This is a genomic window from Halalkalibacter oceani (genome assembly GCF_040544555.1).
In the GTDB taxonomy this organism is placed as follows: domain Bacteria; phylum Bacillota; class Bacilli; order Bacillales; family Bacillaceae_D; genus Halalkalibacter; species Halalkalibacter oceani.
The window spans coordinates 54,736-100,023 of the sequence record NZ_JBEPKD010000015.1 but is presented as its reverse complement, the minus strand read 5'-3'; the positions used below and the strand labels follow the sequence as shown (position 1 = coordinate 100,023).

The window sequence follows — 45,288 nt, the reverse complement described above, 5'->3', positions numbered from 1 at the left end:
GGAGGAATACCCAAGTCCGGCTGAAGGGATCGGTCTTGAAAACCGACAGGCGGGTTAAACCGCGCGGGGGTTCGAATCCCTCTTCCTCCGCCATAATTTCTTTATTCTTAAGCCAGCCAATGGTAAAATGAGAATAATGGTTATCATTTAAAAAATGGACAAGTTGAAGAGAAAGCATCATTCAAGTACTTTTTAACGACGCGGGGTGGAGCAACAAGCAAAGCATCCGCCGAAACAGCGGCGAGTAAACTCGACGCATGAAAGCTTCCTTGAATAGTCAGGAAGAGGAGAGTTCTAATCTCCTTTGAGAAGCATCATCCGAATACTTAATAACGACGCGGGGTGGAGCAACAAGCAAAGCATCCGCTGAAATAGCGGCGAGTAAACTCGACGCATGAAAGCTTCCTTGAATAGTCAGGAAGAGGAGAGTTCTAATCTCCTTTGAGAAACATCATCCGAATACTTAATAACGACGCGGGGTGGAGCAGTCTGGTAGCTCGTCGGGCTCATAACCCGAAGGTCGGCGGTTCAAATCCGTCCCCCGCAATACCATTGGTCCGGTAGTTCAGTTGGTTAGAATGCCTGCCTGTCACGCAGGAGGTCGCGGGTTCGAGTCCCGTCCGGACCGCCATTGTACGATCTTATAGTGGAGGGGTAGCGAAGTGGCTAAACGCGGCGGACTGTAAATCCGCTCCCTCCGGGTTCGGCGGTTCGAATCCGTCCCCCTCCATTTTATTAGTGTGTGGCGATTGTGGCGAAGTGGTTAACGCACCGGATTGTGGTTCCGGCATTCGTGGGTTCGATTCCCATCAGTCGCCCCATTTATACATATGTATTGGGCTATAGCCAAGCGGTAAGGCAACGGACTTTGACTCCGTCATGCGCTGGTTCGAATCCAGCTAGCCCAGCCATTTCGCGGAAGTAGTTCAGTGGTAGAACACCACCTTGCCAAGGTGGGGGTCGCGGGTTCGAATCCCGTCTTCCGCTTTAATAATAAGCGCCCTTAGCTCAGCTGGATAGAGTGTTTGACTACGAATCAAAAGGTCGGGAGTTCGAATCTCTCAGGGCGCGCCATTTATTTTCATCATTCCTATGCGGGTTAGTTTAGTGGTTGAAACCTCAGCCACGAGCAACACGATCGTGAAAGTCTTCGAGTTGCCTCGACGCATCAACTTCGAAGGGTAGCTGGCAGAGGAAGAGGCATGTAGGTCGCGTGCTGAAATAATTGAGAATATTAATTGAAAAATGTGCGGGTGTAGTTTAGTGGTAAAACCTCAGCCTTCCAAGCTGATGTCGTGAGTTCGATTCTCATCACCCGCTTTTTGATTTTTAGCTATTGGGGGCCTGTAGCTCAGCTGGTTAGAGCGCACGCCTGATAAGCGTGAGGTCGGTGGTTCGAGTCCACTCAGGCCCACCATTCCCACAGTAGCTCAGTGACGAGCCTAAGCATCGTCGAAAAGCCTCGAGTTGCCTCGATACAGCAGGCAGCGGAGCTGTTAAAAGGAAGAGACTGGTATCGCAAGCGTGCGATGAAAAAATGACAATGATATTCCACAGTAGCTCAGTGGTAGAGCAATCGGCTGTTAACCGATCGGTCGTAGGTTCGAGTCCTACCTGTGGAGCCATGGAGAAGTACCCAAGTGGCTGAAGGGGCGCCCCTGCTAAGGGTGTAGGTCGCGCGAGCGGCGCGAGGGTTCAAATCCCTCCTTCTCCGCCAGTGGCCCGTTGGTCAAGCGGTTAAGACACCGCCCTTTCACGGCGGTAACACGGGTTCGAATCCCGTACGGGTCACCATTGATTCCATGACATCACTGAAAAACAGCAAGAGCCATTAGCTCAGTGACGAGCAAAGCTTCTGTGATAATCTTCGAGTTGTTCCGACGCATCTACATCAGAGCGCTGCGGGAAGAGGAAGGAACAGGCAAAACATCGAAGTGAAGCATCGTCCGTAATCATCATGAAAATCATCACTGAAAAACAGCAAGAGCCATTAGCTCAGTTGGTAGAGCATCTGACTTTTAATCAGAGGGTCGAAGGTTCGAGTCCTTCATGGCTCACCATTTTGTAATATGCGGGTGTGGCGGAATTGGCAGACGCGCTAGACTTAGGATCTAGTGTCTTATGACGTGGAGGTTCAAGTCCTCTCACCCGTATTATGAAAAAGCCGTAAGACAGATCAATATGATCTGTCTTACGGCTTTTTTGTTAGTGGTTTTAGATTTTACGAATAAAAAGCCATAAAAAGCCATAAAAAGCGCGTCAGGTAATCTGACGGATAAGTAGATATCCTCTTTATGTCCGTTATAATGAAGTTAACTGATATATGTAACGGGTTACAGTTTTTCAGAAAATCAGTTGACATTATGACAAAGCATAATTATACTGAAAATTAAAAATAATATTTATATTATAATATTTTTTATTGAGAGATGTGTAACGGGTTACAGAATTTATATAGCTGATGTGTAACCCGTTACACAAAAGGGAGGTGTTTCCAACAACTATTCGTGAAGTTGCCAAACGTGCTAATGTGTCCGAAGCGACGGTCTCGAGAGTCATTAATAAGAAAGGTTATGTCGGAAAAGAAACATTGAAGAAAGTCGAAGCGGCAATTGCTGAACTGAACTATACACCTAATGAGGTCGCTCGAATGTTGTTCAAGAAAAAATCGAATACGATCGGTCTCCTGATTCCAGATATTACGAACCCCTTTTTCCCGGAATTAGCAAAGGCGGTTGAGGCAGTGGCGCAGAGGCTAGGATATTTGTTGATTCTTTGTAATACGGAGTCCAATCCGGAAACAGAAAAAAAATATGTAAGAGAGCTGACGCATAAATACGTCGACGGACTAATCATTATGAACCAGAACAATGAGGACATTACTTATGATGAACTTCCATTTCCAACATTGTTTCTGGATCGGGTTCATGATAAACGGGTGCTTTCCGTTTCCTCCCAAAATAAAGAGGGAGGACGGATTGCGACCGAATATTTGCTGCAGACTGGCAGCAAGCGAATCTTGCATATTCGCGGCCCACATAATGTGACAACGGCGACGGAGAGAGCAGAAGGCTATCAGGAAGTTATGAAAAAAAACAATCTTGCAGCTCATGTGATGGACTGTGATTATGCCACAGAGGCTGCTTATCAATTAGGTAAATCGTTATTTAAAAAAGCGGTCGAGTATGATGCGATTTTTGCTGGTAATGATTTAATTGCTGCCGGTGTATTGATGGCTGCCAAAGAGTATCAGATTTCAGTTCCAGATGAGTTGCAAATTATTGGCTATGATGGGATTGATCTTTGTAAACATACGAGTCCCCAGCTGACGACAATTCAGCAGCCGATTTATAAGATGGGTGAGCAGGCAGCGATCTTACTTATCGCCCAAATTGAAAATCAGCTGCAGGAGAAAGAAAGCAGTAGCCATTCCTTCCCGGTGGAATTGATCCAACGGGGCACAACAAAGCCACTGAGGTAGTAGCAAGGGAGAGAGAGATACATTGAAAAATATATGTTTAAAACCGCATGTCGTAGTAGTGGGAAGCATCAATATGGATTTTGTCGTAACTGCGGCAAAGTGGCCGACCCCGGGCGAAACGATAGTAGCTACGAGCTTCAATGTTTTTCCGGGGGGGAAGGGCGCCAATCAGGCTGTTGCCTCTGCTCGCGCTGGAGCAAAAGTATCCTTCGTCGGCGCGGTCGGTGACGATGATCTAGGGCAAAATGCATTGCACAATTTAGAAGCTCATTCCATTAATACAAAGCATGTGCATGTGAACGAAGAATGTAATACCGGCAAAGCGTTAGTGACGGTAGTCAATGGCGAGAACTCAATCATTATTGATGAGGGGGCAAACGGCAGCTTAAATGAAGTCCACATTGAACAGCTTACAGCACTTTTTACAGAAGCGGATATTGTTTTAATGCAAAATGAAATTCCATTTCGAACACAGGAAAAGGTTGTTGAGGTGTGCAGAGAAATCGGTGTTCCAGTTGTGTATAATCCTGCTCCCGCACGTAAACTGTCACGACCGTTTCTCGAAAAAGTACAGTACTTGACGCCAAATGAGCATGAGCACCGGGCGATTTTTTCAGCGGATAAGCACATGCAAACGGCTTTTCAACAGAAAGTGATTCAGACGAAGGGCAAGGATGGAATTGACTTCTGGGTTAATCATGATTTGCGGCATATTGACAGCATGAAGGTTACTGTTGTCGATACAACCGGCGCGGGTGATACGTTTAATGGAGTATTAGCAACTGAGCTAGCACGTGGTTATGAGCTGGAGCAGGCCGTGGTGACTGCAAACATCGCAGCTGCGCTTTCGGTACAAAAAAAAGGAGCTCAGACGGGAATGCCAACGGAGACTGAAATCGCCAAAGCTGTAAAAAAGCTTAAATGAGAGAGCTTTTTTAGTGAACGCATCAAGAAGGGGAGGGTAACATGACAAGTTTGATCTTAAAAATGTCTGGGATTGATAAATCCTTCCCAGGTGTAAAAGCATTATCGAATGTCGACCTGGATCTTTATAAAGGGGAAGTACACGCCTTAATGGGAGAGAATGGAGCAGGGAAGTCGACCTTGATGAAGATTCTCTCCGGTCTTTATCAACCGACAGACGGGACGTTTTATGTAAAAGGAAAGGAAGTCCGGTTTCAATCACCTGCAGATGCTGAAGACGCTGGTATTTCAATGATTCATCAGGAGTTTAATCTGTTTCCAAACTTAACGGTGGCCGAGAATATTTTTATTGAGCGTTCTTCGATTTTAGGAAAAGCAGGCCTGATCAACTGGAAATCCATGTACAACAAAGCCCAGGAACTGATCGAATCATTGGGGGCAACGATCGATGTCCGCGATAAGGTGCAGGATTTAAGTGTGCAAAGCCAACAGGTTGTTGAAATCGCCAAGGCGATCTCCTTTGATGCTGACATTTTGATTATGGACGAGCCTTCAGCTGCCTTGCCGGAAAATGAAGTGAAAAATATGCTGGAGGTTGTCAGGCGATTAAAGGAAAAAGGGGTGGCGATTGTGTATGTCTCCCACCGAATGCCCGAAGTATTTGAAATTGCAGATAAAGTGACAGTGTTACGTGATGGAAATAAAATTGCGACAAAGCCTGTGCAGGAGACGACCCAGAGTGAACTGATCAGCATGATGGTCGGGAAGGCGGTGGACGAGCTTTATCCGAGCAAAACGAAAGCGATCAGTGAGGACGTTGTGCTAGCAGTGCAGGATCTGGAAATCACCCCTCGCCATCAGGTGAGCTTTGAGTTAAGGAAAGGTGAGATCGTTGGTCTGTTCGGTCTGGTGGGGGCAGGTACCCACAATGTCGCCCAGCGTTTGTTCGGCTTAAAAAGAGGCGGAGGAACAATCAGCATTAATGGGAAAAAGGTAAAAATCAGCAGGCCAAAACAGGCAAAGAAGAATGATATTGGCTATGTGCCGCCTGACCGTCATCGTCATGGTCTCGTAAAGGAAATGACTGTCCAAGAAAATTTGACGCTAACCATCCTCGAAAAATTATCTTACTATTCGAAACTGAACAAAAAGAAAGAAAAAGAAATCATTCAAACATATATTCAGGATTTGCAAATTAAAACACCACACGAGAAACAGGTCGTCAATTTACTCAGTGGAGGAAATCAGCAGAAAATTGTTCTTTCAAAATGGCTCGTCACCCATCCAAAGATTTTAATTTTGGAGGAGCCGACGCGTGGGGTTGATGTCGGAGCAAAAGCGGAAATCTATGCACTGATTCAAAAGCTGGCAAATGAAGGGATGAGTATCCTCTTTATCTCGACTGAAATGCCAGAGGTCATAGGGATGAGTGACCGGATTCTCGTGATGCACGAAGGAGCAATTGTGAAGCAATACAGCTATGGCGAAGTCGAGCAAAATGAGCTTTTGGCGATTGCTTCGAGCCCGGGCGGAATTGAGGTGAAAACAACATGAAAAGAATTATGAGCATTCATGAGGCACCGATTATCTTGTTTACATTGATTGTCTTTTTCATCTTTACGACCCTCTCTCCCAACTTTCTACAAATGTCGAACTTGCAGACGATTCTCCTGCAAATTACGATAACGGGAATTATTGCGATTGGGATGACAATGGTCATTTTATTAGGAGGGATGGATCTATCCGTAGGAGCGGTGCTTGCCCTTGTCGCGACTATTGTTGGTCTGCTGGTGAATGCGGGAGTGAATATGTGGCTCGCTGTCTTACTCGGTATTGTGGTAGGGGCATTATGTGGGGCTATTAACGGCTTCATTATTACGATGTTCAATATTCCGGATATTATCACGACACTGGCGACAATGTATATTTTTCGTGGCATTGCTGTATTCGTTAGCGGTGGCGTGTGGGTGACCAACTTTCCAAAGGAATTCGAATTTCTGGGACAGGGAAAATTACTCGGCATTTCTTTTCCGGTGCTTGTCCTGTTTGTCTTGGCGTGTGGCTTTATCCTGATCCTCGGATTTACGAGATTCGGCCGACGAATCTATGCGATTGGCGGGAATAAGAATGCAGCCCGTCTTTCCGGGATGGCGATGAAGCGGACAAAGTTTTTTGTCTATTTGTACAGTGGGATGCTCAGTGCGGTTGCCGCGGCGATCTATGCTTCAAACGTCGGAAGCATACAGGCGTCCACTGCCGCGTTAAATATCTCCTTTGATGTGATTGCTGCCGTTTTAATTGGCGGTGCGAGCATTTTCGGCGGAACTGGTACAATCGTCGGCTCGATGTTTGGTATTTTATTGCTCGGCATTATTCAGAACGGTGTGATCATCAGCCAGTTTTCTCCCTATTGGGTTGATGCGATTACCGGTTTGCTAATCATTGTCGCGATTATTATTAATTCATTAAAGAGGTGGAAGGATAGCTTGAAACTGGAGGGTAAGCTCAAATGATCACGATAATGAAAAAAACGATCCACCCTTTCGTCAATAATCAAATTGTGATATTGTTACTGCTTTTAGTTGGACTGAGTCTTTTCTTCCGCCTTCAGTCTCCGTACTTCCTGACACAGGGAAATATTTTCAACATTTTAAGCCAAATTGTTGAAATTGGACTGATTGCAATTCCGATGACCTATGTGATTATTTCAGGAAACATGGATTTGTCGGTGGGCTCGATTATGGGATTAGCCGCTGTTGCTTTAGGGATGTTTCATACGATGGCCGGTCTTGATATTTGGCTTAGTGTGATCCTCGCTCTTATCGTCGGGATTTTATGCGGGGCTTTAAATGGATTGCTCATTGCCAAGTTCAAAATGCAGGCAATCGTTGTCACCATCGGAACAATGGTTATGCTGCGCGGCTTCATTTATGTTCTGACTGAAGGAAGGCCGATCAGCGGCTATCCGCCGGAATTTTACTTTTTAGGACAAGGTCAGCTGGGCGGTCTCCCGTTTAATACGATTGTACTCGTTATTGCCTTTGTATTAGCGTATTACCTCATACGTCAGACGCGCTTCGGCCGCTATACGTATGCGCTAGGGAACAACGAAGAGGCTGTTCATTTTTCCGGAATTAACGAAGTTCGAACTCGCTTTATCATTCTAGTCTGTAATGGCTTCTTTGCTGCTCTTGCCGGGGTCTTTCTCGTTTCACGCCTTGCTACGGCAGAAGCGACAACTGGAAGCGGGATTGAGCTTTCTGTCATTACAGCCGTTTTAATCGGTGGTACCCATATTTTCGGCGGAAGAGGAAGTCTGGTCGGAACAATGATCGGTGTTGTCATTATCGGTGTATTAAATAATGGTTTGAACTTAATGGGTGTCTCAAGTTTGTTCCAAATGGTTATTTTAGGGTTGTTTATTCTAATTGCTGTAAGCAGGCAAAAATCATAAACGAAATGAGGAAGAAAAAATGAAAAAATGGTTAGTTGCTAGTCTATCAATCTTTACTGCTTTTACATTAGTAGCGTGTGGGTCTGAGGATCAGCCAAGTCCGGCAGAAGAAGGCGCCGGTGAAGAGGTGGCAGAGGGAACAAACTCTTTCTTTATTAATCCGAAATCAATTGGTCCGGCTTATTTTACAGCAGCTGAACGAGGTGCTGAACAGGCTGGGGAAGATCTAGGTGTGGAAGTTATTTTTAACGCTCCAACGGAAACGAGCTCTTCTGATCAAATTAATATGATTCAGGACATGATGATCCGGGAAGTCAGTGGGATTGGGATTTCACCGAATGATGGAGAAGCGGTTGTCCCGGTCATTGGGAGAGCGATCGAACAGGGGATACCGGTTGTCACATGGGACAGTGACGCGCCTAATTCAGAGCGGGCGTATTATGTCACACCAGCGACTGATGCAGAATTAGGAGAAGCATTTGCAGAAGAAATTGCTAATCAGATTGGCGGAGCCGGAGATGTGGCATTTATGGTTGCAGGATTGGGCTCGACAAACCAAATCGATCGTGTCGATGCGGCGGAAGCTTATTTTGAGGCAAACTATCCGGACATCAATATCGTCACTGTAGTAGCAAGCGACGACGATCAGCAACGTTCTTATGATAATGCACAAAATCTGTTAAATACGTATCCAGAGCTTGATGGAATTGTCGGCTTCGCCGGTGGAGAGCCTCCGGCAGCTGCCCAGGCTGTTGCTCAGGCGATTCAAAATGGCAGTATCGAAGCTGGTTCGATTGCAATCACAGGTTTTGCCGTCCCTAGCTTAGTTGAAAATTACATTGAAGAAGGGATCATTGAAAAGATTATTACATGGGACCCGGCCATGCTTGGTTACGTTTCTGTATATGTTTTAAATGAATTAGCGAATGGAAACGAAATTCCGGAAGGTGAACTGGAAATTGCGAATATCGGCAGCGTCAGAGTGGAAGGACAGAACATCTTTACTGGAACGATTGATTTAACAGAAGAAAATATCGGCGAATTTGATTTTTAATCCGGAGGTGATGAATGATGGAAACGATTCAGGTCGAACCGCTTACAGATTCAAGCTTTGAACCATACGGGCGCTGCTTCGAAATCCCCGACGCCCCTCCTTCAAAAGAAGGAGAGGGGTGGGATTGCTGGAGTTATCTTGCGAATATGGAAGCCACAACCCGCGTCGGGGTCGGGATGGTCAGAACGCAGAAAAGAGAGCTGATTGTCGATTCAATGGAACGGCATGTCAGCCGTGAGGAAATTTTGCTTCCTTTGTATGATGAGATTATTCAGCCGGTCGGATTATATCGTGATCTTGCAGATCCTGAGGAAGCACCGGATATTCAAACAGTGAAATGCTTTCTCTTAAAGCCCGGTCAAGGCATTATAATCGGAAAAGGAATTTGGCATAGTCCGGCCTATCCGGTAAACAGGGATACTGATTATTTATTTATGATCGAGAACAAAAAGGATGCTTTCGGGGATGAAATGATCAACCCGTGGGAGAGGTTCATCGGTGAGCGGAAATTTAAAATGAGAGTATAGAAAAGAGGATGTCATATGAATGAAAAAGAGAGAGTGCTAAGTTGGATTGATGAGCATCACGATGACATTTTGACGACGTTAAAAGAACTCATCAACATTCCCAGTGTCAACCCCTGGTTTGGAGAAGCGACAGAGCTTTCGGACGAAAAAGGGGTGCAGGCGTATATTGCAGATAAGATGAAAAAGCTTGGGGCAGAAGTAGAGCAATGGGAGCCAAATGCGGATGCTTTGCGTGAATATGAAGGAAGAGCAGGCTACTATCCAGGAAGAGACTTTACGAACAGACCGAACCTTGCGGCGACCTTCAAAGGAGAAGGTGATGGAAACTCTCTGCTCCTGTTTGGACATATTGATGTCGTGAAGGAAGGATCAAATTGGACGAAGCCGGCATTTGCCGCCGAAATTAGTGATGGTAAACTATATGGCCGCGGTGCTGTCGATATGAAGGGTGGCGTCGCCTCCATGATCTCGGCGGTAGAGGCTTTAAAAAAGACGAATGTGCCATTAAAAGGCGATGTAGTAGTCGGTACCGTTGTTGACGAGGAAGCCGGCGGGATGGGCGCTCTCGATTTTATCGCCCAGGGCTATCGCACTGACGGATGCATTTTGACAGAGCCGACCTCGCTGCAAATTGCGCCATTATGCCGCGGCATCTTATGGGGGAAGCTGATTATCAAAGGACGGGCTGGTCATATTGAAATGCCGAAAGCCGACTGGAAAGATGGCGGAGCAGTTGATGCGATTGAGAAGGCTAAGCTGGTGATGAAAGGGATTGATGAGTTAAATGAAAAATGGAGTGTGGAAAAAACACACCCACTTTTGCCCATCCCTTGTCAAATTTATCTTGCTCAAATCCAGGGCGGTGAATATCCAACGGCTTATGCGAACCGTGTTGAAATTACGTTTAATGCGCAATACTTGCCATCTGAGAGGGATGCCAATCTTCTTGGTGGCAAGGTGAAGGAAGAAATCGAGACCTTGATGAAAAAAGTTGCGGAGCAGGATTCCTGGTTACAAGCCAATCCAGTTAAAATTGAATGGCTGATTGATGCCGATTGTGCTGAGACAGACAGTGAACATCCATTTGTTCAACAGTGTGCTCATTCCCTTGAGCAGTTGGACAGAAAACCCGTTATCGAAGGGCTTTGTTTTCATACCGATATGGGCTGGCCGGTGAACGTGGGCATTCCGACGATTAACTTCGGCCCAGGGGACCCGCGAATGGCTCACCATAGTGATGAATTTGTTCCGGTCGACGAAGTGATTGAGGCGACGAAAGTGATTGCGCTGACGATGATAGACTGGTGCAAGGTGAAAGAAGAAAGCGACTAACAATAAAGGAGTTAAACAAGATGAAACTATTATTTATTGGTGAATCATGGGTGATTCATATGATTCATACGAAAGGTTATGACAGCTTTACTTCAACAAAGTACGAAGAAGGAGCGACACAGTTGCTAACTTGTTTAAAGGACGAAGGGATTGATGTCACTTATGTCCCGGCTCATGAGGTGCAGGTTCGCTTCCCGTGTACACTCGAAGAACTGAAAGACTATGATGCAATCGTGATCAGTGATATAGGAGCCAACTCATTCCTTTTGCAAAACAGCACCTTCTATCAGATGGAAATCGTCCCAAATGCATTGGAACTGATCAAGCAGTTTGTCGCAGAGGGCGGCGGATTGGCGATGATTGGCGGTTATCTATCGTTTATGGGCATCGAAGGAAAAGCGAATTACAAAAACTCTCCATTGGCCGAAGTGCTGCCGGTACTGATGGAAGATGGTGATGATCGTGTTGAAATGCCACAAGGTTTCCGGCCCGAGTTGGCTAAGAAGCATCCGCTCGTGGACGGATTTGGACAATGGCCAACCTTGCTTGGCTATAATCGCTTGAGCGCCAAAGAAAATACAGACATTCTATTACAACATGAAGCAGACCCTATTTTAGTGCTCGGCTCATATGAAAAAGGGAAAACGGCGATATTCGCCAGTGACTGCGCACCTCATTGGGGTTCCCGTGAATTTGTAGAGTGGAAGCATTACTCCACGTTTTGGGGAGGGTTGATGAAGACGTTGGTTAAATAGATTTTTGAATGAAGGAACAGCAGGCGGGAACAAAGCCGAGTGTAGGCCCGGGTCAAAAGGTGGAATCCACTTTTTGACCCGGGCTCTTTTCGCGGAGCTTTAAGCCCTTTGTCGAAACGACGGTTCTGTGCCATAATGATTTTGGACAAAGAGGTGACAACATGCAAAAGATTATGATTATCGAGGACGATCCGAAAATTGCCGAGCATTTGCAGTCTTATCTGCTTAAGTACGGCTATGATGTGAAAGTGGTTGAAGATTTTTTACGAGTATTGAATGCGTTTACCGAATATCAGCCTGATTTGGTGCTGCTTGATATTAATTTGCCGAGCTATGACGGCTATTACTGGTGCCGGCAAATTCGCAAGGAATCGATTTGCCCTGTTATTTTTTTGTCTGCGCGAATTGGTGAAATGGATCAGGTGATGGCATTGGAAAATGGAGGCGATGATTATATTACGAAGCCGTTTCACGCCGAAGTGGTGGTCGCCAAAGTACGAAGCCAGCTGCGCCGCGCCTATGGGGAGTATGCGGTGCAAAGAGAAGAACGGGTATTAACGAAAGAGGGGTTAACCCTCTATCTTGAGAGGCTGGAATTGACGGTTGCCGATAAGACGGCATCGCTATCCAAAAAAGAAGCGGATATTATTGAAAGCTTGCTGGAACGTTATCCGCGAATTGCCGGCCGGGAGGATCTGCTGGAGAAGCTGTGGGACGATCAGGCCTATGTCGACGAAAATACATTAAACGTTAATATCGCCCGAGTCAGGAAGAAATTTCAGGAACTGGGCTTGCCTGATGCTGTGGAAACGGTAAGAGGCGCGGGATACCGGCTAAACGTTTCCTCGTTAAAAGGAGAAGAGCAATGATATTATTCCTCAGAGAGCATTTTCTTCTGGTTCTTGTTCAAGTCATTCAGTCCGCTATCATCTTCGGCCTTTATTGGCTTGCTGGAAATCGCAATTTAAGTGTCGCCCTTTATGCGGTTTTTCTCGGCTTCTTTTTTTTAACGTGCTATTTGATTTATCACTACTACAGTCGCCGGTTGTTTTACAAAAGACTGAGCGAGTCGCTTTTATCGCTGGACGATTCCATCCGCAGTACGGAACAAAGCCCGATCTCCGTCGCGCTAGATACGTTGTTGAAAAATCAGTACAAGCATTACGAGACACAGATTAAAAAAGTAGAGCATCAGCAGGAAGAACATCTCAAGTATATCAATCAATGGGTTCATCAAATGAAAACACCTCTCTCTGTGATTGAATTAACAGCGCAAGCACTGGACGAACCGGATTCCTCAAATATTCGTGAAGAAACGCAGCGTATGCAGACGGGATTAAATACTGTACTTTATATGGCGCGGCTCCGCTCGATTGAGCAGGATTTTCATATTAAGCCGGTGTTATTGACCAAGATTGTCAATGAGGTGAACGGGGAGAATAAGCGGTTTTATATTCGCAATAAAGTCTACCCGAAGCTGGACGTGGAAAGTGAAGGAATCGTTGTCGAAACGGATGAAAAATGGCTGCTTTTCATCGTATCCCAGCTTATTCATAATGCGGTGAAATATTCGAGTGGCAAAAGCAATAACATCATCATTTCGATTTATGAGAGAGGGAAAGAGGCTGTCCTCGAAGTGAAGGATTTTGGTGTCGGGATTCCGGAAGTAGATAAAAAGCGGGTTTTTCAGCCTTTCTTTACCGGAGAAAACGGCCGTCTTTTTCGGGAATCGACAGGAATGGGACTCTATGTCACGATGGAGGCTGCGAAACACCTTGATCACCGGATCGAGCTGAAGTCGGAACAGGGCGAAGGGGCGACTTTCCGAGTTGTTTTTACGCCGACGCAAAACCTTACAGGCATGTAAGGAAAGTGAAAGCTGAATCAATAGTACGGGAGAGGGCAGCGGCGCTATACTAAATCACAGATCAAATGAATGGAAGCGAAAGGAGATTCTGTGATGCTGGATGTGAAACAAGTAAGTAAAATCTATGATGGCAAAATGACATACCGCGCGTTAACAGATATTAACCTAACAATTGAGACAGGAGAATTTGTCGGGATCATGGGTCCGTCAGGCAGTGGAAAAACGACGTTGCTGAATTTAATTGCGACCATTGATGAACCGACAGCCGGCGAGGTGCTGATTGATGGGAAAAATCCTCATCAGTTAAAAAAAGATGAGTTGGCTAAGTTCCGCCGTCGTGAATTAGGCTTTGTCTTTCAAGAGTTTAATCTTCTTCATACATTAACGGTAGAGGAAAACATTGTCCTCCCGCTAACATTGGATGGACATAAGGTGAAGGACATGAAGCAGAAGGCGGCTGAAATTGCTGAAAAGCTCGGGATTACCGGTATTATGAGCAAAAGAACCTATGAAATTTCCGGTGGGCAGGCACAGCGGGCGGCTGTGGCGAGGGCAATGATTCACACGCCGAAATTGCTGCTTGCGGATGAACCGACGGGCAATCTTGATTCAAAATCATCGAAGGATGTCATGAGCATGCTGGAATCAATCAATCAGCAGGAGCGGACGACGATGATGCTCGTTACCCACGATCCTCAAGCGGCGAGCTATTGCAACCGCGTCGTCTTTATCCGTGATGGTAAGTTGTATTCGGAAATTCACCGCGGCGAGAACCGGCAATCGTTTTTCCAAAAAATAATCGATACACTTTCGCTCATGGGAGGGGATGCACATGACTTTTCGCAAATTCGCGTTTAACAATGTGCTCCGCAATAAACGGCTTTATGCGGCCTACTTCCTGAGTAGCATGTTTACGGTGATGGTCTTTTTTACGTTCGCTATTTTTGCTTATCACCCCGCCTTGAGCGGCAGTGAGATGAATTCGAATGTCCAGCAGGGAATGAATATTTCCGCAGGGATCATCTATGTTTTCTCGTTTTTCTTTATTCTCTATTCAATGAGCTCTTTTTTACAGTCGCGCAAAAAAGAATTCGGTTTACTAATGCTCCAGGGGATGGCGGTCAGGCAAATCCGCATGATGGTTTTTTTGGAGAACATGCTCATCGGCTTCTTTGCGACAATTGGCGGAGTTGGCCTTGGGCTCGTATTCGCCAAAGCGATCCTGCTCGTTGCGGAAAATATTCTCGTCATCGGGGACGAATTGCCGTTCTACCTCCCGACGCAGGCGGTTGGGTTAACATTCGTTTCTTTTATCGTGCTCTTCTTTGTCATTTCTTTATTTGTTTCTTATGTACTCCGGACTAAGAAGCTGATTGAATTAATAAAGGGTGCTAAAAAATCAAAGGGCGAGCCGGCAGCCAACCGTTTTTTGGTTATATGTGCCGTCGTTTTGCTCGGAGCGGGATATGGAGTTGCCTTGCTCGTAGAAGGCGTGGTCGTCCTGGCGGCGATGCTGCCAGTCATTATTGTCGTGACGATCGGAACGTACTTGCTATTTACGCAATTAAGCGTGTTTATCATTCGCCGCTTGAAAAAAAACGAAGCGATGTTTTGGCATAAAACGAATATGCTGTTATTTTCTGATCTTTCCTTTCGCATGAAAGACAATGCCAGGACGTTTTTTATGGTCGCGATGGTCTCGACCGTCGCATTCAGCGCGATGGGAACGTTGTACAGCTTCCAAAGTGTTTCTACGAGCTATACAGAAATGAGATATCCGAATACCTTTGCCTATTTGGAAAGTGATGAGGGAGATGTCGAGAAAGACATTGCCTTGGTAGAAACCGTGCTGGCTGAGGAAAAGGTTGAAACGGACAAGGCGCAGATGATGCTTAGCTATTATGAAGTTGCTGGAGACCAGATTTTACTAGCGAGACAGTCTGATTTTAACCGCTTTGCCGAACTGATTGGTGAAGAGGAGCTTGAATTGGAAAACGGACAAATGATGGTCGTCGAATTCGAAGGGATGGCCTATGACCAAACAGAGGAACTGCTCGGCCAGACAGTACCTTTAGCAACGGGTGTTCATGTGACGGCCACTGATTCGATTGAATCGAGAGCGCTTCCGGAAGTCGATTCTTATTTTGTTGTAACGGATCATGATTTTTCGGAGCTTCTTCCTGCTTCGGTAGAGGAAAGAAGCTATCATGTCTGGCAGGCCGCAGATGGAGACCAGAGGATACTGAATGTGGCTGAAAGAGTGTATGAGGAGCTTCCGCTTTCCTCTATTTCCTCTGGAGATTACGAAGTGTATCAAACGAAAAGAGGGTATGCGCCGATCATGTTTGTCGGGCTGTTCATCGGACTTGTCTTTTTTGTGGCTGCCGGGAGCTTTCTCTATTTCAGGCTTTATATGGATGTGGCTGAAGATAAAGAGAAGTTCAGGGCGATTGCCAAAATGGGATTAAGTGTAACAGAATTGAAAAAGGTGCTCAGCCGGCAAACCGCCCTGCTGTTTTTTGCGCCGATCGTGGTCGCTTTGATTCACGGTGCTGTCGCGCTCACAGCTTTATCGCATTTGTTTTACGAAAGCTTGGTCAGGGAATCGGCAATTGTCCTCGGTTCGTTCCTCGTGATCCAAATCATTTATTTCTTTATCGTCCGCTTCTTCTATACGAAGCAGATTCAGGCGGAAATTACGTAATTTCGATGGGGAAAATATGATCATACGCCGAAAGGTAATGCTATAATGAAGGAAAACGTTCAGAGAGTAGGGAAAGTGTTGAAGAAAGTTTGGGCATGTTTACTAGGATGTTTATTTATAGTTTGCAGTGGCGCGGCTGCAGCGTATGCAGCACCGAAAGAAATCGCCGTGTTTATCGAGGCAGACCGCCATCAATTTGACCAGGCTCCAGTCATTGAGCAGGGAAGGACTCTTGTTCCTTTAAGAGGAGTCTTTGAAGCATTAGGGGCAACGGTGAAATGGAATCAAAAGGCCCAAACCGTAACCGCTAAAAAAGGAGACCAAACGATTGAGCTGGTGATTGGAAAGAAGCAGGGCAAACGAAACGGACAAGCTTATTTCCTCGATGTACCGCCAAAAGTAATTCATGGCCGGACAATGGTGCCGCTTCGATTTATTAGCGAAGCGTTAGGCTATGAGGTGAAGTGGGATTCGTCGATCCAAACTGTTTTTATAGGAACGGATGACGCTGCGATAAAAGTAATTAAACAGAAGCTGCAAAAGGAAACAGATGATGTAACGGCATGGCTTGGGCAAAAGGATCCTGTTCTTGTGACTGACGAGGTAAATGGAAACGGCCAGGAGCCGGACGGCATTCTGTTTTGTGAAAAAAATGTCAAGCAAACGATGAAGCCTTTATGTTTATAGTATGAAGTCCAACTCCGGAGCGGACATCCCGCTTACCGTTGAGGCAAAGCCAACAGTGTACCTATCCTGGTCGCTGTTGGCTGTTTTTATTTTGACATCGTTTCTTTCAAAGAAGGATCGGCTTCATTGAGGAATTTTCATGAAATTTATCATTCAAAAATAGGTAGAGGCATAAGATAGAAAACCGTCATTTTCATATCTATATAAGGAAAAGAAAAAACGTAAGGTGAGGGATGAATGGATGGCGATGGGAGAAGGCACAAGGCCGGAATACGAATATACAGCGAAAACGTCCCATTCGAAAGCGTGGATTGAACAGGCGAAACAGGTAATGCCTGGCGGGGTAACGGCCAATATTAAGCATTTTTCGCCCTATCCACTTGTGATGAAAAAAGGCAAAGGAGCCTTTATTACGGATGTCGACGATCGACAATACGTCGACTATTTACTTGCTTACGGGGCATTAATGCTCGGGCACGGTCATCCTGAAATGAAACAGGCGATAGATGAGTTGCTCGCAGATGCCGGAACATTCTTGTTTGGTGCCCCGCATCCGTTGGAAGTGACGTTTGGTCAGGAAATTCAACGGCTTTATCCGAGTATCGAGCGGCTCCGTTACACGAACTCCGGAACCGAAGCAACGCTTTTAGCCGTGCGGCTTGCGAAGGCCTACACAAATAAAACGCGGCTTGCCAAGTTTGAAGGGCATTATCATGGGGGATACAATGACGTTCTTTACAGCGTCAATCCGCCGCTTTCAGAAGCCGGACCGGCAGATGTCCCCTGCGCTGTCCAGGAATCGATGGGCATTCAGGAAAGGGAGCGAGAAGCGCCGCTTATTTTACCGTTTAACAATCTAGCTGCCTGTGAGCGCTTATTGCGGGAACATCAGGCTTCGCTTGCGGCTGTAATCATTGAACCGTTACAGGGCGGATTTATCCCGGCGACACCCGGTTTTATCACAGGTTTACGAAACATAACGAAAAAGCTTGGGATTTTGCTCATTTTTGACGAAGTGAAAACGGGCTTTCGCATTACGCTTGGCGGTGCTGAGGAATGGTATCAGGTGAAGCCGGATTTGACAACGCTTGGGAAAGTGATCGGCGGCGGATTTCCATTCGGCATTACAGGAGGCCGGAAAGAGATTATGAAGCTGACGTCTCCGGCGGCAGGAGCGGATCTGTTTGAGCAATCCGGTAGTCGCTTTTCACGGGCAAAGGATGTTGTTTTTCACAGCGGCACGTACAATGGTCACCCGCTAATTTTAGCAGCAGGACTAAAAACGATTGAAGTGCTTCAAAGAGAGATCGACAATGTCTTTGCCGTTACCGATATGCTTAAACAGGAACTGGAAGCTTTGTTTAAGCGGAAAGGAGTACCGATGAAGGCGGTTGGCACCGGTTCGATCTTTAATGTCGTCCTAACAGAACATGACATCCTCAATTATCGCGATCTTCAAGCGTCCGATCTTGCCACCCGGAAAATGATCGACCTGCTTTTGTTAAATGAGGGCATCTATACGAAGCCTCTGAATCGCTACAGTTTATCCACGGCGCATACGGAGCGGGAGGTGGAACGGACAATCGCGGCGTATGACCGGGTGTTAACGCGGCTCGTGGGAGGGTGACGCAAAGGAGTGATGTCTGTGTTAAGCAATGATGTGTATAGACGGATTATGGAGCGGCAAGAAAACATGAGCAAATCACAAAAGAAAATTGCCGGTTATTTGATTCAGCACTCGGATACTGCCCCTTTTTTGACAGCATCCAAATTGGCAAAGCATGCAGCGGTGGGCGAAGCGACGGTGATCCGCTTTGCGGTTTTCTTAGGCTACGAGGGCTATCCGGATATGCAGCGCCATTTGCAGGAGGCGCTGCAAAAGAAAATGACATCGGCCGAAGTGTTTGCCCGGACGACGGACCGGGATGAGCGGCCGGCCCACGCCTTCGCAGAAATTGTAACGGATGACATCGCTAATTTGCGGGCGACATTGCGGCAAATTGAGCCGGAACAGTTTGAGCGGGCTGTTGAGCGTATGATAGGGGCGAAGCGGATTTATGTCATTGCTTACCGCAGTGCGGCAAGTCTCGGACATTTTTTAACCTTTTATTTAGATCTCGTTTTACAAAATACTGAATTGGTTGAGCAGGCTGACGGTGTCTCAGAACATCTGCTTGATATTACTGAGGATGATCTTGTCATCGGCTTTGGCTTTGCCCGTTACACGAAACGGACGGTTGAAGTATTAAAATATGTCAAGCAGCGGGGAGCTAACACGATTGTCATTACCGATCACGCCCTATCTCCGCTCGTTCCATACGGCGACCACGTTTTGCTGGCGGCGACAGAAATCAATTCGTTCATCGATTCCTTTGCGGCGCCCCACAGCATTGCAAGCGCGTTGATTACGGCCGTTACGCGCTCAGAACACGAAAAAGTCCAGCTGCGGCTGCAGCAGCTGGAAGAGCTGTGGGCCTCTTTCGACGTATTTTATGAATAATGGAGATATCCTGGCGGTTCCTAATGCCATAGAGCTTGAGACAAAACTAGCTTTGGACCTACTGGCAATGGCTTCACACGCCACAAGCCCGTTGCGAGAAACCCACTCACAACGAGGCCACTGAAAAACCTCTTTTTCCGTAACTCGAAGAAGAGTAATGGCTCCGCGCGTTGCGCGCCTTACTACGAAAAAACCACTCGTAGCAAGGCTTTCAAAATCAGGCAACGGCTACGCTCATTACGAAAAAGCTGCTGAAAAAGTACGATTTTCACTTTTTCAGCAGCTTCCTCACAACGGGCTTTAAAAGATCGTGGCGGTTCCGCTCATTGCTTAGAGAGGCTGGGAAAAAGGTCAAACAACAACCTTTTGTCCCAGCCTTGTCATCCACCGCTTCCCCCTTTCTGAGGCTTTAAGCAGTTGCCTGCTTTTCGTCTTTCCCGCGTTTCCGTAAAAGCTGGATACCGACGATGACAAGCACGACAATCAATCCAGCAATGGAAAGAAGCCCCGGGAAGATTAAGGCAACGCCGGCAATGAATAAGAAAATACGCTCCACTATGTTTGTCGTGGTCACGAAATAGTTCATCATCGCCGCGCTGACTGCGGCCATCCCGAGAAGCGCTGTTCCGAGTGCGATTGCGATATCCAGTACATTCGCGTCGACTAATAAAAGCACCGGGTTATACATAAAGGCATACGGAATGATAAAGGCTGCGATCGCCAGTTTAAAGGCGTTCGCTCCCGCTTTCATCGGGTTGGCTCTGGCAATCCCGGCGCCAGCATAGGCGGCGAGACAGACAGGTGGTGTAATATCAGCGACAATCCCAAAATAGAACACAAAGAAATGGGCGGCAATCAGCGGAACATTGTCAAACGCCATCAGCGCCGGAGCGGCCATTGAAGCCGTTACGACATAGTTTGCTGTCGTCGGTAACCCCATTCCGAGCAGGATGCAGGCGATCATCGTGAAAAACAAGACAAGCAGGAAAACGCCTCCGGCAAGGTCGATAATCCCTCCGGCAATTTTTCCTCCTAACCCCGTTGTCGTGACGATCCCGGCAATAATTCCGGCGGTGGCACAGGCGGCGATAACAGGTAAGGCGATTCGCGCCCCCTGCTCGAGCGTATCGATGATGTCACGAATACCCATTCGTGTATCTTTGCGGAATAAGCTGACGAAGAAGGCGGCGCCGATTCCAAAAAGAGCAGCCCGTGTCGGTGAGAAACCGAGGTAGAGCATAATGATGATCGCGGCGAGCGGCGCGAGCAAATCGAGCCGTTTGAGAATGCCGTTTAATGAAGGCAGCTGCTCTTTCGGTAACCCATGAATGCCTTGTTTCTTTGCTTCGAAATGGGTACCCATAAACACACCGGAAAAATAGAGAAGAGCAGGAATAATAGCAATTAAAATAATTTCCTGGTAGGGGATGGCCGTATTACTTGCCATAATAAAGGCCGCCGCCCCCATGATCGGCGGCATGATCTGTCCGCCGGTTGAGGCGGAAGCTTCTGCAGCGGCTGAAAATTCCGGCTTGAAGCCAGCGCGCTTCATCATCGGAATCGTAAATGAGCCGGAGCTGACGGTGTTGGCGACAGAGCTGCCCGTAACCATTCCTTGAAGTCCGCTGGCCGTGACGGCAGCCTTCGCCGTTCCACCTGTCATTCGTCCCGTCGCGCCAAAGGCCAGGTCATTGAAAAACTGGCCAATTCCCGTTTTTGTCAGCATCACCCCGAAAAAGAGAAAAAGGAAAATGAAGGTGGACGAAATGCGGATTGGCGTGCCAAAGATCGCTTCCGTATTAAAAAACATTAACGTCATGAGCCGCTCAAAATCAAAGCCGGCATGACGGAATTGGGCGACCGGAAAATGCTGTCCAAACAGCCCGTACAATAAGGCCGCCCCAGCGATAATAACAATCGGCAACCCGACCGCCCGTCGCGTCGCCTCGAGAACGAGCAGCACGCCGAGCGTGGCCACGATTATATCGACGTCACTGTAGCCGAGAATTTGCACCTGATTGCTTGTCAGCCGTTCGTATTCAAACACGATATAAAAGTTTACCGTTAGAGCAAGCAGGGCAAGGACGCCATCATACCACGGAACACCCGCTTTTTTCAGCATCGAACGCTTGAGTGGGTACAAAATATAAATCAACGATAATCCGCCGGCTAAATGGATCGCACCTTGAATGAGGCTGACATAGGCGCCGCGAAATGATGTATACAGCTGAAAAAGAGTGAAGGTGATCGCGAGGATCGAGACGACCCATGCCCATTTTTGCAGGTTCGTGCGGTAGTTTGATTCTTTATCATATTTCCGCAAAATTTCTTCAGCGTTTTCGACCGTTGCCGGTTCGAGCTGTTTTTCTTTCATTCAGCTTTCACCACCTTAATAGTCATGAAATGGATCGACTCTTGGAAAACGACAGGGAAGGAAGAAGAGGCAAAAAAAGACTGGACAGCGAGATGCCCAGTCTCTTTGCGCTCATCAGTCAATCAATCCCTGCTCTTGAAAATACGCTTCGGCACCTGGATGGAATGGCAGGCTTTCAGAGCCGAGCAGGACGTTGTCCATTGTCATATGTTCTCCTTGCGGGTGGGTGATGCTATCCGTATTTTCATATAATCCTTTCACGATCTCATAGCCGAGTTCTTCGCTTACCTGGTCAAGAGAACCGACAAGAATCGCATAAGCAGTAACTGTACTTACAGGTTCGTCAAGGAAATCATAAGCATCTGCCGCGATTTCATAGCCGCCGTAATCACTGTTCTCTTCAACATAGGCGAGCGCCTCTCCTTCAATTGGTAAAATGACAACCTCGCGTTGAAGGGAAAGCTCAGCTGTTGTGCTGTCCGGCAAGCCGAGAAGCCCGAAAGAAGCATCAAGCTGACCGTCCTGAATGCGGGCCGCGGCGTCGCCGAAGCCTTCTTCGAACGGCTCATAGTCGCCGTCTTCAATTCCATAAGCTTCGAGAATCAGACGAGCCGCTGACTGTGTCCCGCTGCCGGCTGGTCCGATCGCGACGCGCTTTCCTCTAAGGTCCTCTATGGAAGTGATTCCCGAGTCGGCCGTTGTGACGACCTGCATCACTTCCGGGTAAATATAGCCTAAGAAACCGAAGTTATCAACGACTGCTCCTTCAAAATCTCCTTCCCCAGCCATTGCTTCAATTGCCGGGATGTGAACCGTCATACCAAGCTGCATTTCACCGCGGAAAATTTGCCCGAGGTTGTCAACCGAGGCGCCGGAGGCCACGGCACTGACGTTAAATCCATCATAGTCGACGTTTGCATTTAAGACGTTGGCGATTTCCTGGCCGAGCGGATAATATGTACCGCCAGTACTCCCTGTTCCTAGCTGCAAGTCTGTTTCGTAGTCACCTGCCGGCTCCTGCTCTTCGCCTGTATCAGCTGTCTCATCACCTACTGGCTCTTCAGGCTCTGGCTCGGCCCCGCCGCCACATGCTCCTAAGATTAGTCCAAGTGAAAGAAAGCCCGCTGATAGAAAGCCCAGTTTTTTCTTCATCAAATTCCCCCTTTTTTCTATTTACTATTTCGTACGCGTTTTCCATCGCCTATATTCCCATTTTAATCTGAATTTTCTTATAATGTCAAAGAAATGGGAAAAGTTTTATGGGAGAAAATCCGACAATTTCCATATGCTGCAATTCCTTTCTTGTTTATAAGTATCAAATGAGCGAAGACGTTCATACTAACACTAACTTTTTTTAAAGGAGTGGGAAAATGGACAGACCCAAAAAAAATCGTTGGTTCATTGCGTTGTCCGCTATTTTCATTCATCTCTCAATCGGGTCTGTGTATGCGTACAGTGTTTTTCAAACACCGTTACATACTGAACTGGGTTGGGAAAGCACAACCGTGACGATCGCCTTTACGATTGCGATCTTCTTTTTAGGGATGTCAGCCGCTTTTTTTGGCAGATTTGTTGAGGAGAAAGGACCGCGTGTTTCCGCCTTTTTATCGGCTATTTTGTTCGGGTTGGGACTAATTGGGACAGGGATGGCGATAAATGTCGGAAATGTCTATCTCTTTTATTTGACGTATGGCGTTCTTGGCGGAATTGGGTTGGGGATTGGCTATATAGCCCCGGTATCGACATTGGTCAAATGGTTTCCTGACCGGCGCGGTCTGGCAACCGGGATGGCGGTGTTTGGGTTTGGAGCCGGGTCGCTGATCGCCAGTCCGGTAGCGGCCCAGTTAATTGAACGAATCGGGACGGCAAATACGTTCTTTCTTCTTGGCGCTGTCTATTTTGCTCTGATGGTTCTTGGAGCTGCCTACATTGTCCGACCGCCTGAAGGATGGATGATGTCATCGCAAAAGGAAGAAGAGGCTGGCAAGCTCGTCAAAAGGGCGGACTTGTCGCAGTTGACTGCAAACGAAGCGATCAAAACAAAGCGCTTTTGGATGCTGTGGTGGATGATGTTTATTAATATTTCATCCGGCATCATGCTCATTTCTGTCGCCTCGCCAATGGCGCAGGAGAAAGTAGGGATCTCGGCCATCGCCGCGGCGGGAATTGTCGGCGTGATGGGCTTGTTTAATGGAGGGGGAAGAATTGCCTGGGCATCTTTCTCTGATTATTTAGGACGAGAAAACGTCTATCTCATTTTTTTCATCGTCCAGCTTATTTCATTTTTCATCCTGCCAACGATTACGAGCGCGGTTATGTTTCAAATCCTGATGTATGTAATCGTCTCGATTTACGGCGGCGGCTTTGCGTCGTTACCGGCTTTTATCGGCGATTTATTTGGCACGAAGCAATTAGGCGCGATTCACGGCTATTTGCTGACAGCCTGGGCTTTAGCAGGTGTCCTTGGCCCGATGGTCGTTTCGTTTATCCGCACAACGACAAACAGCTATGATCAAACATTTTATATCTTTGCCGCTTTAATTGCCTCAGCTCTCGTCGTGACGATCTTTTTAAAGCGGGAGATTAAAGCGATTCGCGCAGGCAACAATGAACCACATGCTAGTGCGACGTGAATGGTCGGCTGGTCGGTAATTGCCAGCCTAGAAGAAATGAAGGGAAGGTGAGAAGATGTCTGCCAATACATTTCAAATCAAGATTAACGGGCAAGCGTACGAGGCGAAAGAAGGTCAATCCATTTTTGAAGTGGCGAAAGAGGGAAGTCTCTATATTCCGGGAATTTGCTCGTCTCAGCCCGATTTAGGAATCGGCGTTATTCAAACATGCGATACTTGTTTTGTCGAGGTCAATGGAGAGCTGAAGCGTTCCTGTTCAACGGAAGCCGCTCCGGATATGAAGGTTGAAACAACCTCGCCGCTCGCCAGAGAAGCCCAGCATGAAGCGATGTCAAGAATACTGGAGAATCATGAACTGTACTGCACAGTTTGTGACAATAACAATGGGAACTGTACCGTTCATAATACAGCTGAATATCTTGAAATTGAACATCAAAAATATGAGTTTACGCCAAAGCCTTACCCGCCGGATAACTCTCATCCCTTTTATCGGTATGAGCCTGATCAATGTATTTTATGTGGGTTGTGTGTCGAAGCCTGTCAAGATTTGCAGGTGAGTGAGGTGCTGTCGATTGATTGGAACAGAGAACGACCACGCGTCATTTGGGATGATGATGTGCCAATTGACGAGTCGTCCTGTGTTTCGTGCGGTCATTGCGTCACCGTATGCCCGTGTAACGCCCTAATGGAAAAATCGATGCTCGGAAAAGCGGGGTATATGACGGCGATTCCTAAAAACGTTCTTGAACCGATGATTGATTTGACAAAAGAAGTGGAGCCGAGCTACCGCGAGATTTTTACGATTTCAAATGTGGAAGCAACGATGAGAGAAGACAGGATTTCACGGACAAAAACAGTTTGCACCTATTGCGGCGTTGGCTGCAGCTTCGAGGTCTGGACAAAGGACCGTGAAATTTTAAAAATCCAGCCATCGCCTGAAGCGCCGGTAAACGGCATTTCGACCTGCATAAAGGGGAAATTCGGCTGGGATTTCGTCAACAGTAAGGAACGGTTAACGAAGCCGTTAATCCGCAAAGGAGAGAGGTTTGTCGAAGCGACATGGGAGGAAGCATTAACGCTGATCAGCTCAAAATTGACCGGGATAAAAGAGCAGTATGGTGCCGATGCGATGGGGTTTATTTCGTCCTCCAAGTGTACGAACGAGGAAAATTATCTTTTTCAAAAGCTGGCCCGTTCCGTCTATGGAACGAACAATGTCGATAATTGTTCGCGTTACTGTCAATCCCCGGCCACGGCAGGTTTAATGAGAACGGTCGGCTTGGGTGGCGATTCCGGAACGATGGAGGATATCGCTCAATCAGACTTGGTTTTTGTGATTGGCGCCAACCCGGCTGAATCACATCCTGTGCTAGCGACCCGGGTAAAACGGGCCCACAAACTGCACGATCAAACGTTAATTGTAGCTGATCTTAGAAAGCATGAGCTGGCTGAAATGGCAGATCTCTTTCTTCACCCGAAGCCATCCAGTGATATCGTCTGGTTAAATGCGGTGACGAAATATATCATTGAGCAAGGCTGGGCTGACGAAGATTTTATTCGGGCAAGAGTAAACGGCTTTGAGAAATTTGTGAAGTCGCTTGAAAAATTCACAATTGATTATGCTGTGGAACATACAGGGCTGACAAAAGAGCAGCTGATTGAACTGGCGACGACGATTTCCAAAGCAAAAAGCATGTGCATTTTATGGGCGATGGGGGTCACTCAGCATTTAGGCGGGACCGAGACAAGCACGGCGATTTCCAATCTGCTGCTTGTAACCGGAAATTATGGCAGACCGGGTACGGGCGCTTATCCGCTCAGGGGACATAACAATGTCCAGGGCGCCTGTGATTTCGGGACGATGCCGGCCTGGATGCCGGGCTATGAGCCGGTGGAGAGCGATGAAGTCCGTGCCCGTTATGAGAAAGCATGGGGAACCCCGCTACCTAAAAAGCCGGGTTTGAACAACCATCAGATTGTCGAAACGATTCATTCCGGAAAAATAAAAGGGATGTATCTATTTGGTGAGGAAATGGGTCTCGTCGATTCAAATATTAATTACGTCCATGAAGCATTCGAGAAATTGGATTTCTTTGTTGTACAGGATATCTTCTTCTCGAAAACAGCCCAATTTGCCGATGTTGTCCTTCCGGCAGCGCCAAGCCTGGAAAAGGACGGCACGTTTACAAATACGGAGAGACGGATTCAGCGGCTTTATAAAGTGTTTGAGCCTCTTGGCGAAAGCAAGCCTGACTGGGAAATTTTTCAGGAAGTGGCCAACAGCTTGGGCGCTGACTGGTCATACAGTCATCCAAGTGAAATTATGGCCGAAGCCGCAAGTCTGGCTCCGCTTTTTGCCGGAGTCAGCTATGAACGGCTGGAAAATTGGCAAAGCCAGCTCTGGCCTGTGAAAAAAGACGGGACGAGCACCCCGCTGCTCTATGAGGATCAATTTCCTTTTGAAGATGGGAAAGCAAAGCTCTTTCCAGTTGAATGGCGCGAGCCGTACCACCCGGGTGAAGAATATGATTTGCATCTAAACAATGGACGGATGCTCGAGCATTTCCATGAAGGGAATTTGACCTACCAATCTGAGGGCATCACGCATAAAGTGCCTGAACCGTGGCTTGAAGTATCACCTGAACTGGCCGAGGAGCGCGGAATCGAGACCGGGGCGCTCGTCCGGCTCATTTCTCCATATGGAAAGGTTAAATTACGTGTATGGGTAACCGATCAAGTGAAAGGAAAAGAGCTGTATTTGCCAATGAACACGAGGGAAGAATCAGAGGCCGTCAATCGCCTGACGAGCAGCTACCATGATTTCATTACCCATACGCCAAACTACAAAGAAATGAGCGTGCGGATGGAAGTCATTGAAAAGACCGGGGAGTCTCCTATTCCGAGACATAACCACCGCTTTGGCAACCGTCAGCCACAGCTTGGGGTAAATGTAGAGAAAAAGTGGAGCAGGGACGATTTCACCTCTATCCCTGACATGGTTGAAAGCGAGGGATTTGGCGATGGCCAGGAAAATCGAGCAAATTGATAAACGGGTGCCGGATCAAGTCGAAGTAAACGCCGAGGCGCTAAAGATGCTGACGGAACGAATCGCTGAAAACGAACGCTCTATCACCGTTTTGATAGAGATAGTCGAGGAACTACATGAGGCCGGCATTCTTGATGCACTGAAAGGATTATTAAAAACGAGAGACAAGGTCGGCGCCCTGGCGATTCAGCAATTGAATCAGCCAGGGGCCCATCATATGATAAAAAATGGCATGAGCCTGCTCCAAACTGCCAGTCAAATTGAACCTGAACATTTGACAAGAATAATGAACGGCATGACAAAAGGGCTTCAAGCCATGGCAGAAAACAATAGCAATGAACCGCTCAGCATGTGGCAGATGATGAAAATGATGCGTGATCCGCACGTAAACGCCTCGCTTCAAACGATGCTTGGTTTTATGCAGGGAATGGGCCAAGAGCTAAATAAGAGAACCGTTCATTAGAAAGGAGCTTCCTCAATGATCACCGCGAAAATGATCGTGCAAAATATGAAAACCGAGCAGGACAAGCAAAAAGTCGATGCCGTGTTACACGATGTATGGGGCGTGAGACAAGTCGAAGCCGATCTGACAACAAAGGAAGTGCTAATCTCCTACAACGAAAACGCAGCATCCCTCCACGATTTTGAACAGGCGATAATCGACTGCGGCTATCAGCTCGCCCCTCAAGCAGAATAGCCGGAAAGGAGAGTGACAATAACGATGGCAAGAATTTGTGAAGTTTGCGGCCGGGTCGACAACAACAACCACGAAGACGACATCGATCACGACCTATTAGATGTATGCGCCTCCTGCACGAATGACCGGCAGCATCATAGTATGAGCATGGATGGGGAGGGGGAGTGATCAACAGCTGCTTTTCATTTAAAAGAGACAGCTGGTCTTTCTGAACAAAATAAGCAGATGCCCATTGTCCACCCACCATTTTCAAGCTGAGTGAAAGGGAAAACCCCTTTTGCCCAGCTTCTTTTTGATTGGGACATAAAATGCCTCTACTCAACTGGAGTTCTGAACGAATAGACAAGATGGTCTAAGTTGAGTTTGTAAGCGTATACATTTAATTAGGAACTGAAATAGAATTTATTTAACAAGAGAGGTGTTTATTTTGAAAAAGAAGCTATTGTTTTTTAGTTTTTGGCTACTATTCGGTATTTTTTTAGCTGCATGCGGAGGTGAACAACAAGTAAGTAGCGGTGAAGAAACAACAGAAAATAACGATGGTCAGGAAGGACAATCATTAGATTATCCAACGAAGCCGGTAGAAATTATTGTTCCGTATGATGCAGGTGGAGGCCAAGATATTGCTGCCCGGACTTTTGCCAAATACCTTGAAGAGGAATTAGGTCAACGGGTTATCGTGTCCAACGTTTCAGGTGGTGGAGGGGTAATGGGACATACGCAAATTGCTAATGCTGAACCGGACGGTTATACATTGGGAATTATTCATACCTTTACGTCCGTTGACCAATTTACTTTGGCAGAAATTCCTTATACAGAAAAGGATTTTAAACCAGTGGCAATGATTGCGGCGGATCCTTTAGTTTTAGTGGCTAAAAAAGATATAGGTGTAGATAATTTTGAAGACTTTATTGAATATGTAAAAGGAAAGCCGGGAGAAGTAACGATAGGAATGGGTGGACCGTGGAATGGTCATGATTTTTTCAGACATAAATTAGAAACGGAAACAGGGGTTGAGTTCGAGCGGATGTTATTTCAGGGAGGAGCTCCAGCTCTTACGGCAGTGGCCGGAGGAAATGCTGATAGCGCAACTCCATTTGTAGCAGAGGCGTTAGCCCAAATTGAGGCGGATACGGTTGTTCCATTGGCGGTAAGCAGTGATGAAAGATCTCCATTGTTACCTGATATCCCAACAGTAAAAGAGTTTGGTTATGATGTAACTCAATATATGTGGCGAGGTTTTGCTGTTCCGACAGATACCCCACAGGAAATTGTTGATTATCTTGATGAAGTTTTTACGAGAACATTCAATAATCCACAATATCAGGAGGATGCTGAAAAAGCGGGAATCAGTCTTTCATTTAAGAACCATGAGGAATTTACAAAATATTCACAGGAGGAATTTGAGACATATAAAAGTGTTGTGGAAGAACTTGGTATTGAACCTCAATAATAAAGGTCAATGTAACGGGGGCTATGCTCTGAAAAACATTTGTCCCCGTTATTTTTTACGAATAATGAATAGTTAGGAGGTTTCCTGATGCTAAGTCGTTTCCGAAAAATAAATCCGGACATTTTCATAGCGATATTTTTAATCGTGTTCTTAAGTTTTCTATGGCAAGTGAATAATGACGCACCCCCCCGGGCCAGCCAATACCCCAGGTATTTATTACTTTTTTCTTATTTATTGACGATTGTGTTGCTCATTACTTCTTTGAAAAAAACATCCGCTCAAGGTGATAAAATCAACGCGGGAAGCTATAAACACATCATTGTGATTACGCTGGTAACTGTCATATATGTAGCCCTGATTAACTATATAGGTTTTGGAGTTTCTACTTTTCTATACATCTTTACGGTGCTTTGGATTCTCGAAGTGAGAAGGAAAATGGTATTAATCTTGGTTCCGCTTTTAACCACAACTACGCTATATTTTATTTTTAATAATCTCTTGATGGTGTTATTACCCCAAGGATATTTTTTTGGCGGCTAATGGAGGAATGATTGATGGTTGAATCAATTTTGCTGGGCATCTCAGGTTTATTAAATCCTTTGAATCTTGGAATAATCGTTTTTGGGCTGCTAATCGGAATGATTTTTGGCGCTCTACCTGGATTTAGCGCAACGATGGCGTTGGCTGTGCTGGTCCCCTTTTCATTTTGGCTGCCTCCTGATGCTGCATTATTAATGCTGAGTGCTGTATATTGCAGTTCCATATATGCCGGGTCCATTCCCGCTGTTTTGCTGGGGATTCCCGGTACTCCGGCTTCTGTCCCAACGACATATGATGGATTAGCAATGACGAAGCAGGGAAAAGCAGGGCAAGCGTTAACTTATGTTACATTCGGATCGAGCGCAGGCGGGGTGTTAAGTTCGATTGCCCTGCTGGTCGGTGCTCCTCTTCTCGCCTTAGTTGCTTTAAAAGTAGGACCACCGGAACAGATGATGCTTGCCATTTTCGGATTGAGTGTTGTTTGTACATTATCATCAGGAAATATGCTTAAAGGGGTATTAGTCGGTTTTTTAAGTTTGTTATTGGCGACAGTAGGGCAAGACCCTGTTGAAGGATATCCAAGATTTACGCTCGGATTTCATGAGTTGTTAGGCGGAATCCCGCTAATACCTGTTCTGATAGGGTTATTCACCATACCTGAGGTTTTTAATATGATCGAGCAAAGGACAAAAAATAGAAGGACGCCCCCTAAGATTGGCTCTTTAAAAGTCACTTTGCGAGAAAAGATGAGAATGTTTTTGCTGACTTTTCGCTCAGCCTGTATTGGAATTGGAATAGGGATCATACCTGCAGCAGGTCCCGAAATAGCATCATTTATTTCTTATAATGAAGCAATACGCTCTTCGAAGAATCCAGAAAAATTTGGTAAGGGAGCTCCGGAGGGGATTGTGGCGGCTGAAGCGGCAAATAACGGGGTTACAGGAGGGTCATTAATTCCTCTTCTAACGCTTAGCATTCCCGGAAGTGCGCCTGCGGCTGTTTTTCTGGGAGCATTGCTAATTCACGGTTTACGGCCGGGACCGACTTTATTTACACAAAATACAGACATTGTTTATACATTACTTGTCGGTTTCATTGTGATCAATATCCTAATGTATTTTATCGGATTATTATTTAATCGAGTTTCATCGCAAGTCATAAAAGTTCCGGTTAATATTTTAATCCCGATTATTCTGGTATTTGCTATACTCGGTTCCTTTGCCGTTCAAAGAGCATTATTTGACGTAGGCATTATGCTTATATCAGGCTTGATCGGCTATTTTATGATTAAACATCATTATCCGGTAGCGCCAATAGCACTTGCCTTAATTCTTGGCCCTTTGTTGGAACAGGCACTGCAGCAATCGCTGACGATGACGCAGGGGAACTTACTGTTAGTATTTTCAAGACCACTTACCATTGTCTTTCTCATCTTGACATTACTATCATTGGTTTGGCCGTTACTTTCTAAGGTGTTTGTAAAATTGAAACCGCGGCAAGATCATAACAATTATTTAAATAAATAAGATTTTTGTTTAGAATACGACGTTATTTCAAATTGGAGGGGAAAGAATGAGAAAGGTAATAAAAGGTTCCTTTTTATTCGACAGTATAGAGGGTAAGTTTGTAGCTGATCCGGTTGTTTTTATTGAAGATGATCAAATCATTGATCTGCAATATGGGGAAGTTGACATTGCTCGTACTGATCAGGTAATTGATTTAATGGGCTACACGTTGTTGCCTGGAATGATAGATGCACACGATCATTTATCATTATCTCCACAATTGGAGAATCACCCGGCGTTAATGAATGACCCGGATCCGTTATTAATGTTACGAGCTATTGAAAATATGAAAATTGATTTAAAAAAAGGCATTACCACGTCCAGATGCCTAGGAGATAAAAATTTTATTGATATTTATATAAAGGATGCCGTTGACCAGGGAGTAATAGCGGGCCCGAGAATTATTACCTGCACACGAGGTATTAAGGCTACTCATGCCCACGGCTCTGTAGGAACCGTATTTAATGGAAAAGAAGAGATCAGGAAAGCTGCCCGGGAGAATTTGTTACGGGGCGCTCAATTTTTAAAACTGTTTATGACAGATACAATTCGTACAAGTGAATTTATGCCTTATTACATGACGAGAGAAGAAGTTCGTGTTGTTGTGGAAGAAGCTGCTCAGGTAGGAAAGAAGGTTGCAGCGCATTCTATTGGCGGAGAAGGCTTAACGATTTGCATCGAAGAAGGTATGGAAGTAATTGAACACGCTTACTTTGCTTCCGATCAACAAATTGAAGCCATGAAGGAAAATAATCACTGGGTTGTATTAACTCCGAGCATTTTCTTTAATGATGAAAGATGGAGTACAGTGCCAGTTTCGGTCGCCGAAGGGTTCAGAAGAAACAGAGAAGAAGTTTTGGAGCGCCATCAAGCTATTTTACGATCGGGTGTTAAATTTGCAGTAGGCACCGATGCCACACATGGTCAATTAGACGAAGATATTATTTTTCTTGTGAATATTGGTGGTGACCCAGTTGCAGTTCTTCAGGGAGTTACGATTAATGCTGCAAAAGTTAGTGATTTTGAAGATCAAATCGGTTCTGTGGAAATAGGGAAGAAGGCAGATATTGTCGCTTTGAAGGGCAATCTTTCTGAGGACATCACGTTAATTAAAAACATTGAGTGGGTCATGAAAAATGGCGAAATCAAAGTGGAAAATAATATTGCTTATTTTTAAGAAGTCTTTGATTCCCTCTCCAAAAGAGAGTGAGGGATTTGGTGATCTATAAAATTAGAAATTTCTTAGATTGCTATTTGCCTAACGCTTTTACAATAGCACTATGTTTAACGCTCTTGGTACTCCTACTCGGTGCAGTCATTCAACAGCAAACTCCTGTGCAAATGATTTTATACTGGTATGAAGGTTTCTGGGGATTTCTTACTTTTACATTGCAAATGTCATTAATGTTAGTGCTGGGAAGTACGATAGCAACTGCTCCGGCAATGAAGCAGTTTTTAGAACGAATCTTTGTTAAGGTCGATACTCCTTTAAAAGCTCTTTATTTAATTATGATCATTTCGGCATGCGCAACTTTTTTTAACTGGGCTGTCGGAATCATTATTGGTCCTGTGCTTACATTAATCATGAAAAAAAGAATGCCGCATGTTAATTTAGCTCACTTAATCGGAGCATCATATGCGATGTACGTGATTATTTTTCCGATATCCATTAGTTCGACTACTGCGTTGCTTGTTACTACTTCTGGACATTTCCTGGAGAATCAAATTGGTATTGTTCCATTCCAACAAACGATTTTTGCTCCAAAAGCAATATTTACTAGTCTTATCTCATTTCTTGCCCTCCTGGTCTTCTTTCATATGATTGTGGTAAAAGAAAGATCTACAGGGCAAGCCGCGGAAGAGCTGATAAATGAAAGTGAGAGTAGTAAGAATGAATCTGCCAATCATTTTTTTGCCGATAAGGTTAACAATAGTCCTTTACTGACCTATTTGTTATGTTTTTGCGCTTCTTTGGCGATCTTTTATTACATGAAAGAAAATAAGATGATGATTGATTTTAATTTCATTAACTTTATTCTTTTGTTTTTAGGTATGGCAATTTATAAAAGTCCGGAAAAGTATGTAAGTGCGTTTACAAAAAATTTATCAATCATTTCCGGTATTATTCTGCAATTTCCCTTATATTCTGGAATAATGGCAATGATGTCAGATTCAGGCTTGGTTGAAACACTTATTCAATGGATCACGAATGTTTCGACAACAGAAACATTCCCGTTTTGGGTGATAGTAGCTTCTTCCTTGATCAATTTCTTCATCCCGGCCAATGGAGGTCAATGGCTAATCACAGGTTCGTTACTTACTACAGCAGGAAGCAATTTAGATGTCCCCATCGGAACGATCATAAATGCTTTTAATTTTGGCACATTTACTTCAAATTTTCTCCAACCATTTTGGGCTTTACCGGCACTGGCTCTATCAGGACTAAAAGTAAAAGACATTTGGAGTTATTGTCTGATCGCTTTTCTGATTTTCATGGCAACTACTCTTGTATGTTTTTATCTCTTCCCCGCTTCCTGGTAAATGATAAAGGCTCTCTTGATCCAGGATACAGCAAGGATGAACCGGCCTAGACGATATTTGTAGTAAATAAATCAGGAGTGTCGCCTCTCCCCCTCCTCACTCGGAGGCACTTCGTCAATTCCGCCGGGGTGGAAGGGGTGGCATTTGCAAATGCGTTTGATTGTGAGCCAGCCGCCTTTTAAGGCGCCGAAGCGTTGGATAGCTTCGATGCCGTAATGGGAGCAGGTCGGGTAAAAGCGGCATGTTGGCGGTTTGAGCGGCGAGATTACTTTTTGATACATTTTAATGATAAGAAGCAGAAGCTTTTTCATTTTTTTCACCGACTTAAAAAAAATTTAAAAAGATAGCAGGAATTTGCGCTTTCTTGTCTAATTATAGCAACAATTCTGTTAGGAGAGGAGGGAAAGGCCTTGACACGGTAAAATTAACTGACATGTGCCCCCTGCATAGAGCCCTCAATCAAGATTGAAATGAGGTGATACGTATGCAAAGGAAACGGAAAGCTGAAGGCGGCTTCACGCTAATTGAAATTAACAGGGGGTAGTTCCTACGAAAAAACGACTGCGAAAAAAACGTTTATTAATAAGGGTAAATAACGTTCCCTTCGCGCTTGTCTCTGCGTATCCATGCGTTGACTGTACGAGCATTGTCAACGACAGGAACCTTAATGTCAACAGGTATGCCGTTATATATCTCTGTAGTTAGGACTAATTCTTTTTCTGTAAGGATCGCCTTTGTGAACAATTTGCTGGCGATTATTGCTTGCTCATGCCTTGTTAAATCCGATTCAAACTCTTTGGCGATTTCGATGTAGTCATAGAGCGATTCATAATTCCAATCGTTTTTATTAATTGCGACGATCTTCCTTTCAGTCTTCTCAACAATATCACTTAATGCTTTAATTCTTCCTGACAGTTCTGCTTCTTTTTTTAAATAGCTATCCTTCTCAATTTTCGCATCTAAGTAAAGGTCTAGCAATCTGTCCTTTGACTGGTTTAATTTGTTTAAGGATGCTTTGGTATGGTCTACTTCCTTTTTTAGTTTTTCCAATTCTTCATCTTTTGTTTCAAAGTCAATGTATTTTCTTGAGAGTTCTTCGCTCAATAGTATCTCTTTTAACGCTTTAATTAAATTGTATTCATAGCGCTTTGCATTCACTAAAATGTCACAACGTTCTCCTGATGCAGTGTCCTTGCGGCCATGTTGGGCATAAAAGCGCGGCTTCTCTTTTTTTGAAGTTTGTTGCACTTGAATTGTACGTCCACAATAACCACATGTGATTGGCACGAATTTTAATAGATTTATATTGTCTGTTGATGTTCTTGTACTTACGCTAAAACCCTCAGCTCGTGCAGTCCTGATCTCTTGAATAATGTTGTATGTCTCCTCTGTACGCATTGGCTCAAATACTTTAGCAGTCACAGTTTCGCCATTAGAAAAGGCTCTTTCCTGATACCCATGAAAAGCTTTTGAAGTTAGCCGAGTGTGAACAAGGTGCTCGTTCCATTTCCCCCCAATGGGAGTAGAGGAAACTTCGTTAAGTTTATCTGATATTTTTTTCATCCCCATTTTTTTGTTGATATAAAGGTCATCAATAAAAGGTACCGTCCATTCCCATCCCTTTTTCACATAATAAAAACCATCTCTATATTCATATTCAAATGGCCCGGCTCCCCAACCTTTTCCTTCTCTTAATCGCTGACGCTTTCCGTACATCATACGTTTAACGACCTTTCTCTTTTCACGTTGTGCTAAAAGATTTTTTAAGTCTGACATAAATTCATCGTCTTCGTTGGATAGATTGGTAAGTGTTCCATTAGGCTCAGCTATCTTCACGTTCTTCTCGCGAAGTACGCTTTTTAAGTATTCCCAAGACATTGTATCAAGGCGTGATAGTCTGTCCTGGTCCATGCATAATACGGCACCGATCCTGCCGCTTTCAACCAAATCTAGCAGTGCATTCAATCCTTTCTTGTCTAACTTCCCACCGGTTTCAACATCTATAAACTCATCCACAATTTCCCACCCTTGTTTCACTGCATAGTTTGTTAATTCTGTTTGTTGAGCAGAGAGGCTAAAACGGTCTTGTTGTAGTTTAGTGGATACTCTATAGTAGTTTGCAACTCTCATATATTTACACCTCCATACTTCATCATTTAAACTTGCGCCAATCAACCGCTTGCGATTGTAAAAAAATAGATATCATTATATTTTCTTTATCAACTCCTTTATAGGAATGTATGTTTGGTTCATGCGTGAAAATTATCTATTCAGACTTTTTAAAAGGGCCAGTTGATAAGGAATCCCATACGATTTAGCATCTTGAAAAGTGACGATTTTTTTATTCGTAAAAATCAACTCAATTGCAAAAGTATGGGCTTCGATTTCAATTCTTTCTGTAGAAAAAAGAGTATGCTTGTCCAAAAAGGGAGTATTAGAATCCGGGTGTAAGATAGCGTGACCTAATTCATGCCCACACGCAAACTCCTGTTGATGTTCCGCCGCTGATTCATTGATGTGGATGACTTGAGTTCTATGGCTTTTACTGTAATAACCTAAGATGCTTCCCAGTGGCTCGAACAGTACAATTATTCCTTTAGCAGCTGCAATTTTAAAAGGGCAGCTTGTACCGTGCTTTTTTACAATGTAATCAACCTCTTTTTTAATATCCACATCGAAACACTCCTACTTTCTGTATTTTTTAGGGGTGAATTTTTGTTTAGCAATTCTTTTGGTGAGTCGCAGGGTATTTTCCCAAGAAGCTATCAACAACTCTCTATCCTCCTCATTTAGATCGTCTAATATGTTTCCATCAAAGGCAGCAAAAGCACTATCGACATCTTCACCATTAATGATTTTCTTGAGTTGCTTTTCGATGTCGCTCTCATCTTTTTCTGTTAGATCGTAGTACCTCTTTTTGTCAGTGCGACCGAGAAGGTAATCAACAGATACATCAAAATAATCAGCTACTTTATTCAAAGTTTCACTTTTGGGGGAAACTTTATCCCACCGCCTGATTTGTCCATTGGAAATACCTATTTTCCTTTCTACTTCGGCAAAGGTTACTTTTCTTTCGTCACAGAGTGTTTTTATTTTGCTCACTAAGCCCACTTGTATCAACCTTTCGAGAGCTTACAAAAAAATAAAATAACTTTTTAGTCATTATTAAGTTGACAAATGACTTTTTAGTCATTATACTCTAGGTAAGCTATTTGATTAGCGAAAAAAGACAATAAAAAATATGACCTATCCACTACATTTTTAACGCTGGGGAGCTAAAAAAATGTGATATTACAGGCTTTTCAAAGTCTTATTTTGCTATGCGTTTATGATAGCAAAAAAGTCATTTTAGGTCAACAACTTTCGCTAATTAAATAGCTTTTAAACTAATTACCGTGAAAGGGAGGGGTAGATTATGCCGGAAGATTTAAGTATTAAAGTCCGTTCCGAACTTTATAAAAGAAAGATGAAGCACAAAGAATTAGCTGAAATCTTAGGAGTTTCCGGGCCATATTTAAGTGACATTCTAAATGGAAAAAGAACCGGGCCGAAGGCTCAGGAGCATGTGAAGCATATCCGGAAAATTTTAGGGGTTTAAGGTTTCCAATTAACGAAAGGTTTGGTGATCTAATATGACGACAAAAGAACTTCCGATCCACGCTGACATCATAGTCAAACGCGGGGAAATCCCTAAATTAATTTGTCGCTTGTCCTACAAGGATCAAGAAAAAGCAATCGAATATTTACGCATTTGGGGAGAAAAAAGAATGCCTATCACCATAATCCACGAGAAGTTGTCGAGTGAGCTTAGGAAGGAGGCGTAATCATGAAACTCACCGACGAAGAAAAACTAGCCCTTGTCGTCACAACGCCCATCGCCGTTTTAACGATAGCTTGGGCTTTGATCTCAGAGCTAATCAAATATTAAAAGGAGGCTTCATCTTATGTATTTGCAAGTGCATCCTGTACACCGTCGCCTGGCTGAGCTGACACTCAAGGCTCATCGCATAGGAGGTTATAACAATCTAAGTCAAGAGGAACGCACTGAGATTGAACATTGCTTGCAGGTTAACTTATCAATGATTGAGCGGTTGGATCAACTTAAACAGCTATCATTTCAAGCTCATTTGACGAATGACTTGGAATGGGAAGAAGAGTTGAGCGGTCAGATAGATGAGTTAGCGAAATCATGGAAGTAAAAGGAGGTGAAACAAAGTGAAAGCGGGCGAAATGCTCGGCTACACCAAGCGGTTAAAAGAGATAACGTCCAGCAAGCTATCACATCAGCGAGACGTAAGGCTGGCCAATCTCATGACGGACCTTGAAGCAGCATATCAGATTCCGCTGGTTGGCAAGGAGCGCATTGAGCGTTTTAAGGCGGAGCAGCCATTTGCATGGCGGCTTTATCACGCCGTTTCAGATGCAAGAACACTTTAAGGAGGCGAAGCAATTTGAAAGGTTACGACAAATTAGGGGATTTTGGTCAGCAGGTGTTTGACCGGACACACAAGCGCCATCTAGCAGCAATGGGGACCGCAGAAAAACCGAAGTACCACCGCGACCGCATCAAGTCAGTCAGAGCTAACAACAAAGAGCGCTGCATTGAGGTCAAGTTTAATAACGGTGAACTGTTTAAATACTACGCCGATGGTACGTGGGGGTGAAATGAGAATGAAGGCAACAGAAGCAAGAAAACTCTCTATAGAAAACAGAAGAAAGTTAGCGAGTACTCAAGCAAAAGAAGTGATTGCTAAAATCCATCGCGACATAGGGGAATAAGCTCGGAAAGGATTGGAAAACGCTCAGCTGACAGTGCAATTAAATAATTCTCAATTAACCTACAACGATGTAAAGCGCATTTCCGCGGAGTTTGAGGATTTAGGTTATCGCATCGAGACTCATGAGTATGCCGGTACAGACATTCTGACCTTTTGGGTGTTTTGGTAAAGGAGGTGAAAATCATGTCAAGAGTGATCAAATCAGTCGAGGTTATCAATCAAAGCGAAGAGGGTCCAGACCACTATTGCATAGGTGGATCAGTAGAATTTAATGGTCCTGAAATTGCTGACATTGTGGAGGATAACGGTACATTCTTTATCTTTGATAAAGAGGACAAGCTCTTAGCGGAAATTCGGAATTGCCCTGTAGTGGTGACATACGAAGAGGAGGAAAATCATGCAAATCACATTCAAAGAACTAACCCTTAAAAACCACAAAAGTCACCGTGATCTCACTGTTAACTTTGGCGAGGTAACTAAGATCAGCGGTGACAATGCAAAAGGCAAAAGCTCGATCATCGAGTCAATTACATGGTTGCTTTACGGCAATGATACCACAGGTAGCAAGCTAGATCCAACCCCAACTAATTACGAGGCGGATGCAACAATGGTTTCACTCTTGCTATCCATTGATGACAAAGACGTTTTGCTTGGCCGAGAGCTTAAAGACGGCAAAACAAAATATTACGTCAATGAGGTTCCAAGCAAGGCAACTGACTTTAATGCAATTGTCGATTCGTTTGGGGACAAGCCCTTTTTTCTTAGCTTATTCAATCCCAAACACTTTTATACTATGCATTGGGAAAAACAGCGTGCAATGCTCTTACAGTACGTCTCAGCACCTACCAGCAAGCAGGTCTTTAACGAGATGTCCCGCGTCAGCAAAGACCAAAAGGTCAAGGACATTGAGCTAAACCCGCAGGCTGCCAAGCTGTCTGAGCTTGTTAAAAAGCAATCGCTTGATGATCTGCAAAAGATACATCGTGAGAGCAAAACAAAGCTGGAAAAGGCTCATATCGCAGCAGAGAGTCGTGCTAAAACGCTCAAGGAGCAGCTTGATAGCCAGGAGGTCCAGGGCACTGCCGAGGCAGAAGAAAAGCTGGAGGAGCTAAAACAACAGCTCTCTCAAGTAGACGACGAAAGTTATGCGCTTGCTGAAAAGAACAAGGCGCATGAAAACAAAAAGAATGAAATCAATAACCTGCTGAATGAAAAACAACGGCTGCATGACCGTTATATGAAGCTCTATGAGGAAAGAATCCAAGAGGATTGCCCGACATGCCGGCGTCCACTTGATGAAGTATCAGTTGCAACAGTCAAAGAAAACCGCAACAAAGAGCTTGCCGAAATGCGAGTTGAATATGAAGAGCTTAAAGCCAATATCGCACAGCTCCAAGAAGAACTGCTGACACTTCCTTATGTAGATCGGGAAGCACATCACGAAAAAGCGCGGCAGCTCTCCAATCAAATCAGCGAGCTTAATGCTCAGATTAGACAAAGCCAGCAGCGCAATAAATTGCAAGAGCAACTGGAGCAGGCGCAGCAGCAGGAACAGGCAACGCTCAAAAGCCTAAACGAGTCCATCTTTATTCTTGATGCCATTAAAGCTTATAAGGCTAAAGAGGCGGAGCTACAGGGCGAAAAAGTACAAAAGCTATTTACAACCTTATCAGTCCGACTCTTCGAGGAACAAAAAAATGGAGAGATCAAACCTACCTTCGTCATTCAGATGGACGGTAAAGATTACAGCATGCTCTCACTCTCGGAGTCTATCAAAGCTGGCTTGGAGTTAAGAGAGGTCTTAAGCCAGCAAAGCGGCGTCATAGCTCCTTGTTTTGTGGACAACTCCGAGTCGATCACTAACTTTAAAGGGCCATCAGGGCAACTAATTATAGCCCAGGTAGTAGCGGGTCAAGAGTTAAAGATCGGCGGTGATTCCGAGTAATGGTAACAGTCGTGCAAACATGCAGGATGTGCAAAAAAGAACATTCAGTGCAAATGAAAAAAGTCGATTATGACCGAGTTAATAATGGCGAACACATTCAAAATGCTGCTCCTTATCTAACTGCCGATGAACGCGAATTATTAATAAGCGGAATTTGCGGAAAGTGTTTTGATGAATTGTTTGCTGGTGATGAAGAATGATCGAAAAACTACAATCGCAACTCGCAGATCTGGACAAGCTCTTTGATCAGCTGGCGGAGAGCCGGCAGCGGGCGCAGCAGGAAGTCATTTTATTAGCAGCAGCCGAAAAGGAGGACAAAAAGTGAGTGATTTTATAACATTTACTCTTATTGGATCATTGAACAAGCAGGCAATTAGAAAAGATTCGATCATCGAATTTCACGAAGAAAAAGTCAAAATCGATGGCGTTTCCACCCCTTGTGTGAAAGTGATTTATCAAGCGAACCTAAGTGAAAAATCAGTGAATCGGGATTGGGTTAGAGTTACTGAAAAATATGAAGATATTCTTGCTCTATTTGAAAATGATCAACCATGCTCCATTCAAGGCTTTAAGGGTGATGGCTCATGAAAAACGGCAAACGACCAACAAAAGCACAAAAAATCATCATCCGCGAAGCCGGCTTAATGATCGACGACTGGCTTGTAAGCAAGTCGCTTCCTGATCGGCTGGTACTCGTACAAAGATATACCGACAAGGTCAAAGTCATTTACTTATAGGAGGAATGGATAATGTCCAACAATACATTAGCAAAGACAAACTCAGCTGCCGTAATTGGCAACTTCACTCAATCAGAGCTTGATACTCTCAAGCAAACAATCGCAAGAGGGACAACAAATGAGCAGTTTTCACTATTTGTTCAGACATGCGTAAACAGCGGTCTCAACCCATTTTTAAATCACGTCCATTGCATCGTATACAACGGCAAAAGCGGCCCAACGATGAGCATTCAGATTGCCGTCGAGGGTATCACTTACCTGGCTCGTAAAACCGAGGGATATAAGGGCATTGAAGCCCAACTTGTGCATGAAAATGATGAATTTAGAATGGGCCGCGATCCCGAAACAGGGAAGACCGTCATCAAAGAACATGATTGGGGTCCGAGTAGAGGGGCGGTGTTAGGCGGGTACGCCATCGCTAAGCGAGAGGGTTTCGATGACGTAATTGTCTATATGGAAGTCGATGAAATCGAACACATGAAGAAAGGCCGCAATGCCGACATGTGGAAAACGTGGTTTAACGACATGTTTAAAAAGCACATCATCAAACGGGCTGCCAAGCTACAGTATGGAGTTGAAATTGCAGAGGACGAGCCTGTTACAAGTCCAGGAATTGATAACGTTACGGGCTACGAACCCCGCGAACGCAAAGACATCACACCGCAACAAGAATCTATTAATCAATCAGAACAGCCGGAGCATCAAGAAGAACAGCAACCTGATCCAATCCAAGCCGCAAAGGATGAAATGCAAGTTAAATTCGCGCAGCTTGGCATCGAAGGCAAAGAAGCGAAGGGGGAGTACATCAAGAAACACTTGCCAAACGCTAGTAACCCGCCAACCCTACAAGAGCTAAAAGGACTGATTGAAATTATGGACATGCATATTGATTTAAACCAAGCTCAGTCTGACGATGAGCTGCCGGTGTGAGGGGGACGAACTCGATGAGAAATAATTATGAAGTACGTGGAGATGTTACTGCTATCTTCCTTAACCACAAAGGTCAAATATATGAAACATTAATTGACACAGCCGATTTAGAAAAGGTCAAGTCCATGACTAATACTTGGTTTCTTAATGACAATGGTTATGTAAGAGCTAATTTCCCTGCTGATCGAGTAAATAGAGGGAGTTTGAGACTTCACCGTTTTATATTAAATGCACCTAAGGATAAAGACGTTGACCATATAAACGGTGATAAATTAGATAATCGAAAATCGAACTTAAGGCTAGTAACCAGAGGGGAGAATAACCAGAATCAGAAACTTATTCGAAAAAACACCAAAAGTCGAATGCGCGGGGTTTCTTGGTTCGAAAGAGACAGGAAATGGAGAGCTTACGTCAGTTTCAAAGGAAAGCAAAAACACCTAGGTTATTTCGACACCATAGAAGAAGCGGCTCTTGCTGCTTCGAGAGCTAGACGTAAATACCTACCATTTTCGAATGAAAATTTGAAAGCTGGTGAGAGGTTTGGAAGTTAATATTCTAGCAACAGGCTCATATGGAAATTGCATAACGCTTAAAAGTGGTGATTCCTGCATCTTAATTGATGCGGGTATCGCCAAAACAAAAATAGAGAAGAGACTTTTTGATGTAGGTATACGTCCAGATGAAATCGAGACTATTCTGATTACTCATGCTCATGGAGATCATATAAAAGGAGTATCTTTAGCCAACAAGTACCGCATACCTGTTTATGCCGGGGCTGGCGAATGGAAGACGATTCCGGGCGTAGACGAGGGGCTGAGGCGGACCATTAAAGCAGGGGAAACAGCAGGTATCGGCTTTACTTTTGGAGTTACTGCCTTTGACACCCATCATGATGCCATGCAGCCGCTTGGCTATGTGATCGAGGACATTATTAATGACACCAAATGCGCCGTTTGTCTGGATACAGGGCGTGTTGATGACTACATGTTGCATGCCATGCAGGGGTGTGACATCTACATCATCGAGGCTAACCATGAACCAAAGATGGTTGAAACATCTGACTATCCTCTCAGCGTCCAGACGCGCATCCTCAGCGACATCGGACACCTAAGCAATCAACAGACAGCGGACGCCCTTAACAGACTCATACAGGGGCGTGGAGAGCAGATATATCTAACACATTTGAGCCATAAAAACAATTTACCTACGCTCGCGCAACTGACCGTAGAGAACGTTTTACGCAAGCAAGGATTCAAAGTAGAAAAACACTACCAATTGGAGGTTATCTCATGAAAATAAAGTTAACGGAACGAGGGCTTAGCATCTTCAAAAACGTTAATCGAGGAATGGAACTGGAAGCTCAGGAACTGTATGCAGAACGTGGATTCCTCGGTTGTATTGTTACGGACGAACCTATTGTTGGAGCCGTGCTAAATACGAGTCACTATGTTGTTGTCTCCGATGAAGTGACTTACACAGAAACAGAAGTTGCTGCAATCAAAGAAGGTTATGAAAGACAACTCGATAAAGCCAGAAGAGCGGTCGATGAAGGCAGGCAGCACCTTGAGAAGGTGATTGAGAAAGCCGAAGCGATAGAAGCTGAAAATAAGTCATTGATTAGAGCAGTAGCGAACGATCTCACCCATGATGTAATGCCATTACCGCCTAATGTAGTTGATGCAATCGACGATCTAAAGATGAACTACAACTACACCAATTACGGCATTATTGTAGGAATCCATAAAGAGCATCAAATGGATTCCTTCAAAACTCTAAGAGATTTCGTTTTTAATTTTAAGGAAAGCGAGTTTAGCGGGGATTTATTAATCAAAGCACTTGTGAACGGATATGTAAAAGAGCCAACCGCCATAAAAAGCGAAGAAAACAAACAACAAACATGAACGGATGATAGCTCATGGCAAATCCACAATTGGAGAGAGGGCATACACGGATTGCCAACGAGATACTGGATTGTATCATGCAGCTTCCCTTAAATGGCACTCAATTCCGACTGGTAATGGCCGTATGGCGCCATACATATGGCTTCCAACGGAAAGAGCATGTCTTGTCAACCTCCTATCTTGGCAAAAAGATAGGAGCGCATAAGAACCAAGTGAAAAGAGAGATAGCGGTACTAATCGCCATGCGAATATTGAGTGCTAAGACAGGGCCGCGCAATACAAGGATTATTGGATTTAATAAAAATTATGAGGAGTGGCTGCGTGATCCAGAAGAAGGGGAAAAGGCAGCTGCTCCCAAAAAGGAGGGAAAACCGGTGTCGAAAAAGCCTAAGAAATACGATGAGGACAACACTTATTACAAGATGGCCGCACACTTTTGGAAACTCGTTACGGCCGTTGCAAAGGATGCTGGCGTTGAACATTTGACACGCAAAGCGAATTTACAAAGCTGGGCTGACGACTTTCGCAAGCTCGTTGAGTTGGATGGTGTCGATGACAAAAAGCTGATCTCCGATGTCATGCGGTGGACAACCTCTCATACATTTTGGCGCACTAACGTACTGTCAGCCAAGAAGTTTCGAGAGAAGTTTGCGGAGCTGGCGATCAAAATGAAAGCCGAGGAACAGGGGCAACAACAGAAAAAACACCCGTCTCACTATCAAACTGATAACAGAGATTATGAGATAGCCTTAAATAAATGGATAGCGCAAGGCGGTGATCCAGATGAATTTGATTACGGCCAATGACATTTCAGCAGAGCAATCAGTGCTGGGAGCTATCCTCTTGGACTCTAACGTCCTGGA

At 44.9% G+C, this 45,288-nt stretch carries 48 protein-coding genes and 15 tRNA genes (1 of these 63 only partly in view); 57 read left to right on the top strand and 6 right to left on the bottom strand.

The features are described from left to right. The 31 genes from ABMB67_RS15825 (at position 1) to ABMB67_RS15675 (ending at position 19,285) form a co-directional block, all read left to right on the top strand. Positions 1-93: transfer RNA gene (locus ABMB67_RS15825), tRNA-Ser, on the top strand. Positions 94-473: 380 nt separating this feature from the next. Next, a tRNA-Met gene (locus tag ABMB67_RS15820) sits at positions 474-547 on the top strand. Positions 548-554: 7 nt separating this feature from the next. After that, positions 555-631 (top strand) — tRNA-Asp (locus ABMB67_RS15815). 17 nt (positions 632-648) lie between these two features. Beyond that, positions 649-730: transfer RNA gene (locus ABMB67_RS15810), tRNA-Tyr, on the top strand. 15 nt (positions 731-745) lie between these two features. Beyond that, a tRNA-His gene (locus ABMB67_RS15805) sits at positions 746-821 on the top strand. A gap of 15 nt (positions 822-836) precedes the next feature. Further along, positions 837-911 (top strand) — tRNA-Gln (locus ABMB67_RS15800). A 4-nt stretch (positions 912-915) separates the two neighbouring features. Next, positions 916-987 (top strand) — tRNA-Gly (locus tag ABMB67_RS15795). Positions 988-997: 10 nt separating this feature from the next. Further along, positions 998-1,074, top strand: a tRNA-Arg gene (locus ABMB67_RS15790). Positions 1,075-1,249: 175 nt separating this feature from the next. After that, positions 1,250-1,320, top strand: a tRNA-Gly gene (locus ABMB67_RS15785). Between the two features lie 20 nt (positions 1,321-1,340). Next, a tRNA-Ile gene (locus tag ABMB67_RS15780) sits at positions 1,341-1,417 on the top strand. A 133-nt stretch (positions 1,418-1,550) separates the two neighbouring features. Beyond that, positions 1,551-1,625 (top strand) — tRNA-Asn (locus tag ABMB67_RS15775). A 1-nt stretch (position 1,626) separates the two neighbouring features. Further along, a tRNA-Ser gene (locus tag ABMB67_RS15770) sits at positions 1,627-1,717 on the top strand. A gap of 2 nt (positions 1,718-1,719) precedes the next feature. Then, a tRNA-Glu gene (locus tag ABMB67_RS15765) sits at positions 1,720-1,794 on the top strand. 190 nt (positions 1,795-1,984) lie between these two features. Then, positions 1,985-2,060 (top strand) — tRNA-Lys (locus tag ABMB67_RS15760). 11 nt (positions 2,061-2,071) lie between these two features. After that, a tRNA-Leu gene (locus ABMB67_RS15755) sits at positions 2,072-2,153 on the top strand. A 335-nt stretch (positions 2,154-2,488) separates the two neighbouring features. After that, positions 2,489-3,481 carry a LacI family DNA-binding transcriptional regulator gene (locus ABMB67_RS15750; protein ID WP_251224055.1) on the top strand — a complete coding sequence of 331 codons (993 nt, stop codon included), beginning with the start codon at positions 2,489-2,491 and terminating at the stop codon, positions 3,479-3,481. Between the two features lie 22 nt (positions 3,482-3,503). After that, positions 3,504-4,406 carry a ribokinase gene (rbsK, locus tag ABMB67_RS15745; protein WP_285890509.1) on the top strand — a complete coding sequence of 301 codons (903 nt, stop codon included), beginning with the start codon at positions 3,504-3,506 and terminating at the stop codon, positions 4,404-4,406. Positions 4,407-4,447: 41 nt separating this feature from the next. Then, positions 4,448-5,959, top strand: coding sequence for a sugar ABC transporter ATP-binding protein (locus ABMB67_RS15740; RefSeq protein WP_251224053.1), 1,512 nt, complete (start codon positions 4,448-4,450; stop codon positions 5,957-5,959). Then, positions 5,956-6,918, top strand: a complete 963-nt coding sequence (locus tag ABMB67_RS15735; protein WP_251224052.1) for an ABC transporter permease — start codon at positions 5,956-5,958, stop codon at positions 6,916-6,918. The genes ABMB67_RS15740 and ABMB67_RS15735 overlap by 4 nt, the downstream gene beginning before the upstream one ends. Beyond that, complete coding sequence (locus tag ABMB67_RS15730; protein ID WP_251224051.1) at positions 6,915-7,859, top strand: ABC transporter permease; 945 nt, start codon at positions 6,915-6,917, stop codon at positions 7,857-7,859. The genes ABMB67_RS15735 and ABMB67_RS15730 overlap by 4 nt, the downstream gene beginning before the upstream one ends. 19 nt (positions 7,860-7,878) lie before the next feature. After that, positions 7,879-8,913, top strand: a complete 1,035-nt coding sequence (locus ABMB67_RS15725) for an autoinducer 2 ABC transporter substrate-binding protein (protein ID WP_251224050.1) — start codon at positions 7,879-7,881, stop codon at positions 8,911-8,913. Between the two features lie 14 nt (positions 8,914-8,927). Further along, positions 8,928-9,440 carry an ureidoglycolate lyase gene (locus ABMB67_RS15720; RefSeq protein ID WP_251224049.1) on the top strand — a complete coding sequence of 171 codons (513 nt, stop codon included), beginning with the start codon at positions 8,928-8,930 and terminating at the stop codon, positions 9,438-9,440. A gap of 15 nt (positions 9,441-9,455) precedes the next feature. After that, positions 9,456-10,772, top strand: coding sequence for an ArgE/DapE family deacylase (locus ABMB67_RS15715; RefSeq protein WP_251224048.1), 1,317 nt, complete (start codon positions 9,456-9,458; stop codon positions 10,770-10,772). Positions 10,773-10,792: 20 nt separating this feature from the next. Beyond that, the gene (locus ABMB67_RS15710; protein ID WP_251224047.1) at positions 10,793-11,527 is read left to right on the top strand and encodes a glutamine amidotransferase; all 735 of its coding nucleotides are present in this window, start codon (positions 10,793-10,795) and stop codon (positions 11,525-11,527) included. A 161-nt stretch (positions 11,528-11,688) separates the two neighbouring features. Next, the gene (locus ABMB67_RS15705) at positions 11,689-12,396 is read left to right on the top strand and encodes a response regulator transcription factor (protein WP_251224046.1); all 708 of its coding nucleotides are present in this window, start codon (positions 11,689-11,691) and stop codon (positions 12,394-12,396) included. After that, positions 12,393-13,394, top strand: coding sequence for a sensor histidine kinase (locus tag ABMB67_RS15700; protein WP_354572660.1), 1,002 nt, complete (start codon positions 12,393-12,395; stop codon positions 13,392-13,394). The genes ABMB67_RS15705 and ABMB67_RS15700 overlap by 4 nt, the downstream gene beginning before the upstream one ends. Positions 13,395-13,487: 93 nt before the next feature. After that, the gene (locus ABMB67_RS15695; protein WP_251224044.1) at positions 13,488-14,252 is read left to right on the top strand and encodes an ABC transporter ATP-binding protein; all 765 of its coding nucleotides are present in this window, start codon (positions 13,488-13,490) and stop codon (positions 14,250-14,252) included. Next, on the top strand, positions 14,227-16,098 hold the full coding sequence (locus ABMB67_RS15690) for an ABC transporter permease (protein ID WP_354572659.1): 1,872 nt from the start codon (positions 14,227-14,229) through the stop codon (positions 16,096-16,098). The genes ABMB67_RS15695 and ABMB67_RS15690 overlap by 26 nt, the downstream gene beginning before the upstream one ends. Positions 16,099-16,143: 45 nt before the next feature. Continuing rightward, complete coding sequence (locus ABMB67_RS15685; RefSeq protein ID WP_354572658.1) at positions 16,144-16,785, top strand: copper amine oxidase N-terminal domain-containing protein; 642 nt, start codon at positions 16,144-16,146, stop codon at positions 16,783-16,785. A 241-nt stretch (positions 16,786-17,026) separates the two neighbouring features. Next, positions 17,027-18,412 carry an aspartate aminotransferase family protein gene (locus tag ABMB67_RS15680; protein ID WP_354572657.1) on the top strand — a complete coding sequence of 462 codons (1,386 nt, stop codon included), beginning with the start codon at positions 17,027-17,029 and terminating at the stop codon, positions 18,410-18,412. Positions 18,413-18,430: 18 nt separating this feature from the next. Then, positions 18,431-19,285 carry a MurR/RpiR family transcriptional regulator gene (locus tag ABMB67_RS15675; protein WP_354572656.1) on the top strand — a complete coding sequence of 285 codons (855 nt, stop codon included), beginning with the start codon at positions 18,431-18,433 and terminating at the stop codon, positions 19,283-19,285. Positions 19,286-19,694: 409 nt separating this feature from the next. Here the strand turns inward: ABMB67_RS15675 and ABMB67_RS15670 are convergent, their stop codons facing one another. Together ABMB67_RS15670 and ABMB67_RS15665 are read right to left on the bottom strand one after the other, a co-directional pair. After that, on the bottom strand, positions 19,695-21,659 hold the full coding sequence (locus tag ABMB67_RS15670; RefSeq protein WP_354572655.1) for a TRAP transporter permease: 1,965 nt from the start codon (positions 21,657-21,659) through the stop codon (positions 19,695-19,697). A gap of 114 nt (positions 21,660-21,773) precedes the next feature. Further along, positions 21,774-22,811 carry a TAXI family TRAP transporter solute-binding subunit gene (locus ABMB67_RS15665; RefSeq protein ID WP_354572654.1) on the bottom strand — a complete coding sequence of 346 codons (1,038 nt, stop codon included), beginning with the start codon at positions 22,809-22,811 and terminating at the stop codon, positions 21,774-21,776. Positions 22,812-23,029: 218 nt separating this feature from the next. Between ABMB67_RS15665 and ABMB67_RS15660 the strand changes: the two genes are divergently transcribed. The 10 genes from ABMB67_RS15660 to ABMB67_RS15615 all read left to right on the top strand — a co-directional run bounded on the left by ABMB67_RS15660 (position 23,030) and on the right by ABMB67_RS15615 (position 34,134). After that, the gene (locus tag ABMB67_RS15660) at positions 23,030-24,292 is read left to right on the top strand and encodes an L-lactate MFS transporter (protein ID WP_354572653.1); all 1,263 of its coding nucleotides are present in this window, start codon (positions 23,030-23,032) and stop codon (positions 24,290-24,292) included. A gap of 55 nt (positions 24,293-24,347) precedes the next feature. Then, the gene (fdhF, locus tag ABMB67_RS15655) at positions 24,348-27,338 is read left to right on the top strand and encodes a formate dehydrogenase subunit alpha (RefSeq protein ID WP_354572652.1); all 2,991 of its coding nucleotides are present in this window, start codon (positions 24,348-24,350) and stop codon (positions 27,336-27,338) included. After that, complete coding sequence (locus tag ABMB67_RS15650; RefSeq protein WP_251224035.1) at positions 27,313-27,801, top strand: helical membrane plugin domain-containing protein; 489 nt, start codon at positions 27,313-27,315, stop codon at positions 27,799-27,801. The genes fdhF and ABMB67_RS15650 overlap by 26 nt, the downstream gene beginning before the upstream one ends. 15 nt (positions 27,802-27,816) lie before the next feature. After that, positions 27,817-28,035, top strand: a complete 219-nt coding sequence (locus ABMB67_RS15645) for a heavy-metal-associated domain-containing protein (RefSeq protein WP_251224034.1) — start codon at positions 27,817-27,819, stop codon at positions 28,033-28,035. A gap of 24 nt (positions 28,036-28,059) precedes the next feature. Further along, a complete protein-coding gene (locus ABMB67_RS15640) occupies positions 28,060-28,203 on the top strand; it encodes a hypothetical protein (protein ID WP_251224033.1) in 144 nt (47 codons plus the stop codon). Positions 28,204-28,462: 259 nt separating this feature from the next. Then, a complete protein-coding gene (locus ABMB67_RS15635) occupies positions 28,463-29,488 on the top strand; it encodes a Bug family tripartite tricarboxylate transporter substrate binding protein (RefSeq protein ID WP_354572651.1) in 1,026 nt (341 codons plus the stop codon). Between the two features lie 87 nt (positions 29,489-29,575). After that, positions 29,576-30,028 (top strand): tripartite tricarboxylate transporter TctB family protein, encoded by a 453-nt coding sequence (locus ABMB67_RS15630; protein ID WP_354572650.1) that lies wholly within the window; start codon positions 29,576-29,578, stop codon positions 30,026-30,028. Between the two features lie 14 nt (positions 30,029-30,042). After that, positions 30,043-31,554, top strand: coding sequence for a tripartite tricarboxylate transporter permease (locus tag ABMB67_RS15625; RefSeq protein WP_354572649.1), 1,512 nt, complete (start codon positions 30,043-30,045; stop codon positions 31,552-31,554). Positions 31,555-31,600: 46 nt separating this feature from the next. Next, entirely contained in the window at positions 31,601-32,770 is a 1,170-nt protein-coding gene (locus tag ABMB67_RS15620; protein ID WP_354572648.1) for an amidohydrolase family protein, read from the top strand. Between the two features lie 41 nt (positions 32,771-32,811). Beyond that, a complete protein-coding gene (locus tag ABMB67_RS15615) occupies positions 32,812-34,134 on the top strand; it encodes a TIGR00366 family protein (RefSeq protein WP_354572647.1) in 1,323 nt (440 codons plus the stop codon). A 71-nt stretch (positions 34,135-34,205) separates the two neighbouring features. Here ABMB67_RS15615 and yidD read toward each other — a convergent pair whose 3' ends face one another. The 4 genes from yidD to ABMB67_RS15595 form a co-directional block, all read right to left on the bottom strand. Further along, positions 34,206-34,445: a membrane protein insertion efficiency factor YidD gene (gene yidD, locus ABMB67_RS15610; protein ID WP_354572646.1), complete on the bottom strand. Its 240-nt coding sequence runs from the start codon at positions 34,443-34,445 to the stop codon at positions 34,206-34,208. 268 nt (positions 34,446-34,713) lie between these two features. Beyond that, positions 34,714-36,264, bottom strand: coding sequence for a recombinase family protein (locus ABMB67_RS15605; protein ID WP_354572645.1), 1,551 nt, complete (start codon positions 36,262-36,264; stop codon positions 34,714-34,716). Between the two features lie 132 nt (positions 36,265-36,396). Next, positions 36,397-36,807 carry an ImmA/IrrE family metallo-endopeptidase gene (locus tag ABMB67_RS15600; RefSeq protein WP_354572644.1) on the bottom strand — a complete coding sequence of 137 codons (411 nt, stop codon included), beginning with the start codon at positions 36,805-36,807 and terminating at the stop codon, positions 36,397-36,399. A 12-nt stretch (positions 36,808-36,819) separates the two neighbouring features. Then, positions 36,820-37,245, bottom strand: a complete 426-nt coding sequence (locus tag ABMB67_RS15595; protein ID WP_354572643.1) for a helix-turn-helix domain-containing protein — start codon at positions 37,243-37,245, stop codon at positions 36,820-36,822. Positions 37,246-37,549: 304 nt separating this feature from the next. Between ABMB67_RS15595 and ABMB67_RS15590 the strand changes: the two genes are divergently transcribed. The 16 genes from ABMB67_RS15590 to ABMB67_RS15515 all read left to right on the top strand — a co-directional run. Continuing rightward, positions 37,550-37,732, top strand: coding sequence for a helix-turn-helix domain-containing protein (locus ABMB67_RS15590; protein WP_354572642.1), 183 nt, complete (start codon positions 37,550-37,552; stop codon positions 37,730-37,732). Positions 37,733-38,078: 346 nt separating this feature from the next. After that, positions 38,079-38,333, top strand: coding sequence for a DUF7667 family protein (locus ABMB67_RS15585; protein ID WP_354572641.1), 255 nt, complete (start codon positions 38,079-38,081; stop codon positions 38,331-38,333). 16 nt (positions 38,334-38,349) lie between these two features. Further along, positions 38,350-38,571, top strand: coding sequence for a hypothetical protein (locus ABMB67_RS15580; RefSeq protein ID WP_354572640.1), 222 nt, complete (start codon positions 38,350-38,352; stop codon positions 38,569-38,571). Positions 38,572-38,585: 14 nt separating this feature from the next. Then, entirely contained in the window at positions 38,586-38,798 is a 213-nt protein-coding gene (locus ABMB67_RS15575) for a BAR domain-containing protein (RefSeq protein ID WP_354572639.1), read from the top strand. Positions 38,799-39,095: 297 nt separating this feature from the next. Then, positions 39,096-39,341 carry a hypothetical protein gene (locus tag ABMB67_RS15570; protein WP_354572638.1) on the top strand — a complete coding sequence of 82 codons (246 nt, stop codon included), beginning with the start codon at positions 39,096-39,098 and terminating at the stop codon, positions 39,339-39,341. Next, complete coding sequence (locus tag ABMB67_RS15565; RefSeq protein WP_354572637.1) at positions 39,310-40,857, top strand: AAA family ATPase; 1,548 nt, start codon at positions 39,310-39,312, stop codon at positions 40,855-40,857. Before ABMB67_RS15570 ends, ABMB67_RS15565 begins: the two co-directional genes overlap by 32 nt. Further along, positions 40,857-41,057 carry a hypothetical protein gene (locus ABMB67_RS15560; RefSeq protein ID WP_354572636.1) on the top strand — a complete coding sequence of 67 codons (201 nt, stop codon included), beginning with the start codon at positions 40,857-40,859 and terminating at the stop codon, positions 41,055-41,057. The genes ABMB67_RS15565 and ABMB67_RS15560 overlap by 1 nt, the downstream gene beginning before the upstream one ends. Continuing rightward, a complete protein-coding gene (locus tag ABMB67_RS15555) occupies positions 41,054-41,182 on the top strand; it encodes a hypothetical protein (protein WP_354572635.1) in 129 nt (42 codons plus the stop codon). The genes ABMB67_RS15560 and ABMB67_RS15555 overlap by 4 nt, the downstream gene beginning before the upstream one ends. Continuing rightward, the gene (locus ABMB67_RS15550; RefSeq protein WP_354572634.1) at positions 41,179-41,445 is read left to right on the top strand and encodes a hypothetical protein; all 267 of its coding nucleotides are present in this window, start codon (positions 41,179-41,181) and stop codon (positions 41,443-41,445) included. Before ABMB67_RS15555 ends, ABMB67_RS15550 begins: the two co-directional genes overlap by 4 nt. After that, positions 41,442-41,594, top strand: a complete 153-nt coding sequence (locus ABMB67_RS15545) for a DUF6906 family protein (protein WP_354572633.1) — start codon at positions 41,442-41,444, stop codon at positions 41,592-41,594. Before ABMB67_RS15550 ends, ABMB67_RS15545 begins: the two co-directional genes overlap by 4 nt. A gap of 12 nt (positions 41,595-41,606) precedes the next feature. After that, a complete protein-coding gene (locus ABMB67_RS15540; RefSeq protein ID WP_354572632.1) occupies positions 41,607-42,524 on the top strand; it encodes a RecT family recombinase in 918 nt (305 codons plus the stop codon). Between the two features lie 14 nt (positions 42,525-42,538). Further along, the gene (locus ABMB67_RS15535; RefSeq protein ID WP_354572631.1) at positions 42,539-43,075 is read left to right on the top strand and encodes an HNH endonuclease; all 537 of its coding nucleotides are present in this window, start codon (positions 42,539-42,541) and stop codon (positions 43,073-43,075) included. Beyond that, positions 43,065-43,817 carry an MBL fold metallo-hydrolase gene (locus ABMB67_RS15530; protein WP_354572630.1) on the top strand — a complete coding sequence of 251 codons (753 nt, stop codon included), beginning with the start codon at positions 43,065-43,067 and terminating at the stop codon, positions 43,815-43,817. The genes ABMB67_RS15535 and ABMB67_RS15530 overlap by 11 nt, the downstream gene beginning before the upstream one ends. Continuing rightward, on the top strand, positions 43,814-44,425 hold the full coding sequence (locus ABMB67_RS15525) for a hypothetical protein (protein WP_354572629.1): 612 nt from the start codon (positions 43,814-43,816) through the stop codon (positions 44,423-44,425). The genes ABMB67_RS15530 and ABMB67_RS15525 overlap by 4 nt, the downstream gene beginning before the upstream one ends. Positions 44,426-44,439: 14 nt before the next feature. After that, the gene (locus ABMB67_RS15520; RefSeq protein ID WP_354572628.1) at positions 44,440-45,231 is read left to right on the top strand and encodes a replication protein; all 792 of its coding nucleotides are present in this window, start codon (positions 44,440-44,442) and stop codon (positions 45,229-45,231) included. Further along, positions 45,209-45,288, top strand: partial view of a replicative DNA helicase gene (locus tag ABMB67_RS15515; RefSeq protein ID WP_354572627.1) — the start only. The gene runs 1,207 nt beyond the window's last position; only the first 80 of its 1,287 coding nucleotides appear in the window; its start codon is at positions 45,209-45,211; its stop codon lies off the right edge, out of view. Before ABMB67_RS15520 ends, ABMB67_RS15515 begins: the two co-directional genes overlap by 23 nt.

Excerpts from the sequence above, each read along its gene's own strand:
- ABMB67_RS15540 (WP_354572632.1), top strand. The coding sequence starts at position 41,607 with ATGTCCAACAATACATTAGCAAAGACAAACTCAGCTGCCGTAATTGGC.
- ABMB67_RS15640 (WP_251224033.1), top strand. The coding sequence starts at position 28,060 with ATGGCAAGAATTTGTGAAGTTTGCGGCCGGGTCGACAACAACAACCAC.
- ABMB67_RS15680 (WP_354572657.1), top strand. The coding sequence starts at position 17,027 with ATGGCGATGGGAGAAGGCACAAGGCCGGAATACGAATATACAGCGAAA.
- ABMB67_RS15715 (WP_251224048.1), top strand. The coding sequence starts at position 9,456 with ATGAATGAAAAAGAGAGAGTGCTAAGTTGGATTGATGAGCATCACGAT.
- ABMB67_RS15660 (WP_354572653.1), top strand. The coding sequence starts at position 23,030 with ATGGACAGACCCAAAAAAAATCGTTGGTTCATTGCGTTGTCCGCTATT.
- ABMB67_RS15740 (WP_251224053.1), top strand. The coding sequence starts at position 4,448 with ATGACAAGTTTGATCTTAAAAATGTCTGGGATTGATAAATCCTTCCCA.
- ABMB67_RS15570 (WP_354572638.1), top strand. The coding sequence starts at position 39,096 with ATGTCAAGAGTGATCAAATCAGTCGAGGTTATCAATCAAAGCGAAGAG.
- ABMB67_RS15560 (WP_354572636.1), top strand. The coding sequence starts at position 40,857 with ATGGTAACAGTCGTGCAAACATGCAGGATGTGCAAAAAAGAACATTCA.
- ABMB67_RS15630 (WP_354572650.1), top strand. The coding sequence starts at position 29,576 with ATGCTAAGTCGTTTCCGAAAAATAAATCCGGACATTTTCATAGCGATA.
- ABMB67_RS15545 (WP_354572633.1), top strand. The coding sequence starts at position 41,442 with ATGAAAAACGGCAAACGACCAACAAAAGCACAAAAAATCATCATCCGC.
- ABMB67_RS15665 (WP_354572654.1), bottom strand. The coding sequence starts at position 22,811 with ATGAAGAAAAAACTGGGCTTTCTATCAGCGGGCTTTCTTTCACTTGGA.
- ABMB67_RS15625 (WP_354572649.1), top strand. The coding sequence starts at position 30,043 with ATGGTTGAATCAATTTTGCTGGGCATCTCAGGTTTATTAAATCCTTTG.
- ABMB67_RS15685 (WP_354572658.1), top strand. The coding sequence starts at position 16,144 with ATGAAGGAAAACGTTCAGAGAGTAGGGAAAGTGTTGAAGAAAGTTTGG.
- ABMB67_RS15710 (WP_251224047.1), top strand. The coding sequence starts at position 10,793 with ATGAAACTATTATTTATTGGTGAATCATGGGTGATTCATATGATTCAT.
- ABMB67_RS15670 (WP_354572655.1), bottom strand. The coding sequence starts at position 21,659 with ATGAAAGAAAAACAGCTCGAACCGGCAACGGTCGAAAACGCTGAAGAA.
- ABMB67_RS15725 (WP_251224050.1), top strand. The coding sequence starts at position 7,879 with ATGAAAAAATGGTTAGTTGCTAGTCTATCAATCTTTACTGCTTTTACA.
- ABMB67_RS15695 (WP_251224044.1), top strand. The coding sequence starts at position 13,488 with ATGCTGGATGTGAAACAAGTAAGTAAAATCTATGATGGCAAAATGACA.
- yidD (WP_354572646.1), bottom strand. The coding sequence starts at position 34,445 with ATGAAAAAGCTTCTGCTTCTTATCATTAAAATGTATCAAAAAGTAATC.
- ABMB67_RS15565 (WP_354572637.1), top strand. The coding sequence starts at position 39,310 with ATGCAAATCACATTCAAAGAACTAACCCTTAAAAACCACAAAAGTCAC.
- ABMB67_RS15650 (WP_251224035.1), top strand. The coding sequence starts at position 27,313 with ATGGCCAGGAAAATCGAGCAAATTGATAAACGGGTGCCGGATCAAGTC.
- ABMB67_RS15735 (WP_251224052.1), top strand. The coding sequence starts at position 5,956 with ATGAAAAGAATTATGAGCATTCATGAGGCACCGATTATCTTGTTTACA.
- ABMB67_RS15720 (WP_251224049.1), top strand. The coding sequence starts at position 8,928 with ATGATGGAAACGATTCAGGTCGAACCGCTTACAGATTCAAGCTTTGAA.
- ABMB67_RS15730 (WP_251224051.1), top strand. The coding sequence starts at position 6,915 with ATGATCACGATAATGAAAAAAACGATCCACCCTTTCGTCAATAATCAA.
- ABMB67_RS15690 (WP_354572659.1), top strand. The coding sequence starts at position 14,227 with ATGACTTTTCGCAAATTCGCGTTTAACAATGTGCTCCGCAATAAACGG.
- ABMB67_RS15585 (WP_354572641.1), top strand. The coding sequence starts at position 38,079 with ATGTATTTGCAAGTGCATCCTGTACACCGTCGCCTGGCTGAGCTGACA.
- ABMB67_RS15620 (WP_354572648.1), top strand. The coding sequence starts at position 31,601 with ATGAGAAAGGTAATAAAAGGTTCCTTTTTATTCGACAGTATAGAGGGT.
- ABMB67_RS15590 (WP_354572642.1), top strand. The coding sequence starts at position 37,550 with ATGCCGGAAGATTTAAGTATTAAAGTCCGTTCCGAACTTTATAAAAGA.
- ABMB67_RS15535 (WP_354572631.1), top strand. The coding sequence starts at position 42,539 with ATGAGAAATAATTATGAAGTACGTGGAGATGTTACTGCTATCTTCCTT.
- fdhF (WP_354572652.1), top strand. The coding sequence starts at position 24,348 with ATGTCTGCCAATACATTTCAAATCAAGATTAACGGGCAAGCGTACGAG.
- ABMB67_RS15645 (WP_251224034.1), top strand. The coding sequence starts at position 27,817 with ATGATCACCGCGAAAATGATCGTGCAAAATATGAAAACCGAGCAGGAC.
- ABMB67_RS15705 (WP_251224046.1), top strand. The coding sequence starts at position 11,689 with ATGCAAAAGATTATGATTATCGAGGACGATCCGAAAATTGCCGAGCAT.
- ABMB67_RS15605 (WP_354572645.1), bottom strand. The coding sequence starts at position 36,264 with ATGAGAGTTGCAAACTACTATAGAGTATCCACTAAACTACAACAAGAC.
- ABMB67_RS15525 (WP_354572629.1), top strand. The coding sequence starts at position 43,814 with ATGAAAATAAAGTTAACGGAACGAGGGCTTAGCATCTTCAAAAACGTT.
- ABMB67_RS15555 (WP_354572635.1), top strand. The coding sequence starts at position 41,054 with ATGATCGAAAAACTACAATCGCAACTCGCAGATCTGGACAAGCTCTTT.
- ABMB67_RS15520 (WP_354572628.1), top strand. The coding sequence starts at position 44,440 with ATGGCAAATCCACAATTGGAGAGAGGGCATACACGGATTGCCAACGAG.
- ABMB67_RS15700 (WP_354572660.1), top strand. The coding sequence starts at position 12,393 with ATGATATTATTCCTCAGAGAGCATTTTCTTCTGGTTCTTGTTCAAGTC.